This is a genomic window from Pseudosporangium ferrugineum (assembly GCF_003002065.1).
Lineage (GTDB): Bacteria > Actinomycetota > Actinomycetes > Mycobacteriales > Micromonosporaceae > Actinoplanes > Actinoplanes ferrugineus_A.
Genome location: NZ_PVZG01000033.1, coordinates 1 through 47,804, shown reverse-complemented (window position 1 = coordinate 47,804; position 47,804 = coordinate 1). Strand labels below are relative to the sequence as shown.

The 47,804-nt window shown below is 72.1% G+C and carries 37 protein-coding genes, 1 pseudogene and 2 riboswitches; of the genes and pseudogenes, 17 read left to right on the top strand and 21 right to left on the bottom strand.

Annotated elements, in window-relative coordinates; genetic code table 11:
- Positions 1–619: 619 nt before the first annotated feature.
- From def to CLV70_RS36025, 4 genes are all read right to left on the bottom strand, one after another.
- Complete coding sequence (def, locus tag CLV70_RS41540) at positions 620–1,909, bottom strand: peptide deformylase (RefSeq protein ID WP_245908719.1); 1,290 nt, start codon at positions 1,907–1,909, stop codon at positions 620–622.
- Between the two features lie 133 nt (positions 1,910–2,042).
- A complete protein-coding gene (locus tag CLV70_RS36035; protein WP_106131105.1) occupies positions 2,043–3,167 on the bottom strand; it encodes a M48 family metallopeptidase in 1,125 nt (374 codons plus the stop codon).
- Between the two features lie 163 nt (positions 3,168–3,330).
- Positions 3,331–4,506: an RNA polymerase sigma factor gene (locus CLV70_RS36030; RefSeq protein ID WP_106131104.1), complete on the bottom strand. Its 1,176-nt coding sequence runs from the start codon at positions 4,504–4,506 to the stop codon at positions 3,331–3,333.
- On the bottom strand, positions 4,503–4,832 hold the full coding sequence (locus tag CLV70_RS36025) for a YciI family protein (protein ID WP_106131103.1): 330 nt from the start codon (positions 4,830–4,832) through the stop codon (positions 4,503–4,505). The genes CLV70_RS36030 and CLV70_RS36025 overlap by 4 nt, the downstream gene beginning before the upstream one ends.
- Positions 4,833–5,026: 194 nt before the next feature.
- Positions 5,027–5,107: riboswitch (S-adenosyl-L-homocysteine riboswitch) on the top strand.
- A gap of 17 nt (positions 5,108–5,124) precedes the next feature.
- On the opposite strand from CLV70_RS36025, the gene ahcY reads away from it, so the two are divergent.
- The gene (ahcY, locus tag CLV70_RS36020) at positions 5,125–6,585 is read left to right on the top strand and encodes an adenosylhomocysteinase (RefSeq protein WP_106131102.1); all 1,461 of its coding nucleotides are present in this window, start codon (positions 5,125–5,127) and stop codon (positions 6,583–6,585) included.
- A 33-nt stretch (positions 6,586–6,618) separates the two neighbouring features.
- Here the strand turns inward: ahcY and CLV70_RS36015 are convergent, their stop codons facing one another.
- Positions 6,619–9,054, bottom strand: coding sequence for a beta-glucosidase (locus CLV70_RS36015; RefSeq protein WP_106131101.1), 2,436 nt, complete (start codon positions 9,052–9,054; stop codon positions 6,619–6,621).
- Between the two features lie 101 nt (positions 9,055–9,155).
- Here CLV70_RS36015 and CLV70_RS36010 point away from each other — a divergent pair, with 101 nt between their 5' ends.
- Entirely contained in the window at positions 9,156–10,811 is a 1,656-nt protein-coding gene (locus CLV70_RS36010) for a Na+/H+ antiporter (protein ID WP_106131100.1), read from the top strand.
- Entirely contained in the window at positions 10,804–11,298 is a 495-nt protein-coding gene (locus CLV70_RS36005) for a hypothetical protein (protein WP_106131099.1), read from the top strand. The genes CLV70_RS36010 and CLV70_RS36005 overlap by 8 nt, the downstream gene beginning before the upstream one ends.
- Positions 11,299–11,307: 9 nt before the next feature.
- On the opposite strand, the gene CLV70_RS36000 is transcribed toward CLV70_RS36005, so the two are convergent.
- The 7 genes from CLV70_RS36000 to CLV70_RS35970 form a co-directional block, all read right to left on the bottom strand.
- Complete coding sequence (locus tag CLV70_RS36000) at positions 11,308–11,940, bottom strand: aspartate/glutamate racemase family protein (RefSeq protein ID WP_106131098.1); 633 nt, start codon at positions 11,938–11,940, stop codon at positions 11,308–11,310.
- Between the two features lie 85 nt (positions 11,941–12,025).
- Entirely contained in the window at positions 12,026–12,604 is a 579-nt protein-coding gene (locus CLV70_RS35995) for a LutC/YkgG family protein (protein ID WP_106131109.1), read from the bottom strand.
- A complete protein-coding gene (locus CLV70_RS35990) occupies positions 12,601–14,019 on the bottom strand; it encodes a lactate utilization protein B (RefSeq protein WP_106131097.1) in 1,419 nt (472 codons plus the stop codon). Before CLV70_RS35990 ends, CLV70_RS35995 begins: the two co-directional genes overlap by 4 nt.
- Positions 14,016–14,750: a (Fe-S)-binding protein gene (locus CLV70_RS35985; protein ID WP_106131096.1), complete on the bottom strand. Its 735-nt coding sequence runs from the start codon at positions 14,748–14,750 to the stop codon at positions 14,016–14,018. Before CLV70_RS35985 ends, CLV70_RS35990 begins: the two co-directional genes overlap by 4 nt.
- Position 14,751: 1 nt before the next feature.
- A complete protein-coding gene (locus CLV70_RS35980) occupies positions 14,752–16,158 on the bottom strand; it encodes a rhamnulokinase (RefSeq protein ID WP_245908718.1) in 1,407 nt (468 codons plus the stop codon).
- A complete protein-coding gene (locus CLV70_RS35975; protein WP_211304025.1) occupies positions 16,155–18,185 on the bottom strand; it encodes a bifunctional aldolase/short-chain dehydrogenase in 2,031 nt (676 codons plus the stop codon). Before CLV70_RS35975 ends, CLV70_RS35980 begins: the two co-directional genes overlap by 4 nt.
- 97 nt (positions 18,186–18,282) lie before the next feature.
- On the bottom strand, positions 18,283–19,317 hold the full coding sequence (locus CLV70_RS35970) for a LacI family DNA-binding transcriptional regulator (protein ID WP_106131094.1): 1,035 nt from the start codon (positions 19,315–19,317) through the stop codon (positions 18,283–18,285).
- 168 nt (positions 19,318–19,485) lie between these two features.
- On the opposite strand from CLV70_RS35970, the gene CLV70_RS35965 reads away from it, so the two are divergent.
- From CLV70_RS35965 to rhaI, 6 genes are read left to right on the top strand one after another with little or no spacing between them, the layout of a single operon-like run.
- A complete protein-coding gene (locus tag CLV70_RS35965) occupies positions 19,486–20,982 on the top strand; it encodes a sugar ABC transporter ATP-binding protein (protein WP_245908717.1) in 1,497 nt (498 codons plus the stop codon).
- Positions 20,982–21,998, top strand: coding sequence for an ABC transporter permease (locus CLV70_RS35960; RefSeq protein WP_106131092.1), 1,017 nt, complete (start codon positions 20,982–20,984; stop codon positions 21,996–21,998). Before CLV70_RS35965 ends, CLV70_RS35960 begins: the two co-directional genes overlap by 1 nt.
- Positions 21,991–22,980: an ABC transporter permease gene (locus tag CLV70_RS35955; protein ID WP_106131091.1), complete on the top strand. Its 990-nt coding sequence runs from the start codon at positions 21,991–21,993 to the stop codon at positions 22,978–22,980. Before CLV70_RS35960 ends, CLV70_RS35955 begins: the two co-directional genes overlap by 8 nt.
- A 24-nt stretch (positions 22,981–23,004) precedes the next feature.
- Positions 23,005–24,081: a rhamnose ABC transporter substrate-binding protein gene (gene rhaS, locus CLV70_RS35950; RefSeq protein WP_106131090.1), complete on the top strand. Its 1,077-nt coding sequence runs from the start codon at positions 23,005–23,007 to the stop codon at positions 24,079–24,081.
- Positions 24,082–24,085: 4 nt separating this feature from the next.
- A complete protein-coding gene (locus tag CLV70_RS35945; protein ID WP_106131089.1) occupies positions 24,086–24,406 on the top strand; it encodes an L-rhamnose mutarotase in 321 nt (106 codons plus the stop codon).
- A 5-nt stretch (positions 24,407–24,411) separates the two neighbouring features.
- On the top strand, positions 24,412–25,578 hold the full coding sequence (gene rhaI / locus CLV70_RS35940) for an L-rhamnose isomerase (RefSeq protein WP_211304024.1): 1,167 nt from the start codon (positions 24,412–24,414) through the stop codon (positions 25,576–25,578).
- A gap of 96 nt (positions 25,579–25,674) precedes the next feature.
- Here the strand turns inward: rhaI and CLV70_RS35935 are convergent, their stop codons facing one another.
- Genes CLV70_RS35935 through CLV70_RS35925 form a run of 3 tightly spaced genes read right to left on the bottom strand, consistent with a single transcriptional unit; the run spans position 25,675 to position 28,516 of the window.
- Complete coding sequence (locus CLV70_RS35935) at positions 25,675–26,448, bottom strand: ATP-binding cassette domain-containing protein (protein WP_106131087.1); 774 nt, start codon at positions 26,446–26,448, stop codon at positions 25,675–25,677.
- Positions 26,445–27,494 (bottom strand): ABC transporter permease, encoded by a 1,050-nt coding sequence (locus CLV70_RS35930; protein WP_245908715.1) that lies wholly within the window; start codon positions 27,492–27,494, stop codon positions 26,445–26,447. Before CLV70_RS35930 ends, CLV70_RS35935 begins: the two co-directional genes overlap by 4 nt.
- A complete protein-coding gene (locus tag CLV70_RS35925) occupies positions 27,467–28,516 on the bottom strand; it encodes a sugar ABC transporter substrate-binding protein (RefSeq protein WP_106131085.1) in 1,050 nt (349 codons plus the stop codon). Before CLV70_RS35925 ends, CLV70_RS35930 begins: the two co-directional genes overlap by 28 nt.
- A gap of 139 nt (positions 28,517–28,655) precedes the next feature.
- Between CLV70_RS35925 and CLV70_RS35920 the strand changes: the two genes are divergently transcribed.
- The gene (locus CLV70_RS35920; protein ID WP_106131107.1) at positions 28,656–29,642 is read left to right on the top strand and encodes a LacI family DNA-binding transcriptional regulator; all 987 of its coding nucleotides are present in this window, start codon (positions 28,656–28,658) and stop codon (positions 29,640–29,642) included.
- Here the strand turns inward: CLV70_RS35920 and CLV70_RS35915 are convergent.
- Positions 29,629–31,812: a discoidin domain-containing protein gene (locus tag CLV70_RS35915; protein ID WP_106131084.1), complete on the bottom strand. Its 2,184-nt coding sequence runs from the start codon at positions 31,810–31,812 to the stop codon at positions 29,629–29,631. The two genes, CLV70_RS35920 and CLV70_RS35915, sit on opposite strands and share 14 nt — an antisense overlap.
- A gap of 447 nt (positions 31,813–32,259) precedes the next feature.
- Here CLV70_RS35915 and CLV70_RS35910 point away from each other — a divergent pair, with 447 nt between their 5' ends.
- Positions 32,260–32,763 carry a metallophosphoesterase family protein gene (locus CLV70_RS35910; RefSeq protein WP_106131083.1) on the top strand — a complete coding sequence of 168 codons (504 nt, stop codon included), beginning with the start codon at positions 32,260–32,262 and terminating at the stop codon, positions 32,761–32,763.
- Here CLV70_RS35910 and CLV70_RS35905 read toward each other — a convergent pair.
- Both CLV70_RS35905 and CLV70_RS35900 read right to left on the bottom strand, forming a co-directional pair.
- A complete protein-coding gene (locus CLV70_RS35905) occupies positions 32,750–33,844 on the bottom strand; it encodes an L-dopachrome tautomerase-related protein (protein WP_106131082.1) in 1,095 nt (364 codons plus the stop codon). The two genes, CLV70_RS35910 and CLV70_RS35905, sit on opposite strands and share 14 nt — an antisense overlap.
- Before the next feature lie 171 nt (positions 33,845–34,015).
- Positions 34,016–34,720, bottom strand: a complete 705-nt coding sequence (locus CLV70_RS35900) for a TetR/AcrR family transcriptional regulator (RefSeq protein WP_106131081.1) — start codon at positions 34,718–34,720, stop codon at positions 34,016–34,018.
- A 112-nt stretch (positions 34,721–34,832) separates the two neighbouring features.
- Here CLV70_RS35900 and CLV70_RS35895 point away from each other — a divergent pair, with 112 nt between their 5' ends.
- Positions 34,833–35,837: an NAD(P)-dependent alcohol dehydrogenase gene (locus CLV70_RS35895; protein WP_106131080.1), complete on the top strand. Its 1,005-nt coding sequence runs from the start codon at positions 34,833–34,835 to the stop codon at positions 35,835–35,837.
- A 95-nt stretch (positions 35,838–35,932) separates the two neighbouring features.
- On the opposite strand, the gene CLV70_RS35890 is transcribed toward CLV70_RS35895, so the two are convergent.
- Positions 35,933–37,357: a glycine hydroxymethyltransferase gene (locus CLV70_RS35890; protein ID WP_106131079.1), complete on the bottom strand. Its 1,425-nt coding sequence runs from the start codon at positions 37,355–37,357 to the stop codon at positions 35,933–35,935.
- Between the two features lie 19 nt (positions 37,358–37,376).
- A riboswitch (ZMP/ZTP riboswitch) is annotated at positions 37,377–37,466 on the bottom strand.
- A 63-nt stretch (positions 37,467–37,529) separates the two neighbouring features.
- On the opposite strand from CLV70_RS35890, the gene CLV70_RS35885 reads away from it, so the two are divergent.
- Positions 37,530–39,080 carry a cation:proton antiporter gene (locus CLV70_RS35885; RefSeq protein ID WP_106131078.1) on the top strand — a complete coding sequence of 517 codons (1,551 nt, stop codon included), beginning with the start codon at positions 37,530–37,532 and terminating at the stop codon, positions 39,078–39,080.
- A gap of 274 nt (positions 39,081–39,354) precedes the next feature.
- Positions 39,355–40,122 carry an ErmE/ErmH/ErmO/ErmR family 23S rRNA (adenine(2058)-N(6))-methyltransferase gene (erm, locus tag CLV70_RS35880; protein WP_106131077.1) on the top strand — a complete coding sequence of 256 codons (768 nt, stop codon included), beginning with the start codon at positions 39,355–39,357 and terminating at the stop codon, positions 40,120–40,122.
- On the opposite strand, the gene CLV70_RS35875 is transcribed toward erm, so the two are convergent.
- Both CLV70_RS35875 and CLV70_RS35870 read right to left on the bottom strand, forming a co-directional pair.
- On the bottom strand, positions 40,119–41,768 hold the full coding sequence (locus tag CLV70_RS35875; protein WP_106131076.1) for a methyl-accepting chemotaxis protein: 1,650 nt from the start codon (positions 41,766–41,768) through the stop codon (positions 40,119–40,121). The genes erm and CLV70_RS35875 overlap by 4 nt on opposite strands.
- A gap of 69 nt (positions 41,769–41,837) precedes the next feature.
- Complete coding sequence (locus CLV70_RS35870) at positions 41,838–44,807, bottom strand: discoidin domain-containing protein (protein WP_106131106.1); 2,970 nt, start codon at positions 44,805–44,807, stop codon at positions 41,838–41,840.
- Positions 44,808–45,126: 319 nt separating this feature from the next.
- Here CLV70_RS35870 and CLV70_RS35865 point away from each other — a divergent pair, with 319 nt between their 5' ends.
- From CLV70_RS35865 to CLV70_RS35855, 3 genes and pseudogenes are all read left to right on the top strand, one after another.
- Positions 45,127–45,960: a helix-turn-helix transcriptional regulator gene (locus CLV70_RS35865; protein ID WP_106131075.1), complete on the top strand. Its 834-nt coding sequence runs from the start codon at positions 45,127–45,129 to the stop codon at positions 45,958–45,960.
- 201 nt (positions 45,961–46,161) lie between these two features.
- On the top strand, positions 46,162–47,346 hold the full coding sequence (locus tag CLV70_RS35860; RefSeq protein WP_106131074.1) for a zinc-dependent alcohol dehydrogenase: 1,185 nt from the start codon (positions 46,162–46,164) through the stop codon (positions 47,344–47,346).
- Between the two features lie 236 nt (positions 47,347–47,582).
- A pseudogene (locus CLV70_RS35855) lies at positions 47,583–47,804 on the top strand (RNA polymerase sigma factor SigF); the annotation flags it as partial.

Below are 47,804 nucleotides of genomic sequence, written 5' to 3'. Positions count from 1 at the left end.
CGTCCGATCTAGACACTCAGATGATCACTGATGAGCTGCGAGCCCTCACACACGGGTCGGCTTCAGTCACGAACCCCGCTCAACTTCGAAGAGCCCCGATCGTGCACCCCCGGAAAGGGGTGGAATAGGGATGCGCCGGCCGAAGAAGGCGGGTTGGAGGACGCGGCGCCGCGGAGGGCCGGCGCGCTGCGGACAAGAGCGTGGCGGGCGGCGGCAAGGGGAAGGACGCCGGGTGCCGGGCACCAAGAGACGGCGGGGCCGGCACGGAGATGCGGGGCCGGAGGCGAGAGCGACCCCGGAAATAGGAGCGCCGCTGCGAATTCCACGGGGGAAGAACTCGCAACGGCGTCGTGGGAAAGAGTATCGACCGTGGCGGTGGTTGTCCATCCGTACCGGCGATCATCGGTGACCGGCCGAAACGGCATACTCACCCGCCGGTCAGCAGGGTGGGTCGGCGGGTCGGCCGGCGAAGCCGCCGCCACGATGCCTGGCAGGGACCGGACGGCCGAGGCGGGCAGGGCGGGGCACCGGTCGCGGTCCGCGGACAGGGCTCGGCGAAGGAGGGGTGAACGGGTAAAGGGTCGCGCGCGGAAGGGCAACCGCCGTGGCGGAGAAGCGCCTACTCCGTGACGCCGACCGGGGGTGCCTCGGCGCTTTCTTTCAGCAACTTCTTGCGTTGCTTGGCCGGCAGCCGGTCGACGTACAGCATCCCGTCGAGGTGGTCCGTCTCGTGCTGGAGGCAGCGGGCGAGCAGACCCGTACCGTCGATCCTGACGGGGTTGTTGTGCATGTCGACGCCCGTGACATAGGACGTTGCCGGGCGGCCGACGTCGGCGCGGACGCCGGGGACCGAGAGGCAGCCTTCGTTGTCGACGTCGAGGCCGCGGTCCTCCGGGAGGTGCAGGACCGGGTTGACCACGTGGGCGACGATGCGGGTGCCCGTCGCGTCGGGGCAGTCGACCACGAAGATGCGGGCGTCGACACCGATCTGGTTGGCCGCCAGCCCGACGCCGTCGGCCGCCGCCATGCTCGCGAACATGTCGGCGATCAGGCGTTCCAGGTCGTCGTCGAAGACGGTCACCTCGGCGCACCGGCGGTGGAGCACCGGGTTGCCGTAACGGGTGATCGGTCGGGGGTTTCCGGCACGCGTCTGCACGCCGGCAATTCTACGAAGCGCGCCGACGGCCGTTCCACCAAGCGGGCCGTCCGCGGTTCCGCCAAGCGGGCCCGACAGCGGTTCCGCCAAGCGGGCCGGCAGCGGTTCCGCCGAACGCGCCGCCGGCCGTTCTACGCGGCGAGGATGACGTAGAGCACCCCGACGATCGGCGCCCACGATCGAGGTCACGAACGTCGAGGCGAGCGCCGCCGGGCCCACCACCGCCACCGGCATGCCGCGGCCGACCAGGATGGGGCCGAGGATCGAGCCGCCGCCGATGCCGTAGATGCCGCCGACCACACCGACCGCGAGCGACAGCAGGGTCACGGTGCGCGGGGCGGGTGGCGGTCCGGCCGGGGCCCGGCCGGGTCTGACCGTACGCAGGCAGAGCCACACCCCCAGCGGCAGCAGGAACGCCGCCACGATCAGGCGGAAGGCGCGGGGCCCCGGCACGGCGTACACCCGGATCAGCGCCCCGGCGACCACGCCCGGCAGGGTGCCCCACAGCAGGAGCCGGGTGAGCGGGCCGGCGAGCGCGCCGCGGCGGCCGTACCGGAGCAGGGCACCGGGTCCTGAGACCACGTTGAAGAGCAGGTTGGTGGGGGTGACGGCCGGGTTGGGCACGGCCAGCACGCTCAGCTGTACGGGCAGCAGGAACACCGCGCCGGACACCCCGACGGGGGTCGTCAGGACCGCGATGACCAGCCCGGCCACGAACCCGACGACGACCTCGATCACCGCCTCAGTGTCCACGACCGAGGAATCGGGGACGGAAACGACCGGGAGATCGGAGACGGAAACGACCGGGGGATCGGAGACGGAGCCGCCGCCCGCCGCCTCGAACGGGGGTCGAGGCGGCGGACGGCGGCGGTCCGGGCTGCGGGGGTCAGGGGGCGGAGGTGCCGCCGTCCGAGCCGTTGGTGTCGTCGGCGGGCCGGGAGGTGCGGCGGGCGGCCCGGCCTGCCGCACCGGCCGCGGTGCTGGCCCAGTTGGCGGCCCGGCCGGCCTGCGTGCCGGCCCAGTCGCCGAGGTCGGCCGCGCCGCCGCTGACCCGCCGGGCCAGGGTGACGAGCGGGTCCTGGGAGTTCTCGAACGTCTCGCGGTAGTGCGACGCCGCCGCCTTCACGTCGGCCGTCACCGAGGCGTTGCCGTCGGAGTCGCGGCGGTCGTATTCGCCGGCGAGGATGCGGCCGTAGTCGCCGCCGTCGACCCACTTGCGGAGTTCGGCGGCGCGGGCGACCGGGACCGGGTGGCTGCTCCACGCCGTCATGCCGATCTTGTGGAAGCTGTCGCGCAGGTCGCCGCCGCCCTCGTACTCGGCCGCCTGCTCGAGGAAGGCCGCCGTGTCGATCTGCGAGAGGTCGCCGCCGCCGGCCAGCTTCATCAGCAGCCGGATGGACGCGGCCGGGTCCTGGCCGGCGAGCAGGCCCGCGCGGTCGGCGGAGAGCTCCGCCTTGCGCCACCACTCGTACATCGCGGCGATGATGGCGCGCAGGGCGATGGCGCCGATCGGGATCCAGCTGACGTTGGTGGCCCACTTGGTCAGGATCATCATGATCGTCTTGTAGACCGCGTGGCCGCTGCGGATGTGGCCGATCTCGTGCCCGATCAGCGCGCGCAGTTCGTCGTCGTCCAGCTTCTCCACCGCCGCCGTGGTGATGACGATGAACGGCTTGTCCATGCCGATCGCCTCGCCGTGGATCATCGGCGCCTGGGTGACGTACAGCTCGGGCAGCTCGGCCACGTCGAGCGTGGCGGCGGCCTCGGTGAAGCGCTGGTAGACGCGGGGGTACTGGCGGTGGTCGACCCGGATCGAGCCGGCCAGGTACGACAGGCGGAAGCCGCGCTCGTTCCACATCCCGAAGAAGGAACGCACGACGTCGTCGAAGCCGCGGAGCTCCCGGAGCGCGGTGAGCGCACCACGGTCGGCCGGGTGTTCCCAGGCCCGCGAACTGATGCCGGTCAGCGTGACCCGCTGCCGTGCGGGCCTGTTCTCGTCGTCGATCGTCATGCCGGTCCTTCCAGGTCGACGCCTTCCGAGAAGGCTCTACGGCAGTAGAGCTTGGCGGTTCGACCGGGCTTCGCGCATCGGCTCGGAGCCGGAACTGCACGCGGGCACCTCCGACTTTCGGCCGATCCGGGCAGATGCAGGATGCAGCAGGCAACGTGGGCGCTCAGGCGAGCTCCTCGGCGCGGGCCAGGAGGGCGCGCCGCTCGGGTTCGGAAGGCGCCGCGGCGGCGGCCTGCTCGTAGAGGGTCACCGCGCGTTCCCGGTCGCCCGCCCGCGCCGTGAGGTCGGCCTCCGCGGCGACGGTCAGCGGATAGTTCTCCAGCCCGCCGGCCGCCCGCGCCTCGGCGAGCAGGGCCAGTCCGGCGGCGGGGCCGTGGGCGTACCCGTGCGCCACCGCCCGGTTGAGGCGTACCACGGGCGAGGGCACCAGGCTCAGCAGCCGGTCGTAGAGCGCGGCGATGCGGGCCCAGTCGGTGGTCCCGGCGGCGTGGCAGGCGGCGATGTGCGCCTGCACCGCGTACGGGCCGGCGGCCGGCGGCAGGAGCGAGCGCGCCTCGGCGATCGCGGCGTGGTCCCAGCGGGCCCGGTCCTGGCGGTCCAGGGTGAGCAGGTTGCCGTCCGCGTCGCGGCGGGCGTCGCGGCGCGAGTGCTGGAGCAGGAAGAGGGCGAGCTGGGCGCGTGCCTCCGGCTGGTCCGGCATGAGCTCGGTCAGCAGGCGGGACAGGCGGATCGCCTCGGTGGCGAAGGCGGGTTCGCCGTCGGCGTCGTACCCGCGGGTGAAGAGCAGGTAGAGCACGGCCAGCACGCCGGGCAGCCGCTCGGCCAGCGCCGGGCCGGACGGCACCCGGTACGGGATGCCGGCCTGCGCGATCTTGGTCTTGGCCCGGGTGAGCCGGCGGGTCATCGTCGCCTCGGTGACCAGGAAGGCCCGCGCGAGGTCGGCGGTCGGCACGCCGGCGACCGTACGCAGGGTCAGCGCCACCCGTGCCTCCGGCGACAGGGCGGGATGGCAGCACGTGAAGATGAGCCGCAGCCGGTCGTCGGAGGCCGGCGCCGGTTCCGCGCCGGAGGCGAGCACCGCCACCTCGGCCAGCTTGCGGCGTTCGACGTTCGCGCGGCGCAGCGCGTCGAGGGCGCGGTTGCGCGCGACGGTCGCCAGCCAGCCGCCGGGGTTGTCCGGCACGCCGCCGGCCGGCCACCGCTCGAGGGCGGCGGCGAGGGCCTCCTGGGCGCAGTCCTCGGCGAGCTGCCAGTCCCCGGTGACCCGGATCAGTGCGGCGACGATCCGGGCCCGGGACTCCACGCCGGCGGCGGCGACCGCCGCGGCGACCTCGGTCATGCGCCGGCGAACGGCCGCAGCTCGAGCCGGCCGACCCAGGCCATGGGGTGGGCGCGGGCCACCTCGATGGCCTCGTCGAGGTCGGCGCACTCGAGGATGTCGAAGCCCACGATCACCTCCTTGGTCTCGGCGAACGGGCCGTCGGTCAGCAGCAGCTCGCCGCCGCGGACCCGTACGGTGGTCGCCGAGGACGGCGGGGTGAGCTGATTGCCCGCCAGGCGGCGGCCCGCGGCGTCGTTCTCGGTCACCCACCGCTCGACGTCGGGGATCCGCGACTCGTCGGTCTCCGGCTCGGTGTCGGTGCAGACGAACATCAGGTACTTCATCTCAGCAGCCTTTCCTCGGTGGTGATCCACCCGGGTGACGAACGGGCCGCGCGGATCCGGACAGCCTTCCAGAGAAGTGGCACGCGTCACACTCGCGCGGGACCAGCGCGAACGCACGGGGTCCGTATTCGGCCGGATTCCCGATCATGGGAGACCGGAGTTATGGTGGACGGGCGCCCGACGAGGCGCTGCCCCTTGCCGAGAGGCGCTGCGACGGACCCGAGGGTCCGCCACGCTCGGCCTGCGGGCCAATGACGCAAGGGCGCCTCCTGACCAGGGGGTGCCCTTCTCCATGTCACCACGTCTCCAGCAGCTCAACGGCATCGACTTCGCGGTGGCGGACCTGTCGCTGGCCGCCTTCGGCCGGCACCAGATGCGTCTCGCCGAGCACGAGATGCCCGGCCTGATGTCGATCCGCGAGGAGTTCAAGGACGCGCAGCCGCTGCGCGGCGCGCGGATCGCAGGCTCGCTGCACATGACCATCCAGACCGCCGTCCTCATCGAGACGCTGGTCGCGCTGGGCGCTCAGGTCCGCTGGGTGTCCTGCAACATCTTCTCGACCCAGGACGAGGCCGCCGCGGCCATCGTCGTCGGCCCCGAGGGCACGGTCGAGGCCCCCGCCGGCACTCCGGTCTTCGCCTGGAAGGGCGAGACGCTGGAGGAGTACTGGTGGTGCACCGAGCAGCTGTTCGACTTCGGTGACGGCCTCGGCCCGAACATGATCCTCGACGACGGCGGCGACGCCACCCTGCTCGTGCACAAGGGTGCCGAGTTCGAGAAGGCCGGCGCGGTTCCCGCGACGACCGACGAGGACGCCCACGAGTACACGATCATCCTCGACACGCTGCGCCGCAGCCTGACGACGGACCCGCAGCGGTTCACCAAGGTCGCCGCCGAGATCCGCGGCGTCACCGAGGAGACCACCACCGGCGTGGCGCGGCTCTACAAGTTCGCCAAGACCGGCGAGCTGCTCTTCCCGGCGATCAACGTCAACGACTCGGTCACCAAGAGCAAGTTCGACAACAAGTACGGCATCCGCCACTCGCTGGTCGACGGCCTGAACCGGGCCACCGACGTCATGCTCGGCGGCAAGCTGGCCGTGGTCTGCGGCTACGGCGACGTCGGCAAGGGCTCGGCCGAGACGCTGCGCGGCCAGGGTGCCCGCGTCGTCGTGACCGAGGTCGACCCGATCTGCGCGCTGCAGGCGGCGATGGACGGCATGCAGGTCGTCCGGCTCGAGGACGTCGTCTCGCAGGGCGACATCTTCATCACCACCACCGGCGGCACCGAGATCATCACGGTCGACCACATGGCCGCGATGAAGCACAACGCGATCGTCGGCAATGTCGGTCACTTCGACGACGAGATCGACATGGCCGGCCTCGCCAAGGTGCCGGGCATCGAGAAGGTCGAGGTCAAGCCGCAGGTGCACGAGTGGCGCTTCCCGGACGGGCACGCGGTCATCGTGCTCTCCGAGGGCCGCCTGATGAACCTGGGCAACGCCACCGGCCACCCGAGCTTCGTCATGTCGAACTCCTTCACCAACCAGGTGATGGCGCAGATCGAGCTCTGGACCAAGCCGGAGGCGTACGAGAACCAGGTCTACGTGCTGCCGAAGCACCTGGACGAGAAGGTGGCCCGGCTGCACCTGGACGCGCTCGGCGTCCGGCTCACCGAGCTGACCAAGAAGCAGGCGGAGTACCTGGGCGTGCCGGTCGAGGGACCGTACAAGCCCGACCACTACCGCTACTGATCCACCCGGGGGCCGCGTCGCGAGGCGCGGCCCCTACCGGTTCACCTCCGCGGTCAGTCGCGGGTCCCGCGAGGAGGAGCCGACCGAGATCCGGTACGCGCCCCCGGCCGTCCGCCAGCCCGCGTCCCAGTGCTGGAAGCTGCGGGCGTCGAGCACGGCCGTGACCCGTCCCGCCTCCCCCGGCGCCAGCTCCACCCGGGCGAAGCCGCGCAGATTGTTCGGCGGTTCCCCGGTCTCCGCCGGCTGGCCCACGTACACCTGCGACACCTCCGCGCCGGCGCGGCTTCCGGTGTTCGTGACCGTCCAGCTCACGCGCACGTTCCCGGCCCGGTCCGGCGCCGAGACCGCCAGCTCCGAGTACGCGAACGACGTGTACGACAGCCCGTACCCGAACGGGAACAGCGGTGTCACGCCCCGCGCGTCGTACCAGCGGTAGCCCACCTCGAGCCGTTCCGAATACTCGCCGCCGGGCCAGCGCTCGCGGGAGGCCGTCGGCAGGTCCCGCAGCGAGCGCGGGAACGTCACCGGGAGCTTGCCGGAGAAGTTCACGTCGCCGAAGAGCAGGCGGGCGAGGGCGTGGCCGTACTCCTGCCCCGGATACCACGCCGCCACGATCCCGCCGACCCGGCCGGCCCACGGCATCGCCACCGCCGAGCCGCTGTTGACCACCACGACCGTGCGCGGGTTGGCCTCGGCGACGTCGCGTACCAGCCGGTCCTGGTCGGCGGACAGGCCGATGCCCGGCAGGTCCGCGCCCTCGGTCCCGTACCTGCCGACCACCACGACCGCCAGGTCGGCCCGGCCCGCGGCGGCGACCGCGTCGTCGTGCAGCCGCTGCCCGGGCAGCGTCCAGCCGAGGGTCAGCATGGCGTCGCCGGTGAACTGGGCGTGCTCCACCTCGATCGGCACGGGCCGGCCCGCGGTCAGCGTCGCCGTCCCGGTGCGGGTGCGGCGGCCCGCCTCGGCCCAGCCGTGGTCGACGATCGTGCGCCCGCCGACGCGCAGGCGGGCGCCGTCGGTGGCGGTCAGCGAGAACGTGTAGGTGCCGGTCTCCGGCGGGGTGACGGTGCCGGTCCAGCGCGCCGACCAGTTGTCGGTCAGGCCGATGCCGGCGTCGCCGCGGCGCCAGTCCGCGTCGAGCGACGCGACCGTGCGGGTGGCGACGGGCGCACCGGCGGGGGTGGCGCCGGCGAAGAATTCCCCGCGCAGCTCGGCGCTGAGCAGGGGCAGGGCGCCGTCCGAGCGTACGGTGCCGGGCTCGTAGGTCACCTCGGCCGCGGCGCCGGCCCGCTCCCTGAGTCCCCGGTACGGCGTGACCACGTACGGCGCGTTCACCCGGGCGCTGCCGCCACCCTGGCTGATCACGCTGGTGTCGCCCCCGCTGCCGAGGACGGCGATCGAGCGTACGCCCGGGCCCACCGGCAGCAGGCCGTCGTTCTTCAGCAGCACGCTGCCCTGTTCCGCCACCCGGCGGGCCACCGCCGCGTGGGCGTCGCCGGTGACCACCGCGTCGAGCCGCCCGGTCGGCCGCCGGTCGAGGAGCCCGTGCCGGACCATCGCGGTCAGGATCCGGCGCACGTGCTCGTCGACCCGCACCTCGCCGCGCCCGGCCGCGGCCTCCAGCGGCGCGCCGAAGAAGCGGTCGTCGGGCATCTCCATGTCCAGGCCGTTCTCGGCCGACGCGACGGTCGAGTGGGTCGCTCCCCAGTCGGACGTGACGAACCCCTCGAAGCCGAACTCGTCGCGGAGGATGCGCTGCTGCAGCTCGCCGTTCTCGCAGGCGTACGTGCCGTTGACGGGGTTGTAGCCGCACATCACCGAGTCGGTCCCGGCCGCGATCGCCGCCTCGAACGCGGGCAGGTAGATCTCGCGCAGGGTCCGCTCGTCGACCCGGGCGTCGCTGCCGTACGTGTTGCGGGCGGTCTCCTGGTTGTAGGCGGCGAAGTGCTTGACCTGCGCCATCGGCCCCTCGGCGCGGATGGCCACGATCTCCGCGGCGGCGGCCCGGCCGGCCAGGTACGGGTCCTCGCCCAGCGACTCGAACGCGCGGCCCCAGCGCGGGTCGCGGACGATGTTCACGGTGGGCGCGAGCGCCACGTTCGCGCCCTTGGCCCACTGCTCGGCGCCGATGACCTGCCCGTACGCCCGCATCAGCCCGGGGTCCCAGGCCGCCGCCGCGGCCACCGGGGCGGGCAGCTGGGTCACGCCGGTGGTGCCGTTGCCCACCCCGACCGGGCCGTCCTGCAGCCGCAGGGGCGGGATGCCGAGCCGCGGGATGCCGTCGACGCAGCCGATGTACCCGCACGGGGCGCCGCCGCGCATCAGGGTCAGCTTCTCGGCCAGGGTCATCCGCGCCATCAGCGCCGCCACCCGCCGTTCCACCGACGGGCGCCGCTCGCTGCCGCCCACGCCGGCCAGCGTCGCGCCGGCCAGCAGGACCACCGCCACGGCCGCACGCCCCAGCCGCATGAGCAGCCCCTCCTGTCCCATCGGGCACCGGCGCACGAGCCTAACGCCCCGGGGCGCGGCTCATGATCGCGAGATCATCACCCGTCCGGGAGAATGATTAGGTGAGTGTCGAGACGACGTTGCTGTTCATCCTTGCTTGCGTGGCGGTGGTGGTCGCGGTCCGCTGGTTCGCCGACCGTACCGGCCTGCCCGCCGCCGCCCTCCTGACCCTCCTGGGCATCCTCTACGCCCTGCTTCCCGGGCCGAACGTGGAACTCGAGCCCGAGCTGATCCTGACCCTGGTCCTGCCGCCGCTGCTCTACAACGCGGCACTGGACTCCTCACTCGTGGACATCCGGCGCAACCTGCGTACGGTCATCAGCCTGTCGGTGGTCCTGGTTCTGCTGACCGCCCTGCTGATCGGCGTCGGCTTCCACTACCTCGTGGCCGGCGCGACGCTGGCCGCCGGGGTGGCGCTGGGGGCCGCGGTGGCCCCGCCCGACCCGGTCGCCGCGCTGGCGGTGGGCAAGAAGGTGGGTCTGCCCCGCAACATCGTCACCCTCGTGCAGGGCGAGGGACTGCTCAACGACGCGACCGCGCTGACCCTGCTCAGCGTCGCCATCTCCGCCGCGGTGGGCCAGGAGTTCTCCTTCTCGGCCGCGGTGGGCGAGTTCGTCATCTCGGCCGCGGGCGGGGTGATCGCCGGCATCGTCGTCGCGTACGCGGTCCGGGCGGCCCGGCCGATCCAGCACGACCCGCTGATCGCGAACGCCGTGTCGCTGGCCACGCCGTTCGTGGCGTACCTGGCCGCCGAGCGGGTGCACGTCTCCGGCGTGCTGGCCGTGGTCGTGGCCGGGCTGATCGTCGGCCACGACGCGCCCCGGCTGAGCTCCGGGGCCAGCCGGCTCCAGGTCAGCGCGGTCTGGCGGCTCGTCGACTTCCTCCTCGAGGGCCTCGTCTTCCTGCTGATCGGCCAGCAGCTGCCGTGGGTGATCGAGGGGCTGTCGGAGTACGAGACGTCCACGATCGTCATCGCGGTGGCGGTGTCGACGGGCGTGGTTCTGCTGCTCCGGCCGCTCTTCCTGGTGCTGACCCAGATGCTGCCGCGCTCGATGCACGCCCGGCTCGGCGGGGACCCGGCCGCCGAGCAGAGCAACAGCGAACGCGAGCGCCGCCTGGACGGCAAGGAGATCACCGCGCTGACCTGGTCCGGCACCCGGGGCGTGATCACCCTGGCCGCCGTCTTCACCATTCCGCACCACACCGACGCCGGGCTGCCCTTCCCGGACCGGGACCTGCTGTTGTTCTGCGCGTTCGTGGTCGTCCTGGTTACCCTGGTCGGACAGGGCATCACGTTCGCACCCCTGGTCCGCATGCTGGGCCTCAAGGCGAACGAGGCGGACAAGGTGCGGCTGCGCAACGAGGCTCGCTCGGCGTCGGTGCAGGCCGCGCTCGACCGGCTGGACGAGATCCACCTGCAGCGGCACGACCACGTGGAAGACCAGGCCATCGAGACGATGCGCAAGCAGCTCGACTCCCGCCTGGAGCGTTACCGCCGCCGCCTGGACCTGCTCGAGCAGTCGGACTCCGACGAGGTCCCCGTCTCGCCGCAGTACGAGGCCGCGCTGAAGGTGCGCCGCTCGGTCATCGACGCCCAGCGCGAGGAGTTGCTGCGCTGGCGCGACGCGGGCCGGCTCTCGGACGAGGGGATGCGGGTGCTCGAACGCGAACTCGACCATGAGGAACGTCTCCTACCCGATCGGCCACGCGATGGATGATCTGATCCGCCTGTTCCGCCGGTGCCACCGCCTCGAGGAGGTGCTGGTCGCCGGCTACGGCGATCTCAGCAGCAGCCCCGAGCGGGTGGTGCTCTACCCCAAGCAGGTCTTCATCGGCGCGCCCGGTCAGGGCTACCTCAGCCTGACCGCGGCCGAGACCGGCCGCTGGCTGCGCATCGGGCCCGCCACCGAACCGGTGGTGCACCCCGACCTGGACGCGGAGGACCAGCTGCGGGGCGTGCTGGTCGACCTGACGAGCGTGTACCTCAGCGTCTACCGGGCGCTGGAGTGCAAGGCGGTCACGCTGTACGTGGACGACGACTTCGCCGACGGGCAGGTCCGCGGGCTGGCCTTCCAGCTCGACGACGGCACGAGCCTGGTCGTCGACCCGGCCACGGTCGACGGCATCACGCTGGGCGACGAGCGGGATCTGTGGCGGATCGCGGACAACCGGGACGTCCGTGCCGTGGAGATCTCGGTCGGCTGAGCCGGCGGACTATCCGAGCAGGCGGTCGGCCCGGCGGACCGCGGCCCGCGGGCTGCTGAACACGGGTTTGCCCAGGTCGGCGAGGAGAACCTCGGCGGCGGCCATGCTGGCCTGGGCCAGCACGACGACGTCCACGTCGAGGGTGCGGGCGTGCTCGGCGATGCGGCGGGCGTAGCCGTCGAGGTCGCCGGACTCGAACAGCGGCCAGGCGTCCAGGCACGGCGCCTCGACGATCCGGGTGCCGGGGCCGGCGTACGAGGCCAGCAGGTCCACGGTCGGCGTGAGCGTCGAGGCCACCGCGGCGACGACGCCGATCCGGCGGCCCGCGGCCACCGCCGCCTCCGCCATCGGCCGGTCCACCCGCAGCACCGGCACGCCCACCTCGGCGCTCAGCCGTTCGGCGTGCCCGCTCAGCGTGGAACAGGTGCAGACGATGAGCCCGGCGCCCGCGGCGGCCACCTGGCGCAGCCGGCCCCGCAGCCGGTCGCGGAGGTCGTCGTCGACGCCGCGCTCGCGGGCCCCGGTGAGCAGGGCCTCGTCGACCACGTGCACGTCGTCGCGGCCGGGGGCGAGCTCGCGGACGAGGGTGCGGAACGTGCCCACGTGCACGTCCGCGGTGTGCAGGAACCCGATCGTCGCCATCGGCCCAGCGTGCCCGACGGCGCCGGCATCGTCCCAGGGGTGGCCGGGATCGCCGCGGAAGAGGCGGTCCAGGGCGGCGATCCCGTCACGGAGTGGTGAAGTCCGCGAGGACGACGTGCAGCCGGCGAGGGCCGTGCACCCCCTCGACCCGGTTGAGCTCGATGTCGCTGGTGGCCGACGGGCCGCTGATCCAGGTGAGCGGGCGCGTCGGGTCCAGGCGGGCGATCGCGTCCGGCACGGCGGCCACGACCTGATCGGTACGGACCACGCAGATGTGCAGGTCGGGCAGGAGGGACACGACCCGCCGCCCCTGGTCGGGCGAGCCGTCGAGGACGATCGTCCCGGTCTCGGCCACCGCGACCGTGGCGGCGGTCAGGACCGCGTCGGCGTCGTGCTCGTCGGTGACCAGTTCGGCGCCGGGCGGCAGCCAGGACGGGTCGACGCCGGGCGGCACCACGAGCCGGCCCGGATCCAGCGAGGCGACGACCGACGCGATGTCGCCCGTACGGTGGACGACCGCCTTGTAATCGACGAGCCGGTCGACGAGCACCTCGAGGTCGGCGGCCCGGCTGCCGGCCGGCCGGTAAGCGCGCGGCACCTCCGGCACGGGGGTGTCGCCGAGGGCCGCCCGGACCCGGCCGAGGATCAGATCGCGGCTGCTCATCGGCGCGCCCACCAGTCGCGGAAGGTCTCCGCTGGCGGCTCCGGCAGGTCGCGGCTCGCGGTCCAGCCGTTCAGGGGCGGGGGCAGGTGCTTCAGGCGCCCGCTCAGCTTCGCGGCATGCTGCGCGCGGGTGTAGAGCGCCGGGTGGTCCATCGTGTACGCGGCCGCCGCCATCGCGATCCGTTCCGTACGCGGATGCGGGGCCTTGTTCCGCAGATGCACCAGCAGCGACGGGATGTCGATCCGCACCGGGCAGGCGTCGAAGCACGCGCCGCAGAGCGAGGACGCGTACGGCAGCGACGCATTGTCGGCCACGCCGGTGAGCTGCGGCGACAGCACCGCGCCGATGGGCCCCGGATACACCGACCCGTACGCGTGCCCCCCGGTCCGCTCGTAGACCGGGCACACGTTGAGGCAGGCGGAGCAGCGGATGCAGTGCAGCGCCTGGCGCCCCACCTCGTCGGCGAGCACCGCCGTGCGCCCGTTGTCGAGCAGCACCAGGTGGAAGCTCTGCGGCCCGTCGCCCGGCGTCACCCCGGTCCACATCGACGTGTACGGGTTCATCCGCTCCCCGGTCGACGCCCGCGGCAGCAGCTGAAGGAACACCTCCAGGTCACGCCAGGCGGGCACCACCTTCTCGATGCCCATGACGGTGATCAGCGTCTCCGGCAGCGTCAGGCACATCCGGCCGTTGCCCTCGGATTCGAGGACGACCAGCGTGCCGGTCTCCGCCACCGCGAAGTTCGCCCCGGACACCGCGACCGGCGTGCTCAGGAACGTCTCGCGCAGGTAGCGCCGGGCCGCCGCGGCCAGCGTCGCCGGATCGTCGGTCAGGCCGGGGTCGACGCCCGGCATCTCCCGCAGGAAGATCTCCCGGATCTCCGCGCGGTTGCGGTGGATCGCCGGCACCAGGATGTGGCTGGGCTTGTCGTCGCCCAGCTGGACGATCAGCTCGGCGAGGTCCGTCTCGACCGGCGCGATCCCGGCCTCCGCCAGGGCCTCGTTGAGGCCGATCTCCTGGGTCGCCATCGACTTGACCTTGATGACGCGCCGCTGGCCGGTGGCCCGGACCAGGTCGGTGACGATCCGGTTGGCCTCGTTCGCGTCCGCGGCCCAGTGCACCACGCCGCCGGCCGCGGTGACCTTCTCCTCGAGCTGTTCGAGCAGCTCGGGCAGGCGGGCCATGGTGGCGGCCTTCAGCGCCGAGCCGGCCGCGCGCAGCTCCTGCCAGTCGGGCAGCTCCGCGACGACCGCCCCCGACTTGCGGCGGATCGTGCCGGTGGCGTGGCCGAGGTTGCGGCGCAGCTGGTCGTCGGCCAGCGCCTTGTGCGCGGCCGCCGGGAACGGCTCGTCGCCGCGCAGGTTTCCCACGCCGCGGGGTGCGGTCGCCGGCATCCCCAGGAACGTCCGGGTCATGACTCCTCCGTCGCGGCGAGGATCTCGGCCAGGTGCACGGTACGCACCCCGGCGTCCATCCGGGAGAGCCCGCCGCCGATGTGCATCAGGCAGGACGCGTCGCCGGCCGTGCAGACCTCCGCGCCGGTGTCGAGCACGTGGCGCATCTTGTCGGCGAGCATCGCGGTGGAGGTCTCGGCGTTCTTCAGGGCGAACGTGCCGCCGAACCCGCAGCACTGGTCCGCGTCGGGCAATTCGACGAGTTCCATGCCGCGTACGTGCCGCAGCAGCCGCAACGGCTTGTCGCCGACCCGGAGCATCCGCAGCGAGTGGCACGTCGGGTGGTACGTGACCCGGTGCGGATACCACGCCCCGACGTCCTCCACCCCGAGCACGTCCACGAGCAGCTCGGACAGCTCGTACGTCCGCGACGCCACGTCCTCGGCCCGGGCCGCCAGCGACGCCTCCCCCGCCGCCCGGGCCACCGTCGCGTGCTGGTGGCGTACCGAGCCGACGCACGATCCGGACGACGCCACCACCACGTCGTACGGGGCGAAGGTGCGCACATGGCGGCGTACCAGGGGAAGTGCGTCCCTCTGGTATCCGGTGTTGATGTGCATCTGGCCGCAGCACGTCTGGCCCGGCGGGAAGACGACCTCGTGCCCGAGCCGTTCCAGCAGCCGGACCGTGGCCTTGGCCGCCGCCGGGAACAGGGTGTCGGCCAGGCAGGTCACGAACAGGGCTATCCGCACGTCAGACCCCCACTTCGCGCTCTACCGCCCGCCACGCCGCCTCGTCGCCGCGCGGCTCGTAGCGCACGATCTGCTGAGTCTGCCGCAGAAGGGCCCGCAATGCCGAGAGGTCGCCGCCGATCACCCCGGCGGCGCGGGCCTGGACCAGCACGTTGCCCAGGGCGGTGGCCTCGACCGGCCCGGCGAGTACGGGCAGCCCGCACGCGTCCGCGGTGAGCCGGCAGAGCAGCTCGTTGCGGGCCCCGCCGCCGACGATGTGCACGGCGTCGACGTGCCGGCCGGACAGCCGCTGGGCCTGGAACACCGCCCGACGATGAGCCAGCGCGAGACTGTCGAGGATGCAGCGGACGGTCTCCGGCCGGTCCAGCGCGCGGCCGGCCCGCCGGCTGATCCGCCCGGCCATGTCGCCGGGCGGGAGGAAGACTGGGTCGTCGAGGTCCACCACGGCGGCGAACGCGGGTACGCCCTCCGCCGCCCGCAGCAGCTCCGGGAGTGCGGGCCGGCCCCACTCGCGCAGGCACTCCTGGAGCGGCCACAACCCCATCACGTTGCGCAGGTAGCGGACGGTGCCGTCGACGCCGCCCTCGTTGGTGAAGTTGGCGAGCCGCGACTCCTCGGTCAGCACGGGCGCGTCCAGCTCGACCCCGACCAGCGACCACGTGCCGCACGACACGTACGCGAAATGCTCCCCCTCGGCCGGCACCCCCACGACGGCCGAGGCGGTGTCGTGCGAGCCCACCGCGATGACGTCGGCCGGCCCGATCCCGGTGTCGGGCAACACCGGGCCGATCACCTCGCCGGGCCGCCGCAGCTGCGGGAACAGCTCCGGGCGGATGCCGAGGGTCTCCATCAGGCCGGTCGCCCAGGTGCCCGAGCGTACGTCGAGCAGCTGGGTGGTCGACGCGTTGGTGAGCTCGGCACCCACCTCCCCGGTCAGCCAGTACGCGATCAGGTCCGGGATCATCAGCAGCTGCCGGGCGGCGTCGAGCTGCGGGGTGCCGGCGGCCGCGACGAGCTGGTAGATCGTGTTGAACGGTAGCTTCTGCAGGCCGGTCCGGGCGTACAGGTCCGGCTCGGGGACGACGGCGGCGACCTCGGCCGCGATCCGTTCGGTGCGGGCGTCGCGGTAGTGCACCGGGTTGCCGAGCAACGCCCCGCTCGCGTCCAGCAGGCCGTAGTCGACCGCCCACGAGTCGATCCCGATGCCGTCCACCGGGCCGGCCGCGCGCAGGCCCTCGAGCACCCCGCGGTAGAGCGCGAGGATGTCCCAGTGCAGGGTGCCGCCGGCGCGTACCGGCTCGTTCGGGAAGCGCTGCACGGCGGTCAGGTCCAGGGCGCCGGGGGCGACGCGGCCGGCCATGACCCGTCCGCTGGACGCGCCGAGGTCGACCGCCGCGAAGGTCCTCACCGCAGGAACGCAGCCGCGACGCCGGCGTCCACCGGCACGTGCAGGCCGGTGGTGTGCGACAGCTCGCCCCCGGTCAGCACGAACACGGCGTTGGCCACGTGCTCCGGCAGGACCTCGCGCTTGAGCAGGGTGCGCTGGGCGTAGAACTCGCCGAGCTTCTCCTCGGGTACGCCGTACACCGCCGCCCGCTGCGCGCCCCAGCCGCCGGCGAAGATGCCGGAGCCGCGGACCACGCCGTCGGGGTTGACGCCGTTGACCCGGATGCCGTGCCCGCCCAGCTCGGCGGCGAGCAGCCGGACCTGGTGCGCCTGGTCGGCCTTGGCGGCGCCGTACGCGACGTTGTCGGGCCCCGCGAACAGCGAGTTCTTGCTGGAGATGTAGACGATGTCGCCGCCCATCCCCTGCGCGATCAGCACCCGGGCGGCGGCCCGGGACACCAGGAACGAGCCCTTCGCCATGACGTCGTGCTGCAGGTCCCAATCGGCCTCGGTGGTCTCCAGCAGCGGCTTCGAAACGGACAGGCCGGCGTTGTTCACCACCAGGTCGATTCCGCCGAAGGCGAGGGTCGCGCGGGCCACCGCCTCGGCGACGGCGGCCTCCGAGGTGACGTCGGCCGCCACCGCCACGGCCACGTCCGGACCGCCGATCTCGGCGGCCACCGCGGCCGCAGAGCCGGCGTCGCGGTCGGCCACCACCACGCACGCGCCCTCGGCGGCGAGCCGCAGCGCGATCGCCCGCCCGATGCCCGAGCCGCCGCCGGTGACCAGCGCGATGCGGGTCGCGAGCGGCTTCGGCTTCGGCTTCCGCCGCAGCTTGGCCTCCTCGAGCGCCCAGTACTCGATGCGGAACTTCTCCGACTCGTCGATCGGCGCGTAGGTGGAGACCGATTCGGCGCCGTGCATGACGTTGATCGCGTTGACGTAGAACTCGCCGGCCACCCGCGCGGTCTGCTTGTCGGCCCCGACGCTGAACATGCCGACGCCGGGCACCAGCACGATCGCCGGGTCGGCGCCCCGCATCGCCGGGCTGTCGGCCGTGGCGTGCCGTTCGTAGTAGGCCCGGTAGTCGTCGCGGTAGGCCGCGTGCAGCTCGCGGAGCCGCGCTTCGACCTGCTCCAGCGGCGCGTCGGGCGCGGTGTCCAGAACCAGGGGCTTCACTTTGGTACGCAGGAAGTGGTCGGGACACGAGGTGCCGAGCGCCGCCAGGGCGGGCATCCGCTCCCGCCCCACGAAGTCGAGGACGACGTCGCTGTCGGTGTAGTGGCCCACCTGCGGCCGATCCGTCGACACGAGTCCCCGCACGATCGGGAAGAGCACGGCGGCCCGTTCCCGCCGCGCCCGCTCGGCCAGCGGCGCGTGCACCAGCGCCCCGAACGGCTCGGCCCGCCCGTGCCCGGCCAGGTACGCCGCCGCCGTCTCGATGATCTCCCGCGACCGTGCCTCGCACTCCTCGCTGGTCGCGCCCCAGGCGGTGATCCCGTGCCCGCCGAGGATGACGCCGATGGCCCGGGGGTTTTCCCGTTGCACGGCCGCGATGTCCAGGCCCAGCTGGAAGCCGGGGCGGCGCCACGGCACCCAGAGCACCCGGTCACCGAAGATCTCCTTGGTCAGCGCGGGCCCGTCGGCGGCGGTGGCGAGCGCGATGCCCGCGTCGGGGTGCAGGTGGTCGACGTGCGGCGCCTCGACCAGGCCGTGCATGGCCGTGTCGATCGAGGGGACGGCACCGCCCCGGCCGTGCAGGCAGTAGTCGAACGCGGCCACCATCTCGTCCTCGCGCTCGATGCCCGGGTAGACGCCGGCGAGGGCCCGCAGCCGGTCGAGCCGGAGCACGGCCAGGCCGGGCTCCGTGAGCGTGCCGAGGTCGCCGCCGGAGCCCTTGACCCAGACGAGGTCCACCGGCGTGCCGGTCACCGGGTCGGTCTCCGCGCCCTTCGCGGACGTGTTCCCGCCCGCGTAGTTGGTGTTGCGGGGGTCGGCGCCGAGGCGGTTGCTGCGCCCGAGGAGTTCGCTGACTGCGGGGTGGGACATGGCCATCCTTCGATCGACACCATGAAACGTTTCACAGATGTCGAGCAGGTTACGGCCGCCGCCGCGCACGGGTCAAGGGCCGGGCAGGAACCGAGGCTCAGTGGGGCCGCGGCCGGGCCACCGTGGACGCCCGGGCCACCAGCTCGGGCACGAAGGAGAGCTGCTGGTGCCGGTGCTCGGGGTTCGTCGCCTCGTCGAGCACGAGCTGGGCGGCGGAGCGGCCGAGCTCCTGCCGCGGCTGCCGCACGGACGTGAGCGGCACCGCCGCCGCCGCGGCGAACTCGATGTCGTCGAAGCCCACGATCGCCAGGTCCTCGGGGACCCGCAGGCCGGCGCCGATGCCCTGCTGCAGCAGGCCGAGCGCGAGCAGGTCGTTGGCGCAGAAGGCGGCGGTCGGCCGGCGCCGGGCCGGGATGCCCGCGAGTCGCTCCCCCGCCGACCGCCCCTCGGCGACGGTGAGCGCCGACGTGGGCAGATAGGTCAGGTCGCCGGGCGGCAGGCCCAGCTCCGCCCAGATCTGCCGGGCCCCCTCGACCCGCTCGCGCACCTGGCCGATGCTCTCCGGGCCGCCGACCACCGCGACCCGGGTGTGCCCCTGCTCGGCGAGGTGCTCCACGGCGATCCGGCCGCCCAGCACGTCGTCGACCGCGACCGAGCAGGACGCACCGCCGGCGCCGACCCGGTCGACTATCACGATGGGGATGCCCCGCCGGCCGATCTCGGCGAGGTGCGGCGCCTCCGGGTCGACCGGGGTGATCAGCACGCCCTGCACCCGCTGCTGCATGAGCCGGTCGAGGTGCACGGCCTCGCGGTCGGCCCGGCCGTTGCTGTTGCAGATGAACAGCGAGAGGTCGGCGTCCTCGGCGGCGAGCTCGATGCCCTGCGCGACGTCGTGGAAGAACGGGTTGCTGCCGTCGAGCATCACGTACGCCAGCGTGCGGCTGGTGCCGGCGCGCAGCTGGCGGGCCGACTCGTTGCGGACGAAGCCGAGCTCGGCCATCGCCCGCTCGACTCGTTCGCGGGTGGCCGGGCTGACCACCTCCGGGCGGTTCATCACGTTCGAGACGGTGCCCAGGGAGACCCCCGCCGACGCGGCGACGTCCTTGACGGACGGGCTCCTGCCGTTGGCCACCAACTTCGCCCCCTTTGAAACGTTGAAGCGACATCGTACGGCACCCGCAACCCCTGCACGGCCCGTGTTTCCGAAAGGTTTCGACCTAGTGCTTGACACGTGTGATCGAGGCCACCTACGTTCGTCACACGCCGATGAAACATTTCAACGCCGACCACGGAGGTGGCCGTGAGCGCCTTGCTCGAGGTGCGCGACGTGACCAAGTCGTTCGGCGCCGTGGCCGCCGTCCAGGGTGTCAGCTTCTCCCTGTACGCGGGCGAGGCGCACGCCCTGGTCGGTGAGAACGGCGCCGGCAAGTCCACGATCGTCAAGATGCTGGCCGGGGTGCACCGGCCCGACACCGGCACGCTCGCGGTGCACGGCACCGAGACGGAGTTCGCCGGCCCCGCCGACGCGAAGGCCGCCGGCATCGCCGTGATCTACCAGGAGCCGACCCTCTTCCCGGACCTCTCGGTCGCGGAGAACATCGCGATGGGCAACCAGCCGCTGACCCGGCTCCGGCAGATCGACCGCCGGGCGATGACCGCGAACGCCGCCCGGCTCTTCACCCGGCTGGGCGTGCACATCGACCCCGGGCGCCCCGCGCGCGGACTGTCCATCGCCGACCAGCAGCTGGTCGAGATCGCCAAGGCGCTGTCCAGCGAGGCCCGCATCCTGATCATGGACGAGCCCACCGCGGCGCTCAGCGGCGTCGAGGTCGACCGGCTGTTCGCGGTCACCCGGGCACTGCGCGACGAGGGCGCCGCCATCATGTTCATCTCCCACCGGTTCGAGGAGATCACCGCCCTCTGCCAGCGGGTGACGATCATGCGCGACGGCCGGCACGTGTGCACCGAGCCGGTCAGCGAGCTCAGCGTCGACGACATGATCCGGCGCATGGTCGGCCGCGACCTGAGCGCGCTGTACCCCAAGCAGGAGGCGACCGTCGGCGAGACCGTGCTGGAGGTCGAGGGGCTGAGCCGCGAGGGCGTGTTCCGCGACATCAGCTTCACGGTCAAGGCCGGCGAGATCGTCGCGCTCGCCGGGCTCGTCGGCGCCGGCCGCTCCGAGGTCATGCAGGCCGTCTTCGGCGTCGACCGCTACGACCGGGGCACCGTCCGCTTTCTCGGCCGCAAGCTCAAGCCGGGCTCGCCGCGGGCGTCCATGGCGGCCGGGATGGGCCTGGTGCCCGAGGACCGGCGCCAGCAGGGCCTGATCATGGAGTTGTCCATCGAACGCAACGTGACGCTCCCCCGCTCCCGGGCGCTGGCCCGGCTGGGGCTCCTGCTCGGCGGCAGCGAACGGCGCGAGGCGGCGACCTGGACCGAGCAGCTCCGGACCAAGTTCGGCCGGCTCTCCGACCCGGTCGGCACCCTCTCCGGCGGCAACCAGCAGAAGGTCGTGCTCGCCAAGTGGCTGGCGACCGGGCCGAAGCTGCTCATCGTCGACGAACCCACGCGCGGCATCGACGTCGGCACCAAGGCCGAGGTCCACCGGCTGCTGTCGTCCCTGGCGGCACGCGGGCTCGCCGTCGTCATGGTCTCCTCCGAGCTCCCCGAGGTGCTCGGCATGGCGGACCGCATCATCGTCCTGCGCGAGGGCCACGTCGCCGCGCGGCTCACTCGCGACGAGGCCACCGAGGAGGCCGTCATGTACGCGGCAATGGGACAGCAGGTGAGCCCCTGATGGCCGCCCTCGCCACCACCCCACCGTCGAAGCGGGCCTTCGGCGCCCTGGTCAAGACCCGCGAGCTGGGCATCATCCTGGCCCTGGCGGCGCTCGTCGGCTACACCACGGTGAGCAACCCGCGCTTCCTGTCCGGGCAGAGCATCCGCGACATCCTGCTCAACACCGCCATCCTCGCCGTCATGGCCGCGGGCCAGGCGGTCGTGGTGATCACCCGCAACATCGACCTCTCCGTCGGCTCGGTGCTCGGCCTCAGCGCCTTCACCGTGGCGACGATGATGAGCGCGAACCCGGGCCTGCCGATGGTCGTCGCGCTCCTGGCCGGGCTCGCGGTGGGCGCGGTCGCCGGGGTGCTCAACGGGGTGCTGGTCCGCTACGGCCGGGTGCCCGCCCTGGTGGTCACGCTCGGCACGCTCTACATGTATCGCGGGATCACGTACTCGTGGGCCGGCGGCCAGCAGGTCAACGCGGACGAGCTGCCCCGGCACTTCCTGCGCTTCGCCAACGCCTCCGTCCTGGGCATCCCGTGGCTGGTGCTGATCGCGCTGGTCGTGGTCGGCGGCGTGTCCCTGGTCATGCGCAACTACCGGGTCGGCCGCGAGCTGTACGCGATGGGCTCCAGCCCGCAGGCGGCGGAACTCGCCGGCATCCGGGTGGCCCGCAACCTGCTCGGGGCGTTCACCGTCAGCGGCGCCCTGGCCGGGCTCGCCGGCGTGCTGTTCGCGGCCCGCTTCGGCACCGTGGACGCGGCGGCCGGCACCGGCTACGAGCTCAACGTCGTGGCCGCCGTGGTGGTCGGCGGCGTGGCGGTCTTCGGCGGCAGCGGCACGGTCTGGGGCGCCGGCCTCGGTGCCCTGCTGCTCACGGTCATCGGCAGCGCCCTGGCCGTCCTGGACATCGACCAGTTCTGGCAGCAGGCGATCGTCGGCGCGCTGATCCTGCTGGCCATCTGCGCCGACCGCCTGGTCGCGGTCCGCATCGCCCGCTCCCTGAGGAAGAGGGACAGCCATGTTTGAGCTGCGCAAGAGGCTCGCCAGCTGGGACAGCATCATCATCCTGCTCACGGCGGCGGTGCTGGTGGTGGCGTCGCTGGCCGTACCCAACTTCGGGACCAGCCGGAACTTCACCTTCCTCATCCTGGACCTGATGCCGATCGTGCTGGTCGCCCTCACGATGACGTTCATCATCGTGACCGGCGAGATCGACCTGTCGGTGGCGAGCACGCTGGGGCTGACCAGCTCCCTGATGGGCTGGTTCTGGAACAACGGGCTGTCCATCGAGACGATCGTCCCGCTCTGCATCGTGGTCGGCGCGGTGCTCGGCGCCTTCAACGGCTTCCTGGTCACCGGCCTGGGCCTGCCGTCGCTGGCGGTCACCATCGGCACCCTCGCGCTCTACCGCGGCCTCGCCTTCGTGGTGCTCGGCGACGGCGCGGTGGCGGACTTCCCGTACAACTACACCGCCTGGGTCACCGGCACGATCGGCGGCGGGGCCGTACCGAACGTGCTGATCGTGATCGTCGCCCTGGCCGTGGTCTTCGGCGTCGTCCTGCACGCGACGCCGTTCGGCCGCTCGCTCTACGCGATCGGCGCCAACGCCCAGGCCGCGCATTTCTCCGGCATCCGGGTGGCCCGGACCAAATTCTGGCTGTACGTGGCCAGCGGCGCGATCGCCGGCCTGGTCGGCGTGCTGTGGACGCTGCGCTACTCCAGTGCCCGCGCGGACAACGGCAGCGGTCTCGAGCTGGCCGTGGTCGCGGCCGTCCTGCTCGGCGGCGTCTCGATCTTCGGCGGCAAGGGCACGCTGCCCGGCGTCCTGGCCGGCGTGGTGCTGCTCGCCGCGCTGCAGAACGCGCTGCGCCTCCAGGACGTCTCCGGCCAGGCGCTGAACATCGTCACGGGCGCGTTGCTCGTGCTCTCCGTCCTGCTACCCAACCTCGCCTCCTCGATCCGCACCACGTGGCAGCGGCGGAGACTCCGCCAAGCCGCCGTTCACTGAATTCACCCTTCCTAGGAGTCCGTCATGCTTCGTTCGCACCGTCGACTACTCACCGCAGCCAGCGCCTCACTTCTCGTCCTCGGCCTCGCCGCCTGTGGCGGCACCACCAAGGACAACGCGTCCAAGGACAGCGGGGCCGCCGCGCCGGGCGGCGCCGTCGCCGACCCCAACGCCAAGCTCAAGGAGGGCCTGAAGATCGCGTACCTGCCCAAGCAGCTGAACAACCCGTACTCCGATGTGGAGACGGCCGGCGGCAAGGTGGCGGTGGACGAGCTCAAGGGCGTGTACAAGCTGGTCGGCCCGAACGACGCCAGCGCCTCGTCGCAGGTCAGCTACATCAACACGCTGATCCAGCAGCAGCAGGAGGTCATCGTGGTCGCGGCCAACGACCCCAACGCGGTCTGCCCGTCGCTCAACCAGGCCCGCCAGGCGAAGATCAAGGTCGTCTCCTTCGACTCGGACGCCTCCAAGGACTGCCGCGACGCCTTCATCAACCAGGCCACCACCCAGGGCATCGGCGAGAGCCTCGTCAAGATGGCCAACGAGCTGGCCGGCGGCGAGGGCGAGATCGCGATCCTCTCGGCCACCCCGAACGCCACGAACCAGAACGCCTGGATCGAGGTGATGAAGACCGAGCTGGCCAAGCCGGAGTACAGCAAGCTCAAGCTGGTGAAGACGGCGTACGGCAACGACGACGACCAGAAGTCGTTCCAGGAGGCGCAGGGCCTGCTGCAGTCGTACCCGAAGCTCAAGGTCATCGTCTCCCCCACCACCGTGGGCATCGCCGCGGCCTCGCGCTACGTCAGCTCCTCGAACTACAAGGGCAAGGTGGCGATCACCGGCCTCGGCCTGCCCAACCAGATGCGCGAGTACGTCAAGGACGGCACCGTGAAGAAGTTCGCGCTGTGGAACCCGGCCGACATCGGCTACCTGGCCGCCTTCGCCGGCGCCGCGCTCGCCTCCGGGCAGATCACCGGCAAGGAGGGCGAGAAGTTCACCGCCGGCAAGCTCGGCGAGTACACGATCGGCAAGGACGGCGAGATCGTCCTCGGCCCGCCGACCGAGTTCACCGCGCAGAACATCGACCAGTTCAACTTCTGACGGCATGTCCCGCTACTGCTTCCAGCTCACGGTCCGCCCCGAGCGGATCGAGGAGTACGTGGAGCGGCACAAGGCCGTGTGGCCCGAGATGCAGGACGCACTCCGGGCCACCGGCTGGCGCAACTATTCCCTGTTCCTGCGCCCCGACGGGCTGCTGATCGGCTACGTCGAGGCCGACGACCTCGAGGCGTCGGTGGCGGCGATGGCCGCCACCGACGTGAACGCCCGGTGGCAGGCGGAGATGGCGCCCCTCTTCGCGGGCACCGCCCCCGGCGAGGGGTTCCCCCTGCTCACCGAGGTCTTCCACCTAGAAGAAGAGAAGTGATCGCCATGGCTGACCTGGCCGCCGTCAAGCGTGCGCTCGCCGCCCAGCGCATCGAGACCCCGTCGTGGGCCTTCGGCAACTCCGGCACCCGGTTCAAGGTGTTCGCCCAGGCGGGCGTGCCGCGCAGCCCGCAGGAGAAGATCGCCGACGCCGCCGTCGTGCACAAGTTCACCGGGGTGGCGCCGACCGTCGCCCTGCACATCCCGTGGGACAAGGTGGACGACTACCGGGCCCTCGGCGAGTACGCGGCCTCGCTCGGCATCGGCATCGGCGCCATCAACACCAACGTCTTCCAGGACGACGACTACAAGCTCGGCTCGGTCACCAACCCGGATGCCGGCATCCGTCGCAAGGCCACCGACCACCTGCTCGAGGCCGTCGACATCATGGACGCCACCGGCTCCCGGGACCTCAAGCTGTGGTTCTCCGACGGCATCAACTACCCCGGCCAGGACGACCTGCGCAACCGGCAGGACCGGCTGGCCGCGGCGCTGCGCGAGGCGTACGACCGGCTCGGCGACCACCAGCGCATCCTGCTCGAGTACAAGCTCTTCGAGCCGGCCTTCTACGCCACCGACGTGCCCGACTGGGGCACCTCGTACGCCCACTGCGTCGAGCTCGGCGAGAAGGCGACGGTCTGCATCGACACCGGCCACCACGCGCCGGGCACGAACATCGAGTTCATCGTGGCGTTCCTGCTGCGCCAGAAGAGGCTCGGCGCCTTCGACTTCAACAGCCGCTTCTACGCCGACGACGACCTCATGGCCGGCGCCGCGGACCCGTTCCAGCTCTTCCGCATCATGTACGAGATCGTCCGCGGGGACGCGCTGGACCCCGCGTACGGTATCAACTTCATGCTGGACCAATGTCACAACATCGAGACGAAGATACCTGCCATCATCCGCTCGGTCCTGAACGTACAGGAGGCGACGGCCAAGGCCCTGCTCGTCGACCGCGCGGCGCTGACCAGGGCCCAGAACGACGGTAACGTCCTGGAGGCGAACAGCGTGCTGATGGACGCGTACAACACCGACGTGCGGCCGCTGCTCGCCGAGGTGCGCGCGGACCTGGGCCTCGACCCGGACCCGGTGCGCGCGTACCGGCGCAGCGGCTACCAGGAGCGGATCGTCGCCGAGCGCGTCGGCGGGCAGCAGGCCGGCTGGGGCGCCTGACCGGGACGTCACGACGGCGGTCGCCGCGCCCACCGTCCGGCGACGACCAGCGATTCAGGTGACCGGCCCGGGCGTGATCGCCCGGGGCCGGCCCGTTCAGGCGGCCTGATCCGGCGGGGGTGCGGCGCCGGTCATGATGGCTACCGCGTCCGACATGGAGTGGGAGGCCGGCGTGATGACGGCGACGCGGCGGCCCAGGCGCTGGATGTGGATGCGGTCGGCCACCTCGTAGACGTGGGGCATGTTGTGGCTGATCAGGATGACCGGCAGGCCGCGGTCGCGGACGTCGCGGATCAGTTGGAGGACGCGGTTGCCCTCCTTGACGCCGAGGGCGGCGGTCGGTTCATCGAGGATGACGACCTTGCTGCCGAAGGCGGCGGAGCGGGCCACGGCGACGGCCTGGCGCTGGCCGCCGGAGAGGGATTCGACGGCCTGGCCGATGTTCTGCAGGGTGCCGATGCCGAGTTCGGTCATGTGGCGGCGGGCCTCGGCGCGCATGTGGGACTTGTCGAGCATCCGGAAGACGGTGCCGAGCGGCCCGGTGCGGCGCTGTTCCCGGCCGAGGAACAGGTTGTCGGCGATGTCGAGGCCGGGGGCGACGGCGAGGGTCTGGTAGACGGTTTCGATGCCGGCCTCGCGGGCCTGCATCGGGTTGCGGAAGTGCACCGGCCGGCCGTCGAGGAGGATCTCTCCGCTGTCCGGGATCAGCGCCCCGGAGAGGGCCTTGATGAGGCTGGACTTGCCGGCGCCGTTGTCGCCGATGACGGCGAGGATCTCGCCGGCGTGCAGGTCGAGGTCGCTGCCGTCGATGGCGACGACCCGGCCGTAGCGTTTGGTCAGGCCGCGGGCCTGGAGGACCGGCGTGGTCATGCTTTCACCTTCCTGATCCACTGGTCCAGCGACACCGCGACGAGCACGAGCAGGCCGATCGCGAAGCCCTGCCAGACGACTTCGACCCCGCCGAGTTGCAGGCCGTTGCGGAACACGCCGACGATGAGGGCGCCGATCAGGGTGCCCAGGACGCCGCCGCGTCCGCCGAACAGGCTGGTGCCGCCGAGCACGACGGCGGTGATCGAGTCGAGGTTGTAGTCGACGCCGACGTTGGGGCTGGCCGACGCGAGCCGGCCGATGAGGATCCAGCCGCCGACGGCGTAGAGCAGGCCGGCGGTGGTGTAGACGGAGAACAGGACCCGGTTGGTACGGATGCCGGCGAGGCGGGCGGCCTCGATGTCGTCGCCGGTCGCGTACACGTGCCGGCCCCACGCGGTGGACTTCAGCGCGTAGAAGAAGTACGCGAACAGGGCGAGCATGATGATCGAGCCGTACGTGAGCCGGAAGCCGCCGATCGGGATCGTCGTGCCGGTCCAGGTCATGAGCGAGGGCATGTCCGCGCCGCGCACGGTCTCGCTCTCGGAGACGACCGCGTTGAGCGAGAAGAAGATCGTCAGGGTGCCGAGGGTGACGATGAACGGCGGCAGTTTGATCCGGGTCACGAGGAACCCGTTCAGCGCGCCCATGGCGGTGCCGCACGCGAATCCGAGGATCAGCGCGGGCACGCCGGGCATGCCGGCCTTCGTGCAGAAGTTGGCCATCAGGATCGACGAGAACACCGCGATCGCCCCGGCCGCCAGGTCGATTCCCGCGGTCAGGATCACCAGGGTCTGACCGAGCGCGAGGACCGCGATGACGGTGACCTGGGCCAGCACCAGGGAGAGGTTCGCCGCGGCGAAGAAGCGGGTGTTGACCAGCGAGAAGGCGATGATCGCCACGATCAGCACCGCGAGCGGGCCGAGGACCGGGTTGCCGTGCAGCAGGTGCTGCACCCGCGCCGCCGGCGACTCGTGCCGGTCGACCTCGAAATCGGTGGAAGTGCCGGTGGTGGTCATGGTCAGCCCCAGCAGTTCTGCTTGCCCCACGCGGAGTCCTTGGCCTCCACGCCGGCCTGCGGCTCGTCGGTGATCAGCTGCGCGCCGGTGTCCACGAAGTCCTTGCCCGCCGTCGCGCCCGGCTTCTCGCCGTCCTTCGCGAACTTGGCGATCGCCTCGACCCCGAGCTGGGCCATCTTCAGGGGGAACTGCATCGACGTGGCGCCGATGATCTTCTTGGACACGTTGTCCACCCCCGGGCAGCCGCCGTCGATCGACACGATCGTCACGTCCCGGTCCTTGCCGGCGGCCTTCAGCGCCTGGTACGCGCCCGCCGCGGCCGGCTCGTTGATCGTGTAGACCAGGTTGATCGACGGGTCCTTCTGCAGCAGGTTCTCCATCGCCGTACGGCCACCGTCCTCGGCGCCGTCGGTCACGTCGTGGCCCACGATCCGCGGGTCGCTCTCGTCGCCGATGCGGTTCGGGTCGCCGACCGGGATGCCGAAACCGTCCAGAAATCCCTGATCCCGCTTGACGTCCACGGACACCTGGTTGGCGTTGAGGTCCAGCATGGCGATCTTCGCCTGCTTGCCGTCCTTGTCGAACTTCGCCTTCGCCCACTGACCGATCAGCTTGCCGGCCTGGTAGTTGTCGGTGGCGAAGGTGGCGTCCACGGCGTTCGCCGGATCGGTGGGCGTGTCCAGCGCGATCACCAGCAGGCCCTGCTTCCGGGCGTTGTCGATCGAGGGCACGATCGCCTTCGAGTCGCTCGGCGTGATGAGGAAGCCCTTGGCGCCGGACGACATCAGGTTCTCGATCGCCTGCACCTGGGCCTCGTTGTCCCCGTCCTGCTTGCCGGCGAACGACTGTAGTTTCAGCCCCTGCTGCGTCGCGGCCTCCTGCGCGCCCTGCTTCATCTTGACGAAGAACGGGTTGGTGTCGGTCTTGGTGATCAGGCCGACGATGTCGCCGTCGCCCGCCTCGTCCCCGCACGCCGCGGCGCCCACGAGCAGAAGCCCGACGGCCAGCGCGGGCCCGATCCGCCCGCGCCTGATCAGCGATGATCCACGCATGTCTCCTCCAAATCGATTTAGCAGGAATCGAGAGACAACGTTGTCTTGCAGTAGACGACTCGGGCCATCGACTGTCAACAATAAGTTTCGGGCTCGTTGCAATCAGTGATCATCAGGGGGAGAAATGGGGCGGCCCACGATGAACGACGTAGCGCGGAGCGCGGGCGTCAGCCTCAAGACGGTGTCCCGCGTGGTCAACGGCGAGGGCACGGTGAACCCCGCGCTCGCCGCCCGGGTCCGCGCCGCCGTCGCCCTGCTCGGCTACCGCCCCAACCTCGGGGCGACCATGCTGCGCCGCAACGATCGGCGTACCCGGACGATCGGGTTGCTGCTCGACGACGTGAGCGAGCCGTTCTCGGCGGCCGTGCACCGGGCGGTCGAGGACGAGGCGCGCACCCGCGGCGTCCACGTGCTGACCGGCAGCCTCGACGACGATCCGGGCCGGGAGCGGGACCTGGCGGGAGCGTTCGCGCGGCGGCACGCCGACGGCCTGATCATCACGCCGACCGCGCCCGACCAGGCGTACCTGGCTCGCGAGCTCCCGCCCGACGTCCCGGTCGTGTTCGTCGACCGGCCGGCCGCCGGCCACCGCGGCGACACCGTCCTGGCCACGAACCGCGACGGGGCGGCGGAGGCCGTACGGCACCTGATCGCGCACGGGCACCGCCGGATCGCCTTCCTCGCCGGGGCACCGCGGATCGCCACCGCGCGCAGCCGCCGGCTCGGCTACCGGGACGCGATGCGCGAGGCGGGCCTGCCGGTCTGCGAGGCGGTGGAGCCGGGACCGGGTGCCGAGGCCACCGCGCCCGCGCTGCTGAGGCTCCCGTACCCGCCGACCGCGCTCTTCACCGGCCAGCACCTGATCACCGTCCGGGCGGTACGCGCGCTGCGCCGGCTCGGCCTGCACCGCCGGATCGCACTGCTCGGCTTCGACGACTTCCCGCTCGCCGACCTGCTCGACCCGGCGGTCACCGTGGTCTCCCGGGACCCGGCCGCGATGGGCCGGGCGGCGGCGCGCGCCCTCTTCGCCCGCATCGACGGGGACACGAAGCAGCCGCGCGAGATCAGCATCCCGACGATGCTGATCCCGCGCGGCTCGGGAGAGCTGCGGCCTACGGGAAGTTGACGACGTTGACCGGTACGGTCGCCGTACCCTGGGCCGGTCCGCCGGTGTTGTTGACCACGTGGTCGATGACCCCGTTGCCACCCAGCGAGACCGTGAAGATGTTGTGCAGGCGGACCCCGCTGTTCACCGGGACCTCGAAGCCGCGGTCCGAGTGCACCTGCGGGTTGACGTTGAAGTAGCAGTAGCTGCCCATCGCCCACGCCTCGTGGCTGGTGACGCCGTCCGCCACCTTGTACGCCGCGTACCCGTTGGCCCCCGAGCGCCACGCCGCGTTGGACGGCGGGTCGTAGGGCTGCTCGTTCTGCAGGAAGTACGTGCGGCCGCCGTTGCCGTTCCAGATGACCTCGTACTTCTGGTAGTGCTCGACGAACAGGCCGTACGCGGTCACGTTCTGGCCGTTGACGATCAGGCCGGTGTCGGCGGGGTTGACCGTCCAGCCGTAGGTGCCCGCGTTGCCGTGGTCGGCGCGCCACGCCCAGATGTGGTCGATGATCGTGTTGTTGCTGTTCACCAGCAGGCTGTTGGTGGCCTTGCCGGCGATCGAGCCACCGATCCGGAAGAACACGTCCTGCACGGTCGTCGGGTTGGCGGCGTGGTTGGCCGAGGACCCGTTCGGGCCGACGACCAGCAGGTTCGCCGAGTTGGTGGTGCCCGCGTCGAAGAGCAGGCCGGCCAGCTTCACGCCGTCCACATCGGCCACCTGCATCGGCGTGACGCCGTTGTCCGGGATGATCGTGGCGTAGCCGAGGCCGAGCACCACGGTGTTCGCCCGGGTCACGTTGATCGTCCGGTCGACGTGGTAGATGCCGGGCTGGAACAGCAGGTGCAGGCCCTGCGCCAGCGCCGCGTTGATCGTCGCGGCCGAGTCACCGGGCTTGGCGACGAAGAACTGGCTCAGCGGGATGCCGGTGCCCGGGGTGTTGCCGTTGACCCAGGTGGCGCCCGCGGCGTTCTGCTGGAGGTTCGGCACGAAGACCGCGTACTGGCCGCCGGCCTGGTAGAGGTACGGCTTCTCGCGGATGACCGGCGCCGTGCCGATCGTGGTGTACGGCGGGTTCGGGAAGCTCGACGCCGGTGCGCCCTGCACGCCGACGAACGTCTGGTTCCACACCGCGTTCAGGCTGGAGCCGATCTGGCTGTTGCGGGTGAACCACTGCTGCTGGGAGTACTGCTGCTCCGAGCCGCTGATCCGCGAGTCGGCGATGTAGCCGCCGGACGCCCAGCCGTAACCGTTGGGGGCGAGGTTGAGGTCGCCGTGGATGTCCATCCGCCGGAACGGCGCGGCCTGCGAGACGGCCCACCGGTTGGCGCCGCTCACCGGGTAGACGGACAGGTTCTCGACCGAGCGCCAGAAGTTCTGGGTCGCGTTGCCCTGGAACCAGCCGGCGTCGACGGTGATGTCGCCGTTGATCCGGGTGTCCTGCGGGTTCTGGCCCAGGCCGAGCACCGAGGTGTAGAAGCCGACCTGGATGTTGAGGCCGTTGTACGTGCCGGGCTTGAACGCGAGGACGTACCGCTGGAGGCCGAACTGGTTGGACTCCTGCTGCCGGAAGATCGTGTCGGCCTGGCTCTGGATCGACGCCGACGACATCGACGGGTCGAAGACGATGACGTTGGCGCCGAGGCTGCCGCCGCCGGGCAGGTCCGGGTCGGTGGTGCCGCCGCCGTACACCTTGAATTCCCACAGCGAGTAGCCGTAGCCGGTGGCGCGTTCGGTGCCGTACATGCGCACGTACCGGGCCGTGGCGGTGACGTTCACGCTCTGCGTGCCCGCCTGACCGGCGGTGGCGGGGCTCGCGTCGGCCCAGGTGGAGCCGTTGTCCGAGGTCTGGATCCGGAAGGTCTTCGCGTACGCGGCCTCCCAGTTGAGCTCCACCCGGCTGATCGCCGAGCTGGTGCCGAGGTCCACCTGCAACCACTGGGGATCGGCGAACGCGGACGACCAGCGGGTGCCGGTGTTGCCGTCGACCGCGGCGGAGGCCGGGTAGACGCCGTCGTTCTCCGACGTGGACGCGGTGGCGGGCCTGCCCTGCGACAGCAGCGTCTCGGCAGCCCGGGCGCTCACCGGGGTGAGCGCGCCGAACGCCGCGACGACCGCGACGACCAGGCCGCCGGCGGCGCCGAGGCGCCACCGGCGGCGAGATCGGGGGATGACTGCGGGGACGGTCATGGCTTTCTCCTTGTACGCCAGGACGGACGCGCGGGGATCGCGCCCGGTGCGGAGCCGGGGATGCTCCGGCGAAGGTAAGTGATCTTGGGAGAGCGCTTACCCGCCCTGTGGACGCTAAGTTCGTTACGCCGATGTGTCAAAGGGTCGGCGCAACGGTTACGCGAGCGGTTCCGGAACCGGTTCCGCCGTCCGGTCAGCCGCGACCCGGGACGACCCCGGGCCGCCCGCCGCCCTCGATCCCCGCCACCGTCCATACCCGACCGTCGAGCCGCACACTGAGCTGGAGAGATGCGCCGGGTCCCGGGATGCCCGGCGCGATCGAGGAGGCTCCGGGGCGGCACAGGACCACGGAGGTCATCGACCCGCCCGAATGAGCTGTGACCAGAAGGACGGGCTTTTACCCCGATCCACCGCAGGACGGACAAGGGCTCCGCCTACATTGGGGCCATGCGCCTGGTCCTCACGACCGACACCCACGTGCCCAAGCGGGCCCGCGATCTCCCGGCCGAGCTGTGGGCCGCGGTCGAGGCGGCGGACGTGGTCGTCCACGCCGGCGACTGGGTGGACGTCGCGATGCTCGACGCGCTCTCGGCCCGCTCGCGCCGGCTCCTCGCCTGCTACGGCAACAACGACGGCGCTCCGCTGCGCGCCCGGCTGCCGGAGATCGCGCGGGCCACGCTCGGCGGCGTACGGCTGGCGGTGATCCATGAGACCGGCGACGCCAAGGGGCGCGAGCAGCGTTGCGAGGCGGCCTTCCCGGACACGGACGTGCTGGTCTTCGGGCACTCCCACATCCCGTGGGACACCACGACGCCCGGCGGCCTGCGGCTGCTCAACCCGGGCAGCCCCACCGACCGGCGGCGGCAGCCGTTCTGCACGTACATGACCGCGGAGATCGAGTCAGGCCACCTCGCCGGCGTGCGGCTGCACGAGCTCGTCAGACGAGCTTGACCGGGCCGGCGCCGATGGCGACCCGGAAGAGCTGGTACGGGTACCGCCGCCGATCCTGCCCGCGCCGGTACGTGGGCTGCCGGTGCAGCTGGTTCGCGGTCACGTAGAGGTAGCCGTCCTCGGCGACCGACATGGTGTCCGGCCACAGCAGGCGCGGGTCGTGCGCCACGGTCTCCATCGTGCCGTCGGGCAGCCGCCGCAGGATGGCGTTGTGCTCGGTGTTCGTCACGTACACGCGGCCCTGGTCGTCGGTCTCGAGGCCGTCCGCGACGCCGCCCTTGTCGCCCTCGTCGACGACCGTCGCGGCCACCTCGTCGTCGCCCAGGTCCGTGCCCAGGAGGGCGTCGGTGGAGACGCTGTACCAGCGGCGCGACATCAGCGGGCAGTAGAAGAGCCGGGAGCCGTCGGCCGAGATCGCGATGCCGTCGGCGCCCATGGTGACCGGCTCCGGGGCGCCGTCCTCGGGGCGCTCCAGGAACGGCTCGCCCTCCACGACGGGCAGGAGCGACGGCGGGGTCTCGGCCTTCGTGGACGGGTGGTCGTGCAGCCGCCGCCAGGCCGTACCGCTGCCGAGGTGCACCACGATGATGCCGTTCGGGCCCTGGTCCGACGAGTCGGTGATGTACGCGACGTCGCGCCGCAGGTCGAACCGCACGTCGTTGAGGTACGTCGTGGGCAGCGCGGCGCTGCGGTCGAAGACGATCGTCCGGATCACGGTGTCGGTGGCCAGGTCGATGCAGACGAGCTTGGGCCCGCCGACCTGCGTCTCCCGGAACTCGGGGGCGCCCGTGTCGAGCACCCAGAGCCGGTCGGCCGGGTCCACGACGACGCTCTGCACCGAGACGAACGCCTTCGGGTCGTCGTCGGCGGAGGGGGTGTTCCAGCCCTCGTCCGGGTACGGGACCACGACCCCGTCGCGGATCTCCCCCACGGTGAACCGGACGTCGTCGCCCCACTTCGGGAAGTTCACGAAGATGCGGCCGCGCGCGGAGACGCTGACGCCCGTCGGCATGGGCCCGCTGTCGAACGTGTGCACCGTCTCGAGCTCACCGATGGGCTGGTCGACCGGATGATCCGTCATCCCGGCCGCTTACCCGGCGAGCGCACCCGCAAAACAGCCCGGCCCACGCCGCCCGCCCGCCCGCCGGCCAGCCGCGATAAGAAACGGCCGGGCGCGGCGAGGACGGCCGGGCGCGGCACGAACAACCGGGCGCGGCGGAAGACCGCCGGGCGCGGGGGTGGGACGGCCGGGTCAGGCCGGGTGTGATGTCCAGCCCTGGCGGTGCAGGCGTTCGATGCCGTCGAGCAGCAGGTCGAGGGCGAATTCGAACTCGAACTGGTCGTCGCAGCCCGTCCCCACCACCGATGCGTCGTCGTGGAAGGCCGCCGTCGCGATCGTGGCCAGGTGCGGGAACCGGTCCGCGAACTCCGGCGGCGGGGCGGCCGGTGGTTCCGCGGCGGCTGCCCCGGACCGGCCGGCGTTGCGGGAGGCGTCGAAGAGCTCCTGGCTGAAGCCCAGCATCCGGCTGCCCATCGCGTGCATCACGTGGTGGGCCAGGTCGGCGGAGAAGCCGCCGGCCGAGAGCGTGCCGACCATCGAGTCGAGGTACGCGAGCACGGCCGGCGTCGCCGCGGTGCGCGACTCGATGGCGATCGGCGCCCACGGGTGGCGCTGCAGCACCCGGCGCGCCGACAGGATGCGGCCGCGGACGGCCTGCTTCCACCCGGCTCCGGGCACCGGCGGGTCGATCTCGCCGACGACCGCGTCGATCATGCCGTCGAGCAGCTCCTCCTTGTTGGCGACGTGCTTGTAGAGGGCCATCGGCACGACCCCCAGCTCCTGGGCGAGGTTGCGCATGCTCAGGGACTCGATGCCCGCCTCGTCGGCCAGGGCCACGGCGGCGCGCAGCACCCGGTCACGGCTCAGCGGTGTCCGCCGCAGGGTGTGCTCAACCATGCCGTCCTCGTCTCCCGGGGGCAGGGAAACGATATCCGCCTTGACGGGTGTACGGCGTACACCCCATACTTCGAGGGCAGGTGTACGGCGTACACCAGGAGGGGAGGCGACGGTGAAGGCGATCGTTCAGGACAGGTACGGGCCGCCCGGGACACTCACGCTCGCGGACGTCGACGTGCCGGTTCCCGGTCCCGGCGAGGTGCTGGTCCGGGTGGAGGCGGCGGCGCTCAACGCGTACGACTGGCATGTCATGCGGGGGGATCCGCGGATGGCCCGGCTGGCGATGGGGCGGTCCCGTCCCCGGGCGCGGATCCGCGGCCGCGACTTCGCCGGCCGGGTCGAGGCGGTCGGCCCGGACGTCCGGCAGCTGCGCCCCGGCGATGCCGTGTTCGGCGACCTCGGCGACGACAACGGCGCGTTCGCGGAGTACGTGCGGGTGCCCGAGGCGCTGGTGGCGACCGCCCCCGCGAACCTGACCCCGCGGCAGGCGGCGGCGCTCCCCCTGGCCGGGATCACCGCCCTCATGGGACTGCGCGACGCGGGAGGCCTCGAGCCCGGCCGGCACGTGCTCGTCAACGGCGCCTCCGGCGGGGTCGGCACCCTGGCGGTGCAACTCGCCAAGCTGCTCGGCGCGACCGTGACCGCCGTGTGCAGCACCCGCAACACCGAGCTGGTCCGCTCCCTCGGCGCCGATCACGTGGTCGACTACACCCGCGAGGACTTCACCCGGCTCGGGCGGCGCCACGACCTCGTACTCGACCTCGTCGGCAACCGCTCCCTCCGGGCCCTGCGACGGGCACTGACCCCCACGGGCACGCTGGTCCTGTCCGGCGGCGGCGTCTACGGCGGCGGCAGCCTCGTCGGTCCGGTCTGGCTCATCGCCCGCGGCCGGCTGCTGGCGCCCTTCGTCCGGCGGCAGCGGATCGTCGTGCTGACCACCGCCCCGAGCCGCTCCCATCTGGACACTCTTCGCGCCCACGCCGAGAACGACGGCCTCGTGCCGGTGATCGACCGGTGCTACGACCTCGCCGAGGTCCCCGAGGCCATGCGCTACCTGGAGAGCGACCACGCCCGCGCAAAGGTCGTGATCTCGGTTCTCCCCACTCACGCAGAATGAAGGGGCCAGGGCCAGCGAATGCTGGGCCCCGGCCCCGGCCTCGACGGGAGTTGCGGTCAGCACCACCCACCGAGCTACGACATGATGATCTTGATCTAGACGCCCAGGTCCACGGTCGGGTAGAGGGGGAAGGCGCCGAGCAGCTCGTTGGCCTGCTTGCTGATGCGGTCGGCGACGGCCGGGTCGAGGTCGAACTTCGCCTTCGACGCGCCCGCCTTCGTCTGGGACAGGACGGTGTGCATCAGCTCGGCGATCTGGTCCATCTCCGCCGTGCCGAGGCCGCGGGTGGTCAGGGCCGGCGTGCCGATCCGGATGCCGGAGGTGTACCAGGCGCCGTTCGGGTCCTGCGGGATCGCGTTGCGGTTGGTGACGATGCCGCTGTCCAGCAGGGCCTGCTCCGCCTGGCGGCCGGTCAGGCCGTACTTGTCGACGTCGATGAGGACCAGGTGGTTGTCGGTGCCGCCGCTGACCAGGGTCGCGCCGCGCCTGATCAGGCCCTCGGCGAGCGCCTGGCTGTTGTCGACGATGCGCTGGGCGTAGTCGGCGAACTCGGGGCGGCGGGCCTCGGCGAACGCGATCGCCTTGGCGGCCATGACGTGCGCGAGCGGGCCGCCGAGGACCATCGGGCAGCCGCGGTCGACCTGGTCGGCCAGCTCGGGCTGGCAGAAGACGGCGCCGCCGCGGGGGCCGCGCAGGCTCTTGTGCGTGGTCGTGGTGACGATGTGCGCGTGCTCGATCGGGTTGAAGTCGCCGGTGAAGACCTTGCCGGCGACCAGGCCCGCGAAGTGCGCCATGTCGACCATGAAGGTCGCGCCCACCTCCTCGGCGATCTCCCGCATGATCCGGAAGTTCACCTTGCGGGGGTACGCCGAGTAGCCGCCGACGATGATCAGCGGCTTGAACTCGCGCGCCGACTCGCGCAGGGCGGCGTAGTCGATCTGGCCGGTCGCCGCGTCGACGCCGTAGCTGCGCTGGTCGAACATCTTGCCGGAGATGTTGGGGCGGAAGCCGTGGGTGAGGTGGCCGCCCGCGTCGAGCGACATGCCGAGCATCCGCTGGTTGCCGAACGCCTGCCGCAGCTCGGCCCACTCGGCGTCGGTGAGGTCGTTGACGTTGCGCTTCTGCGCCTTGGCCAGCGCCGGGGCCTCGACCCGGTCGGCGAGCACCGCCCAGTAGGCGACCAGGTTGGCGTCGATGCCGGAGTGCGGCTGGACGTACGCGTACGGCGCGCCGAACAGGGCCTTGGCGTGCTCGACGGCGACCGCCTCGACGGTGTCGACGTTCTGGCAGCCGGCGTAGAAGCGGCGGCCGATGGTGCCCTCGGCGTACTTGTCGGAGAGCCAGTTGCCCATGGCCAGCAGCACGGCCGGCGACGCGTAGTTCTCGGACGCGATCAGCTTCAGGGACTCACGCTGATCGTGGAGCTCCTTCGCGATCGCGTCGGCGATCCGGGGCTCGACGGCGCGCACGGCGTCCAGCGCGGCGCGGAAAGCGGTCGATTCGGCGTTCAGCTCAGACATCGGACCTCCCTATCACAGGTGATGAGGCCCAGGCGCACGGCATTCACCCCGGTGGGTGAGGCCGCTCCCCGATGGTCGTCCATCTCAAGCGCCAGTCACGGCCCGCCGACGAGCATACCGTCGGCGCCCGGCCTCCGCCTCATCCCTCCCACGAGGCCTTACCGTAGGCCCGGTGAACGGCGTCCAGATCCTGCTCATCGCCGGGGCCGGCATCGCGGTCACCGCGTTCGCCCACCGTCGCGGCCTCCAGCCCGGCCTCATCGTCGTGACGCTCGCCGCGGCGGTGAGCTTCGTCCCCGGCGTCCCCCGGCTCGAGCTGGAGAGCGAACTGCTGCTGGCGCTCGTCATACCGCCGCTGCTCTACTCGGCGACGCGCGGCGCCTCGTTCACCGGGTTCGGCCAGAACCTGCGCGCGATCATCAACCTCGGCGTGGTGCTGGTGGTGCTCACCGCCGGCGCGCTGGGCGTGCTGTCGTCCTGGCTGCTGCCCTCGATCGGCCTGGCGGCGGCGTTCGTCCTCGGCTCGGTGCTGGCGCCGCCGGACACCATCACCACCGTCTCGCACGGCGCCGAGCTCGGCCTGCCACGCCGGGTCACCACGATCCTGACCGGGGAGAGCCTGGTCAACGACGCGACCGCGCTGACGCTGTTCAGCATCGCGGTCGGTGCGGTGAGCGGTGACCACGCGACGTGGGGCTCGGGCATCCGCGAGTTCCTCTACAACGCCGGGGTGGGGCTGCTGGTCGGCGCGGTCCTGGCGATGGCGGCCCTGATGATCCGCCGGCGGCTGGGCAATCCGACCCTGGGTACGGCCCTGGGCCTGCTGGTGCCGTTCACCGCCTTCCTCACCGCCGAGGAACTGCACGCCTCCGGCATCCTCGCCGTGGTCATGGCGGCGTTCTCCATCACGATCAACACGTCGATGGATCCCCGGCACCAGTTTCCGGGCGCGTACCGGACGCGGTTGCAGGAGGAGGCGTTCTGGCCGGTCGTGGACTTCCTGCTCGAGACGTTCGTGTTCGCGTACATCGGGCTGCAGCTCAAGTTCGTCATCGACGATCTGCGCGCCGAGGAAGGGCCGGGGCTCACCCGTACCGTAATCGCCGCCGTCGTCCTGCTGCTCGCCGCGATCGTCCTCCGCCTGGCCGGCGTCTCCCTGCTCTTCGGCCGCTGGCGGCTGAACGAGCTGATGGACCGGCGGCGCCGTGAGGCGGACCCCGAACGGGCCCGGCGGGCCGAGGAGCGGCGGGCGCGCCGGGCCCGGGGCCGCAAGCGGCTCGATCCCCCGCTGGGCCCGCCGACCACCCGGGAGACGCTGGTGGTCGGCTGGACGGGCATGCGCGGCATCCTCACCCTGGCCGCCGCGGCGGCGATCCCGGAGGTCACCGCCGCCGGCGAACCGTTCCCCGGCCGCGAGGCCGTGCAGGCCATCGCCCTGGTCGTCACCCTGGGCACGCTGCTGATCCAGGGCACGACCATCCGGCGGGTGGTCCGCCTGCTGGGCATCGACGTCCGCGCGGAACAGCGGGAGGCCGCCGCCCGGCGCCGGCTCGGCGACGAGATCGCGGCGGGCGCCGCGGCCGGGACGACGGACGAGGACTTCGACCTGCGGCGCAACGCTCTGAGCAGGGCGATGATGGAGGGCGAGATCGACGAGGAGACCGCCCGCGAGCTCATCGGCAAGCTGGACCTGCGCCAGGCCGCCGACCGCACGCTGTCGTAGCGCCGGCGAAAAACCCCGGGAAACCGCGACCGGGTACGGCGTAGGGTCGCGGCATGCCTACGACGCACGCCCTCCTCGCCCGGGTGTCGACGCCCGTCGCGCGGGGACCGCTGCACTCCTCCCGCCTGCGCAACGGCGTCGCGCCCTGAGCCGCCGCGCCGACTGAACCCGCACTGAGCGCTGCCGCCAGGGCCCTTCGTGTCCTCTTCCCACGGACGGGCCTCGCTGATGCCTGTCCGCGTTCGCCGCCACGGCGGCAGACAGGACCACGGTCATGGCGCTTCACCAGCACGAACACGCCCGCGCCCGGCGGGCGTTCGGGCAGAACCTGCTCGCCGACCCGGCGGCGGTGCGACGGCTCGCCGCCGCCGCGGAGATCGATCCCGGCGACCTCGTCCATGAGGTCGGCGCCGGGCGCGGGCACCTGACCCGCGAACTCGCCCGGCGCGCCGGGCGGGTGGTCGCGTACGAGGTCGATCCGGCGATGGCGGCCGCGGTGCCGCGCCGGCCGGGGATCACCGTACGGACCGGGGACTTCCTGCGCAGCGCGCCGCCGGACGAACCGTTCCGGGTGGTCGGCAACATTCCGTACGCGCTCACCTCGGCCGTGGTCGAGTGGTGCCTGGACGCGCCGCACCTGGCGACGGCGACGCTGCTCACCCAGCTCGAGTACGCCCGCAAGCGCACCGGCGACTACGGCCGCTGGACCCGCCTGACGATCGCCACGTGGCCCGAGGTCGGCTGGTACCTCGCGGGACGGGTGCCGCGTACGGCCTTCCGCCCGGTGCCGAGGGTCGACGGCGGCATCCTGCACCTGCGCCGCCGTGCGGTGCCCCTGGTGGACGACGCGGCCGGGTGGCGCCGGTTCGTGCACCTGGGCTTCACCGGGCGCGGCGGTTCCCTGGCGGCGACCCTGCGGCACCGCTACGGACCGGCCCGGACGTCCGCGGCCTTCCGGTCCTGCCGGCTCGGCACCGACGTGCCGGTGGGCGAGGTCTGGCCGGAGCGCTGGCTGCACCTGTTCCGCCTGCTCGAACGCTAGACCCGGAAGCGTTCCGCGACCGTACGCAGCTCGGCCGCCACCTGGTTGAGGCGGTCCACCGCCACGTCCGCCTCGGCGAGCGTGGCGGTGGTCGCCTCGGCCGACCGGGCGACGCCGTTGATGTTGGCCGCGATGGTCGAGCTGCCGCCGGCCGCCTCGCCGATGCTGCGGCTCATCTCGGCGGTGGTGGCGGTCTGCTCCTCGACCGCCGAGGCGATGGTCACCTGGTAGTCGTTGATGCGCTGGATGATCTGCGAGATCTCGCCGATCGCCGCGACCGCGCCGGCGGTGTCCGCCTGGATCGTCTCGACCCGCCGGGAGATGTCCTCGGTCGCCTTCGCCGTCTCCTGGGCGAGGTCCTTGACTTCGGACGCGACGACCGCGAAGCCCTTGCCCGCCTCACCGGCCCGCGCGGCCTCGATGGTGGCGTTGAGGGCGAGCAGGTTGGTCTGCTCGGCGATGGCGGTGATGACCTTGACCACGTCACCGATCTCCGCCGACGACGTGCCGAGCTTGGAGACCGTCTGGTTGGTGGTCTCCGCGACCCCGACCGCGTCGGACGCGACCAGGGCGGCGTCGTTGGCGTTCTGGGCGATCTCGCGGATCGACGCGCCCATCTCGTCGCTGCCGGCCGCGACCGTCTGCACCGAGCCGGACACGTCGTCGGCCGCCCCGGCGACCAGGCTCGCCTGCGCGGCGGCCTCCCGGGCACTCTCGCCGATCCGGCCGGTGACGCCGGTGAGCTGGTGGGTGCTGACCCCGAGGTCCTCGGCGCCGCCGGTGAGCTGGGCGACCGTGCCGCGCAGCCCGTCCCGGGCCCGGTTGACCGCGGCGGCCATCCGGCCGAGTTCGTCCCGGGAGCGCACCTCGGCGGGCTCGGTGAGGTCGTTGTCCGCGACGGCGGCCAGGGCCCGGCCGACGGACGCCAGCTGGACCTTGATCAGGCGGGTCACCAGCACTCCGATCGCCGCGGCCACCAGGATGCCCGCGAGGAGCGCGGCGACGATCCGCGTACGCGCCTTGCGGAAGTCCTCCGCGGCCCGCCCGGCGATGGCGTCCGCCTGGGTGTCCTCGGCCTTCTGCAGGGCCGCGACCGCGCTGTTGAGCTTCGCCTCGCCCTTGCCGAACTCGGCGCCGATCTGGTCCGCGGGCGGCATGGTGTATCCGGGGGGAAGCGGCTCCCGGAACATGACGGTGTCCCGCAGCGCGCGGTAGTCCTTCATCGCGGCGGTGAAGGCGGCCAGACTCTGCCGCCGTTCCGGATCCTCGGCGATGGCTCCGTAGGCCGTCAGCGCAGAGTTGATCTTGTTGTCCGCGGTGGTGGTGGCGTCGCGGGCATCCTTGCGCTCGGCGTCGCCCGGACCGATCGAGTAGAGCATCAGGCCGCGGAACATGTCGGAAATGCCACCTCGGAGCTCGGCGACCTGTTGAAGGCTGTCGACGTGCTGGGCCTTCATGGTGGTGAGATCCTTGTTCGTCTCGCTCATGCGCCACACGGCCATCCCGCCCACACCGAGCGCGACCAGCGCCATGGCCACCGCGGAGAGCAGGGTCTTGGTCGTCATGCCCAGGTCGGCCAGCCGGCCCACCAGCGGGTTGCGCCGGATGGTCACCTGCACGGCGTCTCTGGTCTGGCCCTTGGGCATCGTCGTCCCCTTCCCCTCCGCGATCGATCATCGCGCCAGGCGGGGAACAACCGCGGCAAAACGCGAAAGTCAGGTGACGGCCAGCTCCACGAGCTCGGCGTCGCCCGGGGCCCAGTCCTCCACCACGATCGCGACGTAGCGGGCCCGGCCGGCGAGCGGCGCGTAGGTGAGGCCGTCCGCCGAGGCTTCCAGGTAGTGGGCCGGTACTCGCCGGCCGCGGGACCAGGCGGGCCGGACGTGTGCCACGTCGGTCACCCGGCCGAGGTCGACGACCATCCGCCCGGACCGGCCGGGCCGCCAGGCGGTCGCCGGGTCGCCGTCGACCGCCCGGTCCGGCGACGTCATCCCCGCCGGCAGGGGCGAGGTCGGGAAGGTGGTGCGGCCGCGGGCGAGGTCGGCGGCCGGGGTGACCGGTGCGCCCGGCACCGTCACGCCGCGGGACCTGCCTGCGGGTACGCGCACGGTCGCCGCCCACGACCCACGCCGCAGCGTGACCACCGCCCGGCGCTTCGCGGGGGCCGTGACGGTGACGTGGTGCGAGTCGCGCACCTGGAACCGGGTGCCGGGAGGGGGGTCGCCGGCGACGGTGAAGCGCGGCGGCTCGACCCGGGCGGTGCCGCCGTCGAGGCTGACCGACCAGTCCAGGCCGGCGGCGGTGAGCACCTGCTCGCCGCGGTAGAGGGTGTCGCGGGCCGGAAGGTGCACGGTCACGTCGCGGGCCGGTTTCGCGGTGAGGTTGAAGACGCTGAGGTAGCCGTCGGCGTCACTCACGGTGAGCCCCTCGGCGGCCGGCAGCTTGCGGGCCGCCACCCGGGCGAGGTCGCGGTCGCCCGCATAACCCTCGACGAGCGGCGCGGGGGCGCTGACCGCGGTGGCGGTGACGGTGATCCGGCCCTTGCCACCGTGCGTGACGATCCCCGCCCGGCCGTCGAGGCCCACCCACCGCGGGACGCTCCGGGTCTCCGGCACGGCGGCCGCGTCGGTCCAGGTGCGGCCGTCGATCGAGGTCTGGATCATGAAGCTCTTGGCGTACGCGGCCTCCCACGCGATGCGGACGCCGGCGACGGTCACCGCCGAGCCGAGGTCGACGGCGAGCCAGCTGTCGGCCCGCCCGCGCTCCTCCCGGACGACCGCCCAGCGGGTGTCCGCGTTGCCGTCGGTGGCGTTGCGGGCCGGATACCACATGTCCTCGGACGAGGCGATCGGCATCGCGCCCTGGGCCAGGTCGGCGCCGCGGACGTCGAGCACCGAGAAGGTGTAGATCGAGTAGCCGTACGGCGTGGCCGGCTCGCGCCCGAGCATGCGCACGTACCGGGCGTCGCGCGGCGCGAAGCCGATGTCCCCGGTGTACGGGTCGTTGAGGTTCGCCTTGCCGCCTGCGTACGTGAAGGTGCGGGCGCCGTCCAGGCCGGGCACCCCGGGCATGGCGAGATTGAACAGGGTGAGGCCGCCCTCGCCGGGCAGGCCCGTGCTCGCGTAGACGACGGTGCCGGTCGGCAGCGTGCAGAAGCCCGCGTATCCCCCGCTCAGGGTGAGAACGGTCGCGGTCGCGTCGACCCCGTCCCGGACCCTGCTGTACGCCCTGGTCCACTGTGCCGCCGGCGTCGTGCCGGCGGGCAGGAACGCGGGCGCCCGGGTGTCGATGAACCAGTTGTCGTGGCGCGGCTGCCAGAGGAAGTTGACGTAACCGGGCTTGGTGACCGCCGCCGCGAAGGCGTTCGCCGACTGGTGCGCCGTCAGCCCCACCTCGGGACCGAAGTCGCGGGTGCCGCTCGCCTCCCGGAAGAACTCCTCCGCGGACACCGGCACGACGGGGCTGCGGCGCAACCGGTGGAACAGGTACGCGATGGCGAGCTCGGCGCGGGCCTCGGGCTCGTACTTCTCCTCGCCGCTGAACTTGGTGAGCCGGTACTCCGGCTCGTAGCGCAGGTACGGCATCAGCCGCTCGGCGAGGTCGGCCTCCGCGCGGGCCGCGTGCCGGTCGCCCCGCACCTGGGCGAGGAAGGCGAGCGGGAGCACGTCCCGGCCGTACAGGTGGTAGCGGTCGGCCACCATCGGCATGACCGGCTCGCCGGCGTCGCTGGCGAGGAGCCGCAGGGTGCGCCACAGCTGCTCGCCGTTGGGCTGGTGGGTGAGCACCTCGGGAAGCGGCAGGCCGGCCAGCAGGAAGTGGATGGCCGAGCGGCCCGCCGTACGCCACAGCTCCGCCTGGTAGTGCGGGTTGGCCGACCCGTGGTTCTCCACGATGAACGTGTCGTGCAGGTTGTGCGCCAGGCTGCGCCGGTCGACCTGCTCACCGTCGACCACGGCCGGGTTGGCGCGGTCGGCGGCGGGCAACGCGCCGGCGTTCGCCACCCAGAACTCGAGCCGGGCCCGCCATTCGTCGCGCGCCCCGGCGTCCGTGGCCCAGGCGGCGCCGGGGGCGAGCGCCTGCGCGTAGACGCCCATCTCCTCCAGCTTGGTGTCGCCGCGCCAGCCGCCGTCGGTGCCGTTGGGGGTCCAGCCGCCGCTCGCCGGGTCGGCATCCGCGTTCAGCGCGTACGCGTACGCCGCCTGGCCCTCGGCGATGCGCTGGATGTTGTCCTGGGTCGCCCGGTCCAGGTCACCCCACATCAGCCGGGCGGCGAGCACGAAGTAGAGCTCGAAGGTGGAGTCCCAGAACAGCTGGCGACCCCACTGGGTGCCGCCGGCGAGCCGGTTGCCGGCCGCGTACCGTTGAATCGTGGCCACGGTGTGTGACCGCAGCGTGGCCTCGTCGACCGCGGCGAGGACCGGGTCGTAGTCGTCCATGCCGAGCAGCACGGCGTTGCCGAGCACCGCCGCGAAGCGGAAATCGTCGAATTTGTACGCCCCGATGCCCTGGTCCCACTGCTGTTCGACCCACTGGGTGTGCAGGTGCAGCAGGTCGCGATAGACGCCGGCGACTCGGCCGGGGACCGCCATCGGGACCGCCGCGACCGCCGGGGACGAGGCGAATGCGCTGCTCAGGCCGCTGATGCCGGCGAGCGTCAGCAGCCGGCGGCGGGACAGTGCGAACAAGGGACCTCCCCGGCGGAACACGATGCCCTGCATACCATTCGCTTCAGCCCCAAAGGCTGTCAAATTCACCGCGAGTGTCCGTACGCATCAAGTTCCGGAACCAGGATTGCTTGCTTGTTAAGTAATGCATCGATGAAACTGGCCGTACCGTCCCCGACAACTGCACGTTCCCCACGACGCGGCGCCGGCTCCCGCCCCTGGCGAGGTGACCGGCGCCGCGGCGTGTCCAGGGACAGGTGATCCGTGGATCGACGCGTCCTTCCTCCGGCCCCGCGATCGGCCCAGGCTGGGTGTCCGCGGCCTGAGGGAGGATGTGATCGTGGACCGCGCACAGCTCGCCGACTTCCTGCGTACCCGGCGGGAGGCCCTGCAGCCCGAGGACGTCGGCCTGCCCCGGGGGCCGCGCCGGCGCGCGGGCGGCCTCCGCCGCGAGGAGGTGGCCGCGCTCTGCGGGATGTCGGCCGACTACTACAGCCGCATGGAGCAGCAGCGGGGCCCGCGCCCGTCCGAGCAGATGCTCGCGGCGATCGCCCGCGGCCTGCACCTGTCGCTCGACGAGCGGGACCATCTGTTCCGCGTCGCGGGTCACGCGGCGCCGCAGCGGGTCCTGCGCTCGGAGCACCTCAACCCGGGCATGATGCGCATCGTCGACCGGCTCGAGGACACCCCCGCCGAGGTGCTCAGCAGCCTCGGCGAGACGCTCCGGCAGACCCGGCCCGCGGTCGCGCTGCTCGGCGACGACGCCCGGTGGACCGGGATGGCCCGCAGCATGGTCTACCGGTGGTACACCGACCCGTCCTCCCGGCTGATCTACCCCGAGGAGGACCACCCGCTGCACGGACGCGTCTTCGCCGCCCAGCTGCGGGTGGCGTACGCCCGCGAGGGCCGAGGATCGCGGGCCGCGGCGATCGTCGACGCACTGCTCGACACGAGCGACGAGTTCCGGAAGGTGTGGGCCGCGCACGACATCAGCACCACCCACACCGACGCGAAGCGCATCGCGCACCCGCAGCTCGGCATCATCGAGGTGCAGTGCCAGACGCTGGTCGACCCCGATCGGTCGCAGGCGCTGCTCGTCTTCACCGCCGTGCCCGGCACGGAGAGCCACGAGAAGCTCCGGCTGCTGTCGGTCATCGGCGACCAGCGCCTGTGATCCTCAGCCGGCCGATGATCCTCAGCCGGCCACCTTCTCCTCGCCCTTCGTCAGGGCCTTGAAGCCCTGCTCGGCGACCTGATTTCGACCTCCTCGTCTCGGTTCGCGAGTGCCCGGCCCAGAACGGGTTAATCCCCCGGCATATCTCCGGCCGTGCCGGGCACCTGGGTGGGGAACCGTTGTCGAGAGCCGGAGGATCGCATGCGCGCACTGACCTGGCAGGGCACGTCCAAGGTGTCGGTGGAGACCGTCCCGGACCCGAAGATCCAGGAGCCGACGGACGCGATCGTACGGATGACGTCCACCGCCATCTGCGGCTCCGACCTGCACCTGTACGACGTCCTCGGGATGTATCTGGACGCCGGTGACATCCTCGGGCACGAGCCGATGGGCATCGTCGAGGAGGTCGGGCCGGAGGTCACCCACATCCGGCCGGGGGACCGGGTGGTGATCCCGTTCAACATCTCCTGCGGCTACTGCTACATGTGCAGCCGGGGCTATTTCGCCCAGTGCGAGACGACCCAGGTGAAGGAGCACGGCAAGGGCGCCTCCCTGTTCGGCTACACCAAGCTGTACGGCCAGGTCCCCGGCGGCCAGGCCGAGTACCTGCGGGTGCCGCAGGCGCACTTCGGCCCGATCAAGGTGCCGGAGGGCCACCCCGACGAGCGCTACCTCTTCCTCTCCGACGTGCTGACCACCTCGTGGCAGGCCGCCAAGTGGGCGGACATCACGCCGGGCTGCACCGCGTTCGTGACCGGCCTGGGCCCGATCGGCCAGATGACCGCGCGGATCGCCCGCCACCTCGGCGCCGAGCGGGTCATCGCCACCGACAACGTGCCCGAGCGCCTGGAGATGGCCCGCCGCCACGGCGTCGAGGTCATCGACTTCGACGAGGTCGACGACGTGCCGGCCGCGGTGCTGGAGCTGACCTCCGGCCGGGGCGCGGACTGCGTCGTCGAGGCGGTCGGCATGGAGGCGCACGGCACGCCGGTCCAGGAGTTCGCCCAGCGGGCCGCGGGCCTGCTGCCGGACGCCGTCGCGCGCAAGGCCATCGACAAGGCCGGCGTGGACCGGATGGGCGCGCTCCGCACGGCGTTCGCCGCGGTACGCCGGGCCGGCACGGTCTCGATCATCGGCGTGTACGGCGGCCAGGCCGACCCGTTCCCGATGTTCGACCTCTTCGACAAGGGTGTAACCCTGCGGATGGGTCAGGCGCACGTCAAGCAGTGGGTGGACGACATCCTGCCGCTGCTCACCGGCGACTCCGACCCGCTGGGCGTGGACGACCTGGTCACCCACCGGCTGCCGCTCGAGGACGCGCCGCACGCGTACGACATCTTCAAGAAGAAGGAGGACGGCTGCATCAAGGTGGTCCTGAAGCCCTGACACGGCAGAATATCGCATGGTAGCGATTCACTCACGTAAAGTGACTCATACTTTCGGCTAGTCACGGCTCCACTGGTCAGCTAGGGTCGTCATAACCGAACGGCCCAGCATGCGCGGGAGACGGCGGTTCATCACCCGCCGTCGATCCCCGAACCGATAGCGACACCCAGCCCCGACTCGGGCCCGGCTCACCCGCCGGACCGGCTCTCCGGGACAGGTGCCAGGGAGGACCACGAATGACTGTGACCCAGTCGGCCCCGGCGGCGCAGAAGCCGGCGACGATCAGCGAGGCGCCCACGGACAGCGCCGCCGATCTGCTCAACGCGATGGCCGCGATGCCGGCCGATCACCCGTCCCGCGCCCTGCTGCGGGACCGGGCGATCGAGGCCTGGCTCCCCCTCGCCCGCCACCTCGCCCACCGCTACTCCGGCCGCGGCGAACCCACCGACGACCTCATC

Coding starts and splice junctions, on each gene's coding strand:
- CLV70_RS35900 (WP_106131081.1), bottom strand. CDS start 34,720: ATGGTTGAGCACACCCTGCGGCGGACACCGCTGAGCCGTGACCGGGTG.
- CLV70_RS35935 (WP_106131087.1), bottom strand. CDS start 26,448: ATGACCACGCCGGTCCTCCAGGCCCGCGGCCTGACCAAACGCTACGGC.
- rhaS (WP_106131090.1), top strand. CDS start 23,005: ATGCTTCGTTCGCACCGTCGACTACTCACCGCAGCCAGCGCCTCACTT.
- CLV70_RS35875 (WP_106131076.1), bottom strand. CDS start 41,768: ATGCCCAAGGGCCAGACCAGAGACGCCGTGCAGGTGACCATCCGGCGC.
- CLV70_RS35975 (WP_211304025.1), bottom strand. CDS start 18,185: ATGTCCCACCCCGCAGTCAGCGAACTCCTCGGGCGCAGCAACCGCCTC.
- CLV70_RS35910 (WP_106131083.1), top strand. CDS start 32,260: ATGCGCCTGGTCCTCACGACCGACACCCACGTGCCCAAGCGGGCCCGC.
- CLV70_RS36000 (WP_106131098.1), bottom strand. CDS start 11,940: ATGGCGACGATCGGGTTCCTGCACACCGCGGACGTGCACGTGGGCACG.
- CLV70_RS36035 (WP_106131105.1), bottom strand. CDS start 3,167: ATGACGATCGACGACGAGAACAGGCCCGCACGGCAGCGGGTCACGCTG.
- CLV70_RS35945 (WP_106131089.1), top strand. CDS start 24,086: ATGTCCCGCTACTGCTTCCAGCTCACGGTCCGCCCCGAGCGGATCGAG.
- rhaI (WP_211304024.1), top strand. CDS start 24,412: ATGGCTGACCTGGCCGCCGTCAAGCGTGCGCTCGCCGCCCAGCGCATC.
- CLV70_RS36005 (WP_106131099.1), top strand. CDS start 10,804: ATGGATGATCTGATCCGCCTGTTCCGCCGGTGCCACCGCCTCGAGGAG.
- CLV70_RS36015 (WP_106131101.1), bottom strand. CDS start 9,054: ATGCGGCTGGGGCGTGCGGCCGTGGCGGTGGTCCTGCTGGCCGGCGCG.
- CLV70_RS36030 (WP_106131104.1), bottom strand. CDS start 4,506: ATGACCGAGGTCGCCGCGGCGGTCGCCGCCGCCGGCGTGGAGTCCCGG.
- CLV70_RS35920 (WP_106131107.1), top strand. CDS start 28,656: ATGAACGACGTAGCGCGGAGCGCGGGCGTCAGCCTCAAGACGGTGTCC.
- CLV70_RS35890 (WP_106131079.1), bottom strand. CDS start 37,357: ATGTCTGAGCTGAACGCCGAATCGACCGCTTTCCGCGCCGCGCTGGAC.
- CLV70_RS35990 (WP_106131097.1), bottom strand. CDS start 14,019: ATGACCCGGACGTTCCTGGGGATGCCGGCGACCGCACCCCGCGGCGTG.
- CLV70_RS35955 (WP_106131091.1), top strand. CDS start 21,991: ATGTTTGAGCTGCGCAAGAGGCTCGCCAGCTGGGACAGCATCATCATC.
- CLV70_RS35915 (WP_106131084.1), bottom strand. CDS start 31,812: ATGACCGTCCCCGCAGTCATCCCCCGATCTCGCCGCCGGTGGCGCCTC.
- CLV70_RS35860 (WP_106131074.1), top strand. CDS start 46,162: ATGCGCGCACTGACCTGGCAGGGCACGTCCAAGGTGTCGGTGGAGACC.
- erm (WP_106131077.1), top strand. CDS start 39,355: ATGGCGCTTCACCAGCACGAACACGCCCGCGCCCGGCGGGCGTTCGGG.
- CLV70_RS35960 (WP_106131092.1), top strand. CDS start 20,982: ATGGCCGCCCTCGCCACCACCCCACCGTCGAAGCGGGCCTTCGGCGCC.
- CLV70_RS35905 (WP_106131082.1), bottom strand. CDS start 33,844: ATGACGGATCATCCGGTCGACCAGCCCATCGGTGAGCTCGAGACGGTG.
- ahcY (WP_106131102.1), top strand. CDS start 5,125: ATGTCACCACGTCTCCAGCAGCTCAACGGCATCGACTTCGCGGTGGCG.
- CLV70_RS36025 (WP_106131103.1), bottom strand. CDS start 4,832: ATGAAGTACCTGATGTTCGTCTGCACCGACACCGAGCCGGAGACCGAC.
- CLV70_RS35925 (WP_106131085.1), bottom strand. CDS start 28,516: ATGCGTGGATCATCGCTGATCAGGCGCGGGCGGATCGGGCCCGCGCTG.
- CLV70_RS35995 (WP_106131109.1), bottom strand. CDS start 12,604: ATGAGCAGCCGCGATCTGATCCTCGGCCGGGTCCGGGCGGCCCTCGGC.